General features: G+C 68.0%; 49 protein-coding genes and 1 pseudogene (2 of these 50 running past the window's edge). 24 read left to right on the top strand and 26 right to left on the bottom strand.

The genetic code is table 11. The features are described from left to right. A protein-coding gene (locus tag KDW55_RS17535) for an amidohydrolase family protein (RefSeq protein ID WP_069243441.1) crosses the window boundary here: on the bottom strand, positions 1-691 show its 5' portion. The gene continues 509 nt to the left of window position 1, outside the view; only the first 691 of its 1200 coding nucleotides appear in the window; it begins with the start codon at positions 689-691; its stop codon lies beyond the left edge, outside the window. Between the two features lie 435 nt (positions 692-1126). Here KDW55_RS17535 and KDW55_RS17540 point away from each other — a divergent pair, with 435 nt between their 5' ends. The 3 genes from KDW55_RS17540 to KDW55_RS17550 all read left to right on the top strand — a co-directional run bounded on the left by KDW55_RS17540 (position 1127) and on the right by KDW55_RS17550 (position 4377). Beyond that, entirely contained in the window at positions 1127-1741 is a 615-nt protein-coding gene (locus tag KDW55_RS17540; protein WP_212161628.1) for a glycine zipper 2TM domain-containing protein, read from the top strand. A gap of 483 nt (positions 1742-2224) precedes the next feature. Further along, on the top strand, positions 2225-2731 hold the full coding sequence (locus KDW55_RS17545; RefSeq protein WP_040138900.1) for a GNAT family protein: 507 nt from the start codon (positions 2225-2227) through the stop codon (positions 2729-2731). A gap of 287 nt (positions 2732-3018) precedes the next feature. After that, on the top strand, positions 3019-4377 hold the full coding sequence (locus KDW55_RS17550) for an aspartate aminotransferase family protein (RefSeq protein WP_212161627.1): 1359 nt from the start codon (positions 3019-3021) through the stop codon (positions 4375-4377). 116 nt (positions 4378-4493) lie between these two features. On the opposite strand, the gene KDW55_RS17555 is transcribed toward KDW55_RS17550, so the two are convergent. The 16 genes from KDW55_RS17555 to KDW55_RS17630 form a co-directional block, all read right to left on the bottom strand. Beyond that, positions 4494-5111, bottom strand: coding sequence for a 3'-5' exonuclease (locus tag KDW55_RS17555; RefSeq protein WP_209822072.1), 618 nt, complete (start codon positions 5109-5111; stop codon positions 4494-4496). A gap of 205 nt (positions 5112-5316) precedes the next feature. Further along, complete coding sequence (locus tag KDW55_RS17560; RefSeq protein WP_212161626.1) at positions 5317-7041, bottom strand: tannase/feruloyl esterase family alpha/beta hydrolase; 1725 nt, start codon at positions 7039-7041, stop codon at positions 5317-5319. A gap of 33 nt (positions 7042-7074) precedes the next feature. Beyond that, positions 7075-8223 (bottom strand): porin, encoded by a 1149-nt coding sequence (locus tag KDW55_RS17565; RefSeq protein ID WP_069243446.1) that lies wholly within the window; start codon positions 8221-8223, stop codon positions 7075-7077. 68 nt (positions 8224-8291) lie between these two features. Then, positions 8292-9497 (bottom strand): 3-(3-hydroxy-phenyl)propionate transporter MhpT, encoded by a 1206-nt coding sequence (mhpT, locus tag KDW55_RS17570; RefSeq protein WP_040138905.1) that lies wholly within the window; start codon positions 9495-9497, stop codon positions 8292-8294. Between the two features lie 246 nt (positions 9498-9743). Beyond that, complete coding sequence (locus tag KDW55_RS17575) at positions 9744-11648, bottom strand: feruloyl-CoA synthase (protein WP_249174117.1); 1905 nt, start codon at positions 11646-11648, stop codon at positions 9744-9746. Positions 11649-11659: 11 nt separating this feature from the next. After that, the gene (locus KDW55_RS17580; protein ID WP_212161623.1) at positions 11660-13108 is read right to left on the bottom strand and encodes an aldehyde dehydrogenase; all 1449 of its coding nucleotides are present in this window, start codon (positions 13106-13108) and stop codon (positions 11660-11662) included. A 71-nt stretch (positions 13109-13179) separates the two neighbouring features. Beyond that, positions 13180-14010, bottom strand: coding sequence for a p-hydroxycinnamoyl CoA hydratase/lyase (locus KDW55_RS17585; RefSeq protein ID WP_040138908.1), 831 nt, complete (start codon positions 14008-14010; stop codon positions 13180-13182). 234 nt (positions 14011-14244) lie between these two features. After that, positions 14245-14769, bottom strand: a complete 525-nt coding sequence (locus KDW55_RS17590) for a MarR family winged helix-turn-helix transcriptional regulator (protein WP_069243448.1) — start codon at positions 14767-14769, stop codon at positions 14245-14247. A 166-nt stretch (positions 14770-14935) separates the two neighbouring features. Further along, positions 14936-15838 (bottom strand): SMP-30/gluconolactonase/LRE family protein, encoded by a 903-nt coding sequence (locus KDW55_RS17595; RefSeq protein ID WP_212161622.1) that lies wholly within the window; start codon positions 15836-15838, stop codon positions 14936-14938. A 51-nt stretch (positions 15839-15889) separates the two neighbouring features. Continuing rightward, entirely contained in the window at positions 15890-16909 is a 1020-nt protein-coding gene (gene araH / locus KDW55_RS17600) for an L-arabinose ABC transporter permease AraH (protein ID WP_040138911.1), read from the bottom strand. A 30-nt stretch (positions 16910-16939) separates the two neighbouring features. Further along, positions 16940-18502, bottom strand: a complete 1563-nt coding sequence (araG, locus tag KDW55_RS17605) for an L-arabinose ABC transporter ATP-binding protein AraG (RefSeq protein ID WP_069243451.1) — start codon at positions 18500-18502, stop codon at positions 16940-16942. A gap of 20 nt (positions 18503-18522) precedes the next feature. After that, a complete protein-coding gene (locus KDW55_RS17610; protein WP_040138913.1) occupies positions 18523-19536 on the bottom strand; it encodes an arabinose ABC transporter substrate-binding protein in 1014 nt (337 codons plus the stop codon). A gap of 73 nt (positions 19537-19609) precedes the next feature. After that, complete coding sequence (locus KDW55_RS17615; protein WP_040138914.1) at positions 19610-20539, bottom strand: Gfo/Idh/MocA family oxidoreductase; 930 nt, start codon at positions 20537-20539, stop codon at positions 19610-19612. A gap of 31 nt (positions 20540-20570) precedes the next feature. Further along, positions 20571-21500 (bottom strand): dihydrodipicolinate synthase family protein, encoded by a 930-nt coding sequence (locus tag KDW55_RS17620; protein WP_040138915.1) that lies wholly within the window; start codon positions 21498-21500, stop codon positions 20571-20573. 50 nt (positions 21501-21550) lie between these two features. Further along, positions 21551-22909, bottom strand: coding sequence for an MFS transporter (locus KDW55_RS17625; protein ID WP_212147965.1), 1359 nt, complete (start codon positions 22907-22909; stop codon positions 21551-21553). A gap of 396 nt (positions 22910-23305) precedes the next feature. Beyond that, positions 23306-25057 (bottom strand): IlvD/Edd family dehydratase, encoded by a 1752-nt coding sequence (locus tag KDW55_RS17630; RefSeq protein ID WP_040138917.1) that lies wholly within the window; start codon positions 25055-25057, stop codon positions 23306-23308. A gap of 114 nt (positions 25058-25171) precedes the next feature. Between KDW55_RS17630 and KDW55_RS17635 the strand changes: the two genes are divergently transcribed. Continuing rightward, a complete protein-coding gene (locus tag KDW55_RS17635) occupies positions 25172-26122 on the top strand; it encodes a LysR family transcriptional regulator (protein ID WP_040138918.1) in 951 nt (316 codons plus the stop codon). Positions 26123-26268: 146 nt separating this feature from the next. On the opposite strand, the gene KDW55_RS17640 is transcribed toward KDW55_RS17635, so the two are convergent. After that, entirely contained in the window at positions 26269-26745 is a 477-nt protein-coding gene (locus KDW55_RS17640; protein WP_069243454.1) for an OsmC family protein, read from the bottom strand. Positions 26746-26839: 94 nt separating this feature from the next. Here KDW55_RS17640 and KDW55_RS17645 point away from each other — a divergent pair, with 94 nt between their 5' ends. Beyond that, positions 26840-27481, top strand: a complete 642-nt coding sequence (locus tag KDW55_RS17645; protein ID WP_059548482.1) for a GntR family transcriptional regulator — start codon at positions 26840-26842, stop codon at positions 27479-27481. A 130-nt stretch (positions 27482-27611) separates the two neighbouring features. On the opposite strand, the gene KDW55_RS17650 is transcribed toward KDW55_RS17645, so the two are convergent. Then, on the bottom strand, positions 27612-28646 hold the full coding sequence (locus tag KDW55_RS17650; protein WP_212198004.1) for a LacI family DNA-binding transcriptional regulator: 1035 nt from the start codon (positions 28644-28646) through the stop codon (positions 27612-27614). A 188-nt stretch (positions 28647-28834) separates the two neighbouring features. Between KDW55_RS17650 and ugpC the strand changes: the two genes are divergently transcribed. The 5 genes from ugpC to KDW55_RS17675 all read left to right on the top strand — a co-directional run bounded on the left by ugpC (position 28835) and on the right by KDW55_RS17675 (position 35178). Then, a complete protein-coding gene (ugpC, locus tag KDW55_RS17655) occupies positions 28835-29983 on the top strand; it encodes a sn-glycerol-3-phosphate ABC transporter ATP-binding protein UgpC (RefSeq protein WP_040138922.1) in 1149 nt (382 codons plus the stop codon). Between the two features lie 9 nt (positions 29984-29992). Next, positions 29993-31984: a beta-galactosidase gene (locus KDW55_RS17660; protein WP_212198005.1), complete on the top strand. Its 1992-nt coding sequence runs from the start codon at positions 29993-29995 to the stop codon at positions 31982-31984. 62 nt (positions 31985-32046) lie between these two features. After that, a complete protein-coding gene (locus tag KDW55_RS17665; RefSeq protein ID WP_059548489.1) occupies positions 32047-33306 on the top strand; it encodes an extracellular solute-binding protein in 1260 nt (419 codons plus the stop codon). A gap of 54 nt (positions 33307-33360) precedes the next feature. Continuing rightward, the gene (locus tag KDW55_RS17670; protein ID WP_059548491.1) at positions 33361-34305 is read left to right on the top strand and encodes a sugar ABC transporter permease; all 945 of its coding nucleotides are present in this window, start codon (positions 33361-33363) and stop codon (positions 34303-34305) included. A gap of 21 nt (positions 34306-34326) precedes the next feature. Beyond that, positions 34327-35178: a carbohydrate ABC transporter permease gene (locus tag KDW55_RS17675; RefSeq protein WP_069243458.1), complete on the top strand. Its 852-nt coding sequence runs from the start codon at positions 34327-34329 to the stop codon at positions 35176-35178. Positions 35179-35315: 137 nt separating this feature from the next. On the opposite strand, the gene KDW55_RS17680 is transcribed toward KDW55_RS17675, so the two are convergent. The 3 genes from KDW55_RS17680 to KDW55_RS17690 form a co-directional block, all read right to left on the bottom strand. After that, entirely contained in the window at positions 35316-35504 is a 189-nt protein-coding gene (locus KDW55_RS17680) for a hypothetical protein (protein WP_040140878.1), read from the bottom strand. Positions 35505-35588: 84 nt separating this feature from the next. Then, complete coding sequence (locus KDW55_RS17685) at positions 35589-37070, bottom strand: DEAD/DEAH box helicase (protein WP_212147968.1); 1482 nt, start codon at positions 37068-37070, stop codon at positions 35589-35591. Between the two features lie 133 nt (positions 37071-37203). After that, on the bottom strand, positions 37204-38124 hold the full coding sequence (locus tag KDW55_RS17690) for a LysR family transcriptional regulator (protein ID WP_059548534.1): 921 nt from the start codon (positions 38122-38124) through the stop codon (positions 37204-37206). 81 nt (positions 38125-38205) lie between these two features. Between KDW55_RS17690 and KDW55_RS17695 the strand changes: the two genes are divergently transcribed. The 12 genes and pseudogenes from KDW55_RS17695 (at position 38206) to KDW55_RS17740 (ending at position 49352) form a co-directional block, all read left to right on the top strand. Then, positions 38206-39156 carry a 2-dehydropantoate 2-reductase gene (locus tag KDW55_RS17695; RefSeq protein WP_212198006.1) on the top strand — a complete coding sequence of 317 codons (951 nt, stop codon included), beginning with the start codon at positions 38206-38208 and terminating at the stop codon, positions 39154-39156. Beyond that, the gene (locus tag KDW55_RS17700; protein ID WP_040138929.1) at positions 39153-39545 is read left to right on the top strand and encodes a VOC family protein; all 393 of its coding nucleotides are present in this window, start codon (positions 39153-39155) and stop codon (positions 39543-39545) included. Before KDW55_RS17695 ends, KDW55_RS17700 begins: the two co-directional genes overlap by 4 nt. Before the next feature lie 2 nt (positions 39546-39547). Beyond that, positions 39548-40006 (top strand): MaoC family dehydratase, encoded by a 459-nt coding sequence (locus KDW55_RS17705; protein WP_040138930.1) that lies wholly within the window; start codon positions 39548-39550, stop codon positions 40004-40006. Beyond that, entirely contained in the window at positions 40006-41232 is a 1227-nt protein-coding gene (locus KDW55_RS17710; protein WP_069243461.1) for a CoA transferase, read from the top strand. The genes KDW55_RS17705 and KDW55_RS17710 overlap by 1 nt, the downstream gene beginning before the upstream one ends. Next, entirely contained in the window at positions 41225-42067 is an 843-nt protein-coding gene (gene aroE, locus KDW55_RS17715; RefSeq protein ID WP_040138932.1) for a shikimate dehydrogenase, read from the top strand. Before KDW55_RS17710 ends, aroE begins: the two co-directional genes overlap by 8 nt. A 7-nt stretch (positions 42068-42074) precedes the next feature. Continuing rightward, positions 42075-42203 carry a hypothetical protein gene (locus tag KDW55_RS29650; protein WP_257785765.1) on the top strand — a complete coding sequence of 43 codons (129 nt, stop codon included), beginning with the start codon at positions 42075-42077 and terminating at the stop codon, positions 42201-42203. Positions 42204-42277: 74 nt separating this feature from the next. Beyond that, positions 42278-42414: pseudogene (gene glcF, locus KDW55_RS29445) on the top strand (glycolate oxidase subunit GlcF); the annotation flags it as partial. A 21-nt stretch (positions 42415-42435) separates the two neighbouring features. Continuing rightward, complete coding sequence (locus KDW55_RS17720; RefSeq protein ID WP_212161618.1) at positions 42436-42840, top strand: heme-binding protein; 405 nt, start codon at positions 42436-42438, stop codon at positions 42838-42840. A gap of 44 nt (positions 42841-42884) precedes the next feature. Further along, positions 42885-45059, top strand: coding sequence for a malate synthase G (locus KDW55_RS17725; protein ID WP_059548500.1), 2175 nt, complete (start codon positions 42885-42887; stop codon positions 45057-45059). Positions 45060-45613: 554 nt separating this feature from the next. Continuing rightward, a complete protein-coding gene (locus KDW55_RS17730; RefSeq protein ID WP_040138935.1) occupies positions 45614-47179 on the top strand; it encodes a sensor domain-containing diguanylate cyclase in 1566 nt (521 codons plus the stop codon). A 113-nt stretch (positions 47180-47292) separates the two neighbouring features. After that, positions 47293-48675: a cache domain-containing protein gene (locus KDW55_RS17735; RefSeq protein WP_069243589.1), complete on the top strand. Its 1383-nt coding sequence runs from the start codon at positions 47293-47295 to the stop codon at positions 48673-48675. 32 nt (positions 48676-48707) lie between these two features. Next, positions 48708-49352: a response regulator transcription factor gene (locus KDW55_RS17740; protein ID WP_059548502.1), complete on the top strand. Its 645-nt coding sequence runs from the start codon at positions 48708-48710 to the stop codon at positions 49350-49352. A gap of 162 nt (positions 49353-49514) precedes the next feature. Here KDW55_RS17740 and KDW55_RS17745 read toward each other — a convergent pair whose 3' ends face one another. Further along, positions 49515-50111, bottom strand: a complete 597-nt coding sequence (locus tag KDW55_RS17745) for an ABC transporter substrate-binding protein (RefSeq protein WP_040138937.1) — start codon at positions 50109-50111, stop codon at positions 49515-49517. A 329-nt stretch (positions 50112-50440) separates the two neighbouring features. Between KDW55_RS17745 and KDW55_RS17750 the strand changes: the two genes are divergently transcribed. Together KDW55_RS17750 and KDW55_RS17755 are read left to right on the top strand one after the other, a co-directional pair. Continuing rightward, positions 50441-53074, top strand: a complete 2634-nt coding sequence (locus KDW55_RS17750) for an MMPL family transporter (RefSeq protein WP_212198007.1) — start codon at positions 50441-50443, stop codon at positions 53072-53074. After that, positions 53067-54074 (top strand): VacJ family lipoprotein, encoded by a 1008-nt coding sequence (locus tag KDW55_RS17755; RefSeq protein WP_059548503.1) that lies wholly within the window; start codon positions 53067-53069, stop codon positions 54072-54074. Before KDW55_RS17750 ends, KDW55_RS17755 begins: the two co-directional genes overlap by 8 nt. Before the next feature lie 121 nt (positions 54075-54195). On the opposite strand, the gene KDW55_RS17760 is transcribed toward KDW55_RS17755, so the two are convergent. The 3 genes in view from KDW55_RS17760 to hpnE are tightly spaced (at most 15 nt apart) and all read right to left on the bottom strand, a layout consistent with a single transcriptional unit that may run on beyond the window. Next, entirely contained in the window at positions 54196-54903 is a 708-nt protein-coding gene (locus tag KDW55_RS17760) for a phosphorylase (RefSeq protein ID WP_082721622.1), read from the bottom strand. 3 nt (positions 54904-54906) lie between these two features. Further along, a complete protein-coding gene (gene shc / locus KDW55_RS17765) occupies positions 54907-56880 on the bottom strand; it encodes a squalene--hopene cyclase (protein WP_040138941.1) in 1974 nt (657 codons plus the stop codon). 15 nt (positions 56881-56895) lie between these two features. Next, a protein-coding gene (gene hpnE, locus KDW55_RS17770; protein WP_212198008.1) for a hydroxysqualene dehydroxylase HpnE crosses the window boundary here: on the bottom strand, positions 56896-57671 show its 3' portion. 478 nt of this gene lie beyond the right edge of the window; the window shows 776 of its 1254 coding nt (coding positions 479-1254); its start codon lies off the right edge, out of view — the gene reads right to left on this strand; the stop codon is at positions 56896-56898.

Here is a 57671-nt window from a genome sequence, read left to right on the forward strand (position 1 = left end):
CCGCGCGCGTGCGCGCCGCGATCCGCAGCAGTTGCGCGATGCCGGTCGCGCCCGGCTCGTGCAGGTGGATATCGATCTTCACGTCGCGCTTTTCGGCAATGCCGAACACGATGTCGAGCTGGCCGTCCGCATCGCCGTCGAGCGTCGTCGGATCGATCCCGCCGACCACGTCCGCGCCTTCGCGCACGGCCGCATCGAGCATCGCCGCGGTGCCAGGGCAGCTCACCACGCCGGCCTGCGGAAACGCGACGAGTTCGATGTCGACGATCCCGCGCCATTGTTCGCGCGCCGCCATCACGGCCTGCAGGTTCGACAGGCCCGTCGTCGCATCGACGTCGACGTGGCTGCGCATCGCGATCGTGCCGAACGCGGCGGCCTGCTCGATCAGCGCGTTCGCACGCTCGACGATCGGCGGCGCCGCCGCGAGCTGGCGCGTCTCGACCGCGAGCCGCTCGCGCAGCGAGCCGACCGGTTCGTGCGGCACCCAGCGATCGCCGACGAAGCTCTTGTCGAGATGGATGTGGCCGTCGACGAAGCCGGGCAGTACGACGCAGCCGCCGAGGTCGATCGTTTCCGCACCCGGCACGGCGGTGCAGTCGGCGCCGATCGCGACGAAGCGCCCTTCACGGACGACGAGGTTGATGGGCTGTCCGCCGGCATCGACGGCGTGGGTGAAGAAGCGATCGGTCATGAGCTGGAATGGGTGGGGCGGTGGCTGCGCGACACTGGCGCGGAAACGGGAACGGCACCGCAGCCGGCGGGCGGGACCGTTGGCAGCGAATGCGGCCACGATATCGGACCGGGCTGCCAGTGGCCAATTAAATGTCGCGATGCCGTGCATTCGATTCCGCAATGTGCGGCGCGGATGCCCGCGTGGGCGGATGAGGGCGCGGTCGCAGCGGAATCGGCAGAACGGCCGACGTGTGCGTGACGGGCTGCCACCTGCGCAGGCCGCCCGCGCGGCCCACCCCACGCCAATGTGCACACCGATTTGCGCGGCAACAGACTTTACACGTTGTTACCCGGCCGCACCGGACGCGCATCCGCCCTTTCCTTATACTCACGCCGAGTTCGCCACCCGTCCCGGCTTTCGTCGGCGAACACGTTGCCGATGCAGGAAATCACCATGATGCGCATGCCTTCCACGAAGACCGTTCTGTTCGCCTCGCTCGTCGCCGTGGCGGCGCTTCCGCTGACCGCCTGTGTCGCGCCGGGGTACTACGGCGCGCAACCGGGTTATCCGCAGCAGCAGTACGCGACGCCCGGCTACGCGCAACCCGCGTATTCGCAACCCGGCTACGTTCAACCGCAGCAGCCGGCCTATCCGAACCAGGCGCCGCAGTACGACCAGTACGGCAACCCGCAGCCTTACGCCGGCCAGTACGGCAACGGCTACGGCACGCAATACGGCACGGTCGCGAATATCCAGCCGGTGAGCGGCTCGGTCGGTGCGTCGGGGGTCGCGGGCACCGTCGTCGGCGCATTGGTCGGCGGCCTGGTGGGCAACCAGTTCGGCCGCGGCCACGGCCGCGACGCCGCGACCGTGATCGGCGCGCTCGGCGGCGCCGTGGCCGGCAACCAGATCGGCCAGCAAATGGGCGCGGCCCAGCCGCCAAGCAGCTACCGGATCGACGTACGCGTCAGCGACGGCTCGACGCGGTCGTTCGACGTGCAGTCGCCGGGCGACCTGCGTCCGGGCGATCGCGTGCAGATCAACGGCAATCAGCTGTCGCGGTATTAACGGCGGACGTGCCCCCGACGCGGTCGGGCGCATGACACACCGCGCCGCAGGATCCCGACGCATTGTCCGCACTTCACGCGCGCCGGCGCGACGCCCGGCGCGCATCGCTTCATCTTCGGCTCTCTCGGTCGGCGCCGCATCGCATTCGCGCACGACACCGCACCGTCACCTCCCCGCAGATCGAAATCCCGCCCGAGGACGAGCCTCGCGTGGAGCGCGTCGGCCAACATGCGGCGTTCCGGCTGGCTCGGGTGAGCACGGGTTCGCCACGGCATGCGCAATTTCCGGTCGGCTCGTCACACGCCTGTGTCGCGATTCCCGCCCGCGGCAACGGCCGCCATTCGCGTGCCCGTAACGTGCGCCACGCGCGTCGATGCGGCACGGCGATCGCACAGGCAAACGCACGCGTTTCCCCTTAGCATTGTCGATGCACCGCCGCCGCGCACGCCGCAAATCCCGCTGACAAACCCGCGAACCGCACCGATGATCACGATCCGCCTGCTCGATGCCGCCGACGCGGCGCAATTCCGCTCCGTCCGCCTGCACGCGATCGACACGTCGCCGACGTCGTTCCTGCCGACGCGCGACGAAGAAGCCGGCATCCCGGTCGAGGAATTCGCGACGCGCATTACGCCCAGCGGCGTGCAGGCCGTATTCGGCGCATTCGACGACGACACGCTCATCGGCATCACCGGCGTGCGCCGCGATACGCGCGCGAAGGTAGCGCACAAGGCATTGATATGGGGCGTGTTCGTCGCCTCCGCATATCGCGGGCGGGGCGTCGCGCAATCGCTGCTCGACGCCGCCACAGCCCACGCAGCGCAAACGTGGAGCTGCACGCAGCTGACGCTGTGCGTAAACGAGATCAACCGCAGCGCGGAGCGGCTATATGCGTCGCAGGGCTTCGTCCGGTTCGGCACGGAACCGCGTGCGCTGTTCGTCGACGGACGCTTCTACGACGAACACCACATGGTCAAGATGCTGGCGTAATGCGCTCGCGCGCACCGCGCCGATCGCACGCGAACGCGTTTCATCACCGCTTGTCGGCGATCGTCACGTTCGTCAGCGTCATCGCACCGACGTTGAACCCGTAGATCGACCACGGCGACGTGACAATCGCCCCGTCCAGCGCGACAAGACGTACGTCGTCGTATCTTTATGCGCACAAACTTTCGGCATCCCGGCGCGGCCGGCTAGCCCGGATCGACCGCGCGCACGGAATATGACAAGCTCGCGGAGGTTTCACCGGTCCCTTAACCCCGTCACAGGAGCTTCAATTGCAGACCCGCCACGGAGTCGACCTCATCCGCGCTCGCGCACTGTTCGATCGTGAGCGCCACGCGTTCACCGAAGCCATGCCGATCTCCCGCGCGTTGTCCGCGGAAGCGGCGGAGCACCTGCTCTTCGGCGTGCCGTTGCACTGGATGCAAGACTGGTCGACACCGTTTTCGCTGGTCGTGAAAGAAGCGCGCGGCGCGACGTTCACCGACGTCGACGGTCACCGCTACGCAGACTTCTGCCTTGGCGACACCGGCGCGATGTTCGGCCATGCTCCCGAGCCCGTCGCGCGCGCGCTCGCCGAACAGGCGACGCGCGGCTATACGACGATGCTGCCGAGCGAGGACGCCGCATGGGTGTCGCGCGAACTCGCGCGGCGCTTCAAGCTGCCGATCTGGCAATTCGCGCTGAGTGCGAGCGACGCGAACCGCTTCGTGCTGCGCTGGGCACGCGCGGCCACCGGCCGCAACACGATCGTCGTGTTCAACGGCTGCTATCACGGCACGGTCGACGACGTGTTCGTCGACCTCGTCGACGGTCGTCCGGTGCAGCGCGACAGCCTGCTCGGTCAATCCTATGACCTGCTCGCGAACACGCGCGTGATCGAGTTCAACGATCTCGACGCGCTCGAAGCGGCGCTGAAGGTTGGCGACGTCGCGTGCGTGCTCGCCGAGCCGGCGATGACGAACATCGGAATGGTGCTGCCCGAGCCCGGTTTCTGGGACGCCGCGCGCGAGCTGACGCGCCGATACGGCACGCTGCTCGTGATCGACGAAACGCACACGATCAGCAGCGGCCCGGGCGGTTACGCGGCCGCGCACGGCCTCGAGCCGGACGCGCTGGTCGTGGGCAAGCCGATCGCGGGCGGCGTGCCGTGCGCGGTGTACGGGTTTAGCGCCGAATTCGCGAATCGCGCGAAGCAGGCGAAGCTGAACGCGCCGCCCGGCCATTCGGGCATCGGCACGACGCTGACCGCGAACATGCTCGCGATGCATGCAATGCGGGCGACGCTTGCAGAAGTCGCGACCGATGCCGCGTATGCGCACATGTTCGAACTGGCCGCGCGGCTCGCCAGCGGGCTCGAACAGACAATCGCGAAGCGCGGGCTGCCATGGTGCGTGACGCGCATCGGCGCGCGCACCGAGTTCCAGTTCACGCCGGTGCCGCCGCGCAACGGCACGATCGCGGGCGAGCAACTCGACAGCGAGCTCGAGCACATCGTGCATCTGTATCTGCTGAACCGCGGCGTGCTGATCACGCCGTTCCACAACATGATGCTCGTGTGCCCGCAGACGACGACCGACGACGTCGACACGCTCGTCGCGCAGTTCGATGCGTGTATGGGCGAACTGCTGTGACATGATGCGGCGTGCGTTCGAGGTCGCTCACAACGGCCGGCCGAGCGCACGCCTGGCGCCACTTCGGCGGATCCGCCGGATCGACCCGCGCACCGGCCGCACTGCAGGCGCCGGGGTCAGCGCGCGCGTGCGCCCAGCGAACCGAAGAACGTCGCGACCTTCGCCTTGCTCGTCGTCTGCAGGCGCGACATGAGCCCGTGATCGACTTGCGTCAGTCCGTACGTCGCGCCGATGTCGCGCTGCATCCGGCACCACAGATGGCTCGCAATCTCCGCGTCGACCATCGCGCGGTGAGCGCGGCCCGTCTGCGGCAGGCGCAACATGTCGGCGAGGCTCGACAGCCGGTGGCTGCGCGCATCCGGGTAGACGCGCCGCGCGACGAGCATCGTGCACGCGAACGCATGGTCGGCCGCCATCCCGAGCATCCCGAGTTCGGCCTGCCAGAAGCGCTTGTCGAAACCGGCGTTGTGCGCGACGACCGGATGACTGCCGACGAACGCGGCGGCCTCTTTCATCACCTTCGACACCGGCGGCGCCGACGCGATCATTTCGTTCGTGATGCCGGTAAGCGCGACAACGTCGGACGGAATGCGGCGCCCTGCGTTCATGAGGCTCTGGTAGCGGTCGACGATCTCGCCGTCGCGCAGCAGGATCACGGCGATTTCGGTCGCTCTGTCTCCCATGTTCGGAGAAAGCCCGGTTGTTTCGAAGTCGAGTACCGCTACGGTTTGCATGGTCGAATCGGAGGAAGGAGACATGGTGCTGCACGTCGGTCAGCACATCGCACCGACGAGGACGCGCCATGGTACATCCTGATCCGGCCTTCCCCGGAAAATGACGACGTCATGCGTCGAACGCCGCCGCTTCGCGCACCTGCCCGCCGCCACGGCGAATGGACCGATGCGCGCGCACCTTGGTCCATTCGCGCGTTCCCTTACGTCACCGGCAACTGAAGCTCGCCGCCGAATTCAGGTCGCCCGAGCCGTTGTAGCGCGCGACCTGCGGATACGGACACAGCGGACGCGTGCGCCCCGCGCCCCACGACGCCGGCACGTCCGCGTTCGGCACCGCGTTCGTCGTGTCGCGCGCGGCGGCGACGATCGCCGTGGGCGCCTGGCCCTGCTCGACCCACGCGACGAGCGGCGTCAGCATGTCGAACTGGTCGGTGGCCGGCCCGCCCGAGCAGTGGTTCATCCCCGGCACCGGATAGAAGCGCGCGAAGCTCGATGCATCGCCGCCGTTCGCCTGCGCGAGCCGCGCATACCAGTCGCTCGTGTCGTTGAACGAGAACACCGGATCGCCGGTGCCGTGATAGACGAGCAGCTTCGCACCGCGCGACTTCAGCGCGGACAGGTTCGTCTCGTCGGGCGGCGTCATGAACGACCACGACGATTGCTTGTACGTGCCGTTCGTCGCGAAGATCGCAGGTGCGTCGTTGTCCATGTCGAAACCGAGCGCGAAGCCGGCGAGATTCGCGAGCGTCGCAGCGGTTTTCGGCGGCGTCATGAACGTGAACGCCATCGCGGCCGGGTCGAGCACGATCGAATTCGACTGCTTCCACGCGGCCCAGCCCGGCCCCGAGATGCCCGGATCGTACGGAAAGCTCGCATAGAGCGCCGTGCCCGCGCTGTTGCGCGCGCCCGCGAATACGTTCTCCAGCGCACCCTTCTGCGCGGTCGTCAGGCACGACCCGGTACGCGTGCCATTCGCGCAGGTGGGAATGTCCGTGTCGACGCTGAAATGCGCCTGGCATGCGGCAACGTCCTGCACCATTCCGTCGGCCACGCCGTCGAGCGCATCGCACTTGTCGAGAATCTTCGCGCCGACGAACTGGCGCTCGGTGTCGGTGAAGCCGCTTCGGATGTCGGGCAGCCCGTTCGTTCCGGTCGCCGACGCGATCTTTGCGAACTGCTGCGCACCGTATATCTCGCCGATCGCCGCCTTCGGCAGGTGAAAGCCCGGGTCGCCTGCGATGATTCCGTCATAGTCGCCCGCGTTGCGCACGGCGGTGACCATCGCATGACGGCCGCCGTTCGAGCAGCCGCCGAAATAGCTGCGATCGGGCGCTTTCCCGTATGCGAGCCGGATCACCTGTTTCGCCATCGGCGTGAGCGCATCGACGGCACCGTAGCCGTAGTCGAGTCGCGCTTGCGGATCGAGGCCGAACAGCGGATTCTGCGCGGCGCTGTGCCCGGCGTCCGAGCTGATCACGGCGAAGCCCTGGTTCAGCGCGTCCGTCAGCGGGCCGCCGCCGCCGATCTCGCCGGTCGCGGTCAAGACGTTGCCGTCGAGCCCGCCGTTCGCCTGATAGAAAAAGCGGCCGTTCCATGCCTTCGGCAAGCGCATCTCGAAGCCGATCGCGTAGGTCTTGCCGTCCACCGCGCTCACGCGCTCGTTCATCTTTCCCTGCACCACGCAATGCTCGGCGATCGGCTTGCCGGCCACCTTCAGCGCACCGGCGGCCGCGGTCGTCACCGACGTGAACGACGTGTTCGCATACGCGAGCTTCGCCGCGAGCGCGTCGCAGGTCTGCGCCATCGCGGCCGGCGTCGCGGCGCTCAGGTGCGCCGGTGCGGAGCTGACCGAATCGTCGCCGCCGCAACCTGCAAGCATCGCGGCGGCCGACAACGGCGCGATATACAGGAATGCAGATTTTCTGTTCACGATATCTCCCGTTCAGTTCGTCACGCCGATGAATCAGAACATGTGCCGCACGCCGACCATCGCGCCGAGCTGACCCATCCCCGCGCCGGGCGTCGTGCCAGGGCCGCCGCCGCTGACCGAGTAGCGTGCATGCGCGCTGTTCCACAGATACGACGACTGCGCGTAGACGGCCGTACGCTTGCTCAACAAATAGGTCGCGCGCAGCGTGGCCATCGTGCCGCGCGTGTCGTGCGCGCTGTTGACGATCCGGTAGCCTTCGCCGTCGACGATGAAGTCGGGCTTCACCGCATACGACGCGCCGACGAAGAACAGATCCGAATGCGCGCCGGGCGCCGCCGGCGAACCGGTCGACACGCGCCGCCCGATCCAGCCCGCGCCGATCCGCGCGCCGGCCGCCTGCGCATACGCGCTCACGTGCGTGCGCGTGTCCTTGCCGCCGCTGCTCGTGAAGGGGGCGGGCGCCACGCCGTCGAAGAAGTTGGCGGCCGCACCGGTGCCGCCACGCTGTTCCTCGTACGACGCCGCCGCGCCGAAATACGCGCTGTCGTACTTGAGCATCACCGACCAGTTCCGGCATTGCACCGCGTCGCCAGGCACCTGTCCCGCGCACGTCCCCTGCCCCGGCGAGTTGCCGGTACCCGCACCGTCGCGGCCGAACGAATACGCGGCGCCGAGCGTCACGCCGCGATACGTGCCGACGTAAGTCACCGCGTTGTCGGCGCGGCCGTTCGGCACGTATGCGTCGAACGAGCCGAGCCCGTAGATGTCGGGGCCGATGATGTCCGCGCCCTGCAGCGCGAGGTACGTCATCGTGTACTGGCGGCCGAACGCAAGCGTGCCGAAGCTGCTCTTCAGCCCGACGAACGCCTGCCGCCCGAACAGCCGGCCGCCCTGGCCCAAATCGCCGCCGCGCACGTTGAAGCCGCTTTCGAGCGTGAACACCGCCTGGTAGCCGCCGCCGAGATCTTCGGTGCCGCGCAGCCCCCAGCGCGACGGCAGTTCGCCCGTCACGCCCGGCATCCGCACGACGTGATCGCCGGCCGCGTTGGCGTGCGACACGAACTCGACGCCCGTATCGATGATCCCGTACAGCGTCACGCTCGACTGCGCGTGCGCACCCGGTGCGGCAAGCGCGCAGCACGCGCCGGCGGCCAGCAGGCCGTTCCTTGTCTTCGTCTTCATTTCGTTGCGTCTCCAGACCGTGATGAATTGCGCGCTCTGACGGCGCGCATTGAAAAAAGCGAAACGTTTCAGTCGTCCGCGTGCGGGCGACGGATCAGCACGAATGCAGCGAAGGCCGCGACGAGCGTGACGGGAATGCTCGCGCCGATCACGACGGGCGCGCTGCGGCCAGCGGCGAGCAGCGTCGCGGCCGCGAGCGGCCCGACGACGGAGCCGAGCCGGCCGACGGCGACCGCCGCGCCGACGCCGGTACCGCGCATCGCGGTGGGGTAGTAGATCGCCGCGAGCGCATACAGCACCGACTGTCCGCCGACGACGAACATCCCGGCCGCGAACGCGGCCACCGCGAGCGATGCGAAACCGGGCGCGGCGGCGAGCGCGGCAAGCGACAGCACGATCCCGACATACATGCCGCCGACCACGCGCGACGCGCGCATCCGGTCGAGCGCCGCGCCGATGCCGAGCGCGCCGAGCCCCGCGCCGACGTTGAACGCGATCTGCACGAGGCCGACGTGCGCGCGATCGAGCCCGCGCGCGGCCATCAGCGACGGCAGCCAGTTCAGCAGGAAGTACAGGACGATCAGCGTGCAGAAGTAGCTGACCCAAAGCGCGACCGTCGACGTCGTGCGGCCGTCGCCGAACAGCGTGCGTGCGACGCTGGTGCGCGCGGCCTGCGTGCCGGCGACGTCGAGATACGCGCGCGATTCCGGCAGGAACCACACCAGCAGCGGCACGAGCAGCAGCGGCCCCACGCCGCCGACGTAGAAAATGTGCCGCCATTCGGTGTCGCCGGCGAGCAGCACGCCGATTAGCGACGCGATCACGCCGCCGAACGGAATGCCGCAGTACATCGTCGCCACCGCGCTGCTGCGCGAGCGCGGCTCGACCGCTTCGGACGACAGCGCGATCAGGTTCGGCATCGCACCGCCGAGGCCGATGCCGGTCAGCACGCGGACGACGACGAGCATTGCGAACGTCGAGACCTGCGCGGTCGCGATCGACAGCAGCCCGAACAGCACGACCGATGCGATCAGCACGCGCTTGCGGCCGATCCGGTCGGCGAGCCGGCCGCCGAGCATCGCGCCCGGCAGCAGCCCGAACGTGCCCGCGCTGAACGCGATGCCCATCTGCGACACCGACAGTCCGAATTCGCGCGCCATCCGCGGCGCGGCGACACCGACCGACTGCAGGTCGAGCCCTTCGAGGAGTGCGATCGCGAAACACAGTGCGAGCGTGGTCGCGACCGTGGGTTTTTCGGCAACGTAAGTGTTCATGCTGTCTCCAGATCCTATGTCTTGTCTTGTAGTCGGCCGGCCTTGCAACGGCCGCCGCGCGCCGCCGCCGGCCAGTGGCGGGCCGGCGCGCGAGGGGTCGCATGAATGGCTGCATTTATCAGGCAACCTGATTCACTGGCCGCAGGAATGCCCGCCGGTGTCGTGGCCGGCCGGTCGTTGTGCCCGCTGGTTGCTGCTCGTTGCTGCTCGTTGCGGCCCGTTGCCGCGTGCCGCCCGTTACGCGTTTCAGCCCGTGCGCGCCGCTTGCGCGTAGATCGCGTCGGGATCGCGCCGCGTCGGGTCGTACAGCGCATCGATCGTCGCCGCGCGATGCTTCTGCACGGCGGCCTGGTTCAGCGAACCCTTGTCGGTCACTTCGCCGAGATCGAGCGACGGCGGCGTGTCGATCAGCCGGATCCGCGCGACGAACGTCGAACCGCCGCTCGCGTTCCGGTTCAGCGCAGCGAGCCATGCCGCAAACGCCGCGCGCACGGCCGGCGCGCGCAGCACGTCGGTCACCGATGCATCGGCGGGAAGCCCGGCCAGTGCACGGCATGCATCGACGCGCGGAAACACCAGCAAGCCGATGTCGTCGCGATTGATCCCGGTGACGACCACGTCCTGCACGTATGGCGCACCGCTCGACACCGCATTCGCGCGCAGCGGCCCGACGCTGACGAACGTGCCGCTGCTCAGCTTGAAGTCCTCGGTCAGCCGCCCGTCGAACATCAGCCCGAGTTCCGGCCGCGCCGGATCGGCAAAGACCCCCGCATCGCCGCTGCGGTAATAGCCTTCTTCGTCGAACACGTCGCGCGGATCGACGTCCGCGTGCCAGTAGCCGCGCATCACGTTCGGCCCCTTGAAGCGCAGTTCGTGCTTGCCGCCGCACGGCACGAGCTTCGCATCGCAGCCGGGCGCGGGCAGCCCGATGTAGCCGGCGCGCATCAGCGGCCCCGTCGTGAACAGGCACGACGGCGACGCCTCGGTCATCCCGAGGCCGGCCATGATGCGGATCCGCTCGCCGCAATGCGCTTCGGTCACGCGGTCGAGCCGGTCCCATGCGGCCTGCGACAGCCCCGCTCCGCCGAAGAAATACAGTTTCACGCGCGAGAAGAACGTGTCGCGCAGCGCGGCGTCGCGCTCGAGCGCGGCGGTCAGTTCCTCCCAGCCCTTCGGCACGTTGAAGTAGATCGTCGGCGCGATCTCGCGCAGGTTGCGCACGGTTTCGTCGAAGCGGCCCGGCATCGGGCGGCCGTCGTCGATATACAGCGTGCCGCCGTTGTACAGCGCGATGCCGAGGTTGTGACTGCCGCCGAACGTGTGGTTCCACGGCAGCCAGTCGACCAGCACCGGCGGTTCGCGCGTGAGCTCGGGCATCGTCTGGCGCAGCATCTGCTGGTTGCTGCACAGCATCCGGTGCGTGGTCGGCACCGCCTTCGGCTGCTTGGTGGAACCCGACGTGAACAAGATCTTCGCGAGATCATCGGGACCCACCGCGGCGTGGATCGCGTCGATCGTGCGCGGAGCGGTGCCGAGCAGCCGCGACAGCGGCACCGCGCGGCCGTCGGCATCGGCGTCGGCGTCGCGCGCGACGATCAGCGCCGCATCGGCCGGCAGCGTCGCGTCGAGTGCGCGCGCGAACGGCGCGCGCTCGGCGACGAATACGGCACCCGGCCGCAGCACGGCGAGCGTGTGACGCAGCTTGCCGAAGTCGCTCGACACCAGCGAATACGCGGGCGAGATCGGCGAGTACGGCACGCCCGCCAGCATCGCCGCGAACATCAGCTGCAAATGCTCGAGATCGTTGCCGGACAGCACCGCGAGCGGACGCTCCGCCGACAGCCCGAGATCGACGAGCCCCTGGCCGAGCGCGCGGGCGCGTTCGAGCATCTGCGCGTACGTGATCTCGATCCAGTGGCCGTCCGCACCGCGCCGCGCGGCAAGCACACGGTCCGGATGGGCTTGCGCGCCGCGCACGAGACAGTCGGTGATGCGCGTCGGGTAATCGCCGAGCGGCTCGCGCGAGCGCAGGTACCAGGTGCCGTCGGCCGTGCGGCGAATCTCGGCCGCGCCGACCGCGACGTCGGCCGCGCGGTAGCGCACGCGGCCCGTGTCGTTCACCGGGCTGCTCGCGGGCGTCGCAACATTCATCGTCGGCTCGCTCATATCGGGTAGTGCCGCGGCGTGGTCTGCACGGTGATCCAGCGCAGCTCGGTGAATTCCGCGATCGACGCGCGGCTGCCGAAGCGGCCGTAGCCGCTCGCTTTCGTGCCGCCGAACGGCATCTGCGCTTCGTCGTGCACGGTCGGCCCGTTGACGTGGCAGATCCCCGATTCGATCCGGCGCGCGACCGCCATCGCACGCGCGATGTCGCGGCTGAACACGCTCGCCGACAATCCGAACTCGCTGTCGTTCGCAAGCGCGACCGCTTCGTCGTCGCTGTCCGCGCGCAGGATCGCGACGACCGGCGCGAACGACTCCTCGCGATAGAGCCGCATGTCGCGCGTGACGCCGTCGACGATTGACGGCTGCATCGTCGCGCCCTCCACTCGGCAGCCGAGCGGCAGTCGCGCGCCGTGCGCACGCGCATCGTCGACCAGCGACGCGGCGCGCGCGGCCGCCGCCGCATCGACCATCGTGCCGAGTGCGTGACCGGCCTGCGGATCGCCGGCAACGAGCGTGCGGGCCTTTGCCGTCAGCCGTTCGACGAGCGCGTCGGCAATCGGCCGCGCGGCGATCACGCGCTCGGTCGACATGCAGATCTGCCCCTGGTTGAAGAACGCACCGAAGGCGATCGCGTCAACGGCCGCATCGAGGTCGGCATCGTCGAGCACCAGCACCGGCGCCTTGCCGCCGAGTTCGAGGAGCACGGGCTTCAGGTGCGCGGCCGCGTGGCGCGCGATGATGCGGCCGACGTGGGTCGAGCCGGTGAAGTTGATGCGCTTCACGTGCGGATGCGCGATCATCCGCTCGACGAGTTCGGGTGCATCGGCGGCCGCGTGCGTGATCACGTTCACCACGCCGCCGCCGAGCCCGGCTTCGTCCAGCACCGCGCCGATCAGCGTATGCACGCCGGGGCATGCCTCGGATGCCTTCAACACGACCGTATTGCCGCACGCGAGCGGCATCGCGAGCGCACGCGTGCCGAGAATCACCGGCGCGTTCCACGGCGCGATGCCGAGCACCACGCCGCACGGCACGCGCATCGCGAGCGCGAGATTGCCCGGTACGTCCGACGGGATCACGTCGCCGTCGATCTGCGTCGTCATCGACGCGGCCTCGCGCAGCATGTTGGCCGCGAGCGTCACGTTGAAGCCGAGCCAGCCTGGCGTCGCGCCCGTTTCGGCGACGCCGGCCGCGATGAATTCGTCGATGCGCGCGTCCATCAGGTCCGCCGCCTTCAGCAGCCGGCGGCGCCGCTCGGTCGGCGCGAGCGCCGCCCACGCGGGGAATGCGCGCTGCGCGGCGTCGATTGCCGCGTCGGCGTCGGCAATGCCGGCCGCCGGCGCGCGCGACGCAAGCGCGCCCGTCGCGGGGTTGAAGCGGTCGAAGGTGCGGCCGTCACGGGCGGTACACCACTCGCCGCCGATCAGCATCCGTCTGTCGGTCATGTCGTCTCCTGCCTTGCCTGTCTCTTCCGGTTACGCCGGCGGTTGCGCCGGCGGCTGCGTCGGCGCTTGTATCAGCGCTTGTATGCCTGCAGGCCCGGCTTGATCGTCTTGTCGTCGAGGAACTGCTTCAGCCCCTGTTCGCGGCCGCGTTCCGGATCGCGCAGCTGCGCCTGGTCGAGCTTCGCATACAGGTAGTCCTCGCACTGCTCCCACGTGAGCTCGCGCGAACGCTTGAAGCCGTGTTTCGCCGCGCGCAGCACGACCGGGTTCTTGTCCATCAGCCGCGCCGCGAGCGCGATCGTCGCGTCGCGCAGCCCGGCGAGCGGCACGCTGCTGTTCACAAGGCCCATCTCCGCCGCTTCTACGCCGGTGAACGTGTCGCCGGTCATGATGTAGTGCAGCGCGCGGCGGTGCCCGACCGTGTCCGCCATCGCCTTGCTCACGAGGTTGCCGGGCGGGATGCCCCAGTTGATCTCCGACAGCCCGAACACCGCTTCATCCGCGGCGATCGCGAGGTCGCACGCGACGAGCGGCGAGAACCCGCCGCCGAAGCACCAGCCGTTCACCATCGCGATCGTCGGCTTGTTGTACATCCGCAGCCGGCGCCACTGCCATTCCGACGCGTCGCGGCGCACCTTCTCCTGCAGCGCGTCGGAGCCGCCGTCGATTTCGCGGAAATACTCCTTCAGATCCATGCCGGCCGTCCACGCGGCGCCGGCGCCCGTCAGCACCAGCACCTTGGCCTCGTCGTCGAACTCGATCGCGTCGAGCACCTGCAGCATTTCCTGGTTCAGCGTCGGGCTCATCGCATTGCGTTTCTCCGGGCGGTTCAACGTGACCCACGCGATGCCGGCCTCCACTTTCACTTCAACGGTCTGCCAGCGGTTGTCGTACTTGCTCATGTCTGTTCCTGTCGTTCGTTCCTGTGCGATTCGGTGCGCAGCATCCCTGCTGCGGACGACTTCATTTAATATCAGGCTACCTGATATTGCAAGCGGCATGAGCGCCGGTGTTAACCCGAAGCGGAAAGCGACGAAATCAGGGAACGGTCAGGCGGCCGGCGGCAACGCGCACACGGCGAAAGCGGGCCGCGCGGGCCCGCGTCATGCGGGTTCGGAAGCGATCGGCGGCGGGGATCAGCCGCGCAGGTTGCGCGAGAACAGTTCGAGCGCGCGTTGCACGTGCGCGGCATCGTCGGCGGAGATGTCGCCGAGCATGCGCGCCTCGAGCGGGCGCAGCACGGCCTCGCATTCGCGCAGCATCGCCGCGCCTGCGTCGGTCAGCTTCAGCAGGATGATGCGGCCGTGCGACGGGTCGGCCTCGCGCGTGACGAAGCCGCGGGCGGCCATCACGCTCATTACCTCGTTCGCCGATTGCGGCGTGATCCACGAGCGCTCGGCGAGCTGTGCGTTCGACGATGCGCCGCGCGCCTCGAGCACCGACAGCGCCGTGTATTGCGCGAGCGTGATGCCGAGCGGTGCGAGCGCGTCGGTCATGTGACGGCGCAGCAGCCGGTCGAGGCCGCCGATCACGTAGGTCAGGCGCTGTTGCACGCGCGCCTTCGGCTTGTCGCCGGGCGCGCGGTCGGCCGTCGCGGCGTCCGTCGGGGTGTGCTTTACCGCGCGCTTCGGGATAGCGGGCTTGGTCGTTGCGGAACTCATGGTGCTGGCGGGATGGAATTGCGGGCCATCTTACCAGCAGGTGGGCAGATGAACGACGTGGCGGCGGCCGATCGCAGCCGCCGTCCGCACCGGATCGCGTGCATGAGCGCGCGGCCCGCCGCATCAGCGGGCTCCCATCGACGGCAACCCGTATGCGGCGGCGCGATCAGCCGCGCGGCTTGCCCGCGAATCGCGCGGTCGGCAGCCCCGCGTAGCGGGTGCGCGCGACGAATACGCCGCCGGCGTCGGCATCGTTCGCCAACGCATCGTCGTCGAGCCCGACGCGTGCGCTCGTCACGTACAACCGGCCGTCACCGTCGAGTGCGACGCAGCTCGGCTGCGCGGTCGGCACGTCAACGCGATCCGTCTCGACGCCGTCCGGCCCGTAACGCACCACCCGCCGGCCGCCCCACTGCGCGTTCCACAGCCCGCCGTCGCGATCCATCGTCGAGCCGTCCGGGTCGCCGTTCGCATCGGTCAGCCGCGCGAACGGCCGCACGTTGGCCACGTCGCCGCCGGTACGGTAATCGCACACGAGAATCTCGCGCACCATCGAATCGCAGAAATACATCTTCGTGCCATCGGGCGAGAACGCGATGCTGTTCGCGATCGCCGCCGCCGGCAACGCGAGCCGCTCGAGCGTGAGGTCGGGATTGAGCCGGTAGAACCCACCGACCGCGCGCGGCGGCTCGCCGCCTTCGTCCTTCATCCCGAACACGAACGCGCCGAACGGATCGCAGCGGCCGTCGTTCAGACGCGTCGGCAGATCGGGCTCGACGTCGACGATCTGCGTGAACGCGCCGCTGCGCAGATCGAAGAACGCGAGACGGGTCGCGAGCCCGACCAGCAGCACGTCGGGATCCGGCGTGAGCGCGAAGCACGCCAGGCGCTCGGGCATCGGCCACTGCGCGAGCGCGGAACCGTCCGCGCGGCAGCGCCACAGCCGCGCGCCTTCGATGTCGGTCCAGTACAGCGTGTGCGTCGCATCGCACCACGTCGCGCCTTCGCCGAGCATGTTGCGGCTGTCCACCAGCAGCGCCGCCGCCGTGCCCGGATGAGTCTGTTGCATGCCGTCTCCCGATATTCGTCGTAGTTGCCGGCGGTCGCGCGCGGATCGAACTCAGATCTTCATCGCGCGCCGCTGGTTGCGACGATACTGGTCGAACAGCACCGCGAGCAACAGAATTCCGCCGCGTATCAGATATTGGTAAAACGTCGGCACGTTCAACAGGCTCATCGCGTCCTGCACGGAGCCCATGATCAGCACGCCAACCAGCACGCCGGAGATCGTCGCGACGCCGCCCGTCAGCGACACGCCGCCGAGCACGCATGCCGAGATCACGCCGAGTTCGAGGCCGACCGACGTCTTCGGATCGCCGAGGCTCATCCGCGACGCGAGCATCACGCCGGCGAAGCCGGTCACGAGCCCCTGCAGCACGAACACCGTGATCTTGATGCGCATCACCGGCAGCCCTGCGAGCAGCGCGGCTTCGCCGTTGCCGCCGACGGCCAGCACGTTCTTGCCGAACACCGTCTTGCGCAGCAGGAAGCCGAACACGACGAAGCCGATGATGTTGCTCCAGATCGGATACGAGATGCCGAGGAACGAGCCGCCGCCGAGATCGAAGAAACGCTCCTCGGAGATCATCACCGCGTCGCCGTTCGACGTGATGAACGCGAGCCCGCGCACGACTTCCATCATCGCGAGCGTGACGATCAGCGAGTTGATCCGCCAGCGCGCGATCAGCACGCCGTTCACGAGCCCGACCGCGCCGCCCGCGAGCACGCCCGCCGCGATGCCGAGCACGACGCTGTGCGTCGCGGTGATCAGCGTCGATGCGACGACGCCCGAGAACGCGACGATCGACGCGACCGACAGGTCGACTTCGCCGAGTGCGAGCACGAACATCATCGTCACCGCGATCGAGCCGATCAGCGTGACCGACAGCAGGAGGCCCTGGATGTTGCGCGGCGTGAGGAAGTCCGGCACCGTCAGCGACAGCACCGCGAACAGCACGAGAAACACCATCACGATGCCGGAGCGGTTGACCAGCTGCCACACGCCGCCGCGCGGGCGCGCGGCCGCGGCCGCGGCGTCCGGGGAGGGGGAAGTACGTTGGGGTTGCATTGCCTGGCTCATATCAGTTGCTTTCCGGTTGACTGCTCGCCGCTAGCGCGGCAGCGCGAGCTTGATCAGCGCGTCGGGCGTCGCCTGCGCCTTCGCCACCTCGCCCGCGATCCGCCCTTCCTTCATCACGATGATGCGGTCCGACACGCCGATCACCTCGGCCAGATCGCTCGACACGATGATGACGGTGCGGCCCGCTTCCGCGAGCTCGTAGAACAGGTTGTAGATTTCCGCGCGCGCGCCGACGTCGATGCCGCGCGTCGGCTCGTCCATCAGAAACACGTCGATGCGCTCGGCCAGCCAGCGCGCGAGCACGACCTTCTGCTGGTTGCCGCCCGACAGCGCGCCGATCGGCGTTTCGCCGTCGCGCGTCTTGATCGCGAGGCGTTCGATGTATTTCTGCGCGAGCTCGCGTTCGCGCCGCGCGTCGAGCAGCACGCGCGCCGGGCTGAAGTGGCGACGCGCGCTGATGTTCAGGTTGTCGGCCACCGACGCGATCGCGACGATGCCCTCTTGCTTGCGGTCTTCCGGGCACAGCGCGATGCCGGCGCGGACCGCGTCGCGCGGGCTTGCGAACGCGACGCGCTTGCCGCCCAGCTCCACGTGCCCGCCGCTCGGGCGCGCCGCGCCGTACAGCAGCTTCATCAGCTCCGAACGGCCCGCACCGACGAGCCCGAAGAAACCGACGATCTCGCCGCGCCGCGCGGCGAACGATACCGGCTCCGATAACCCGGGCCCGGTCAGCCCCTTCGCCTCGATCAGCACGTCGCCGGCCGTGCGCGGCCGGTAGCCGTACACGTCCTCGATCGAGCGGCCGACCATGCAGCCGATCAGCCGGTCGCGATCGAGATCGGCGACCGATTCGAACGTTTCGATGCGGCGGCCGTCGCGAAACACCGTCACGCGATCGCACAGTGCGTCGACTTCCTCCATCCGGTGCGTGACGTAGATGATCGCGCGGCCTTCCGCACGCAGCGAACGGATGATGCGGAACAGTTGCGTCGTCTCGCGCGCGGACAGCGAACTTGTCGGTTCGTCGAACGCGATCACGCGCGCGTCGCGCATCAGCGCCTTGCCGATCTCGATCATCTGGCGCTGCCCGATCGACAGATACTTGACCGGGATGTCAGGATCAATGTGCTCGCCGAGCCGTTCGAGCGCATCGAGCGCCCGCGCCGCGAGCGCGCGCTCGTCGACCACGCCGAGCCGGCTCGGCAGTTGCCCGAGCATCAGGTTCTCCGCGACCGTCAGCTCCGGCACCAGATGAAGCTCCTGGTAGATGATCGCGATGCCCGCCTCGAGCGCCGCGCGCGTCGACGCGAAGCGCTGGACCGCGCCGTTCAGCGTCAGCGTGCCGGCCTGCGGCTGGTTCACGCCGGACAGCACCTTCAACAACGTCGACTTGCCCGCGCCGTTCTCGCCCATCAGCCCGTGCACTTCACCTGCGCGCACCGACAGCGACACGCCGTCGAGCGCACGCACGCCCGGAAACGTCACCGTGATGCCGTCGAGCGCGAGCAGCGCGCCGCCGGGCGGCGGCGCAACGGCGCCGGGCGTGGCCGCGGCGTCGTTGCCCGACACGGCCGTGATCGTCTGCATCGTCATTGCGTCGTCGCCCCGCACGCTCAGATGCCGAGTTCGGCGCGCACGGCCTGCCAGTTCGCGCGCGTCATCAGCTTGCCGCTCGTCTGCGTGTCGGCCGGCGGCACCTTGCCGTTGCGGATCCAGTCGACGAGGTTCTGCGTGCTGTCCTTGCCGTGGTTCGTCGAGCTGACCGCGATCGTCCCGTAGAAGCCGGTCGGCTCCTTCTTCTGGAATTCGGCGAACGCCTCGCCCGCACCGTTGATGCCGACGCCGATCACGTCGGCCGCCGGGATGTGCAGCTGTTCGGTCGCGCGCACCGCGCCGAGCACGGTTTCCTCGTTCAGCGCGTAGATCACCCACTTCTTCACGTTCGGATGACGGGCGAGCACGGGCGCTGCCGCGCTGAAGCCGCCTTCGTCGTCGGTCGTCTTCTGCGGCGCGTCGAAGATGTTCTCCTTGCGGAAGCCGTTCGCAAGCAGCGCCTGCGTCGCGCCGTCGGTGCGCAGCTTCGCGGTCGGCAGCTCGTAGTTGGTCACGCGCAGCGCGCCGACTTCTTCCGGCTTCCAGCCGCGGCGCTTCATCTCGTCGGCGATCGCCTGGCCGACCTGGTTGCCGATCTTCGTCGCCGACATCCCGAGGTGCGGCACGTTCGGCAGCGGCTTGCCGGTCGAATCGACGAGCTGGTCGTCGACCGTCACGAACTTCATGTTGTAGCGCTTCGCGCGCGACGCGATCGCCGGCCCGAGCCGCACGTCGGGCGCGCAGATCACGAAACCCTGCGCGCCTTGCGAGCCGAGGTTGTCGATCGCGGCCAGCACCTTCTCGCCGTCCGGCGTGCCGATCTTCACGACCGAGAAGTTCTCCTTCTGGCCGAGCGCGGCGGCAGCGTTCTGCTCGTTGATGAACCATGCCTGCTCGGGCATCTTCACCAGAAAGCCGATCTTCAGCGGCGCGTCGGCGTGGGCGGCGCCCTGCATCCCGAGCGGGGCGATGCAGAGCGCGGCGAGCAGTGCGCGCAGCGTGTGTCGGCGGATCGTTCGATTCGTGCGGTTCATGCGTGTCTCCTTGTAATGGCTTGGGTCTTCAACATCCGTCGTGCCGGTCTCGCTTTGGCGCATCGGCACATTGTCAGCGGCCGAACGCGTCGGTCCCGACGCGCCGTCCGAACAGGAACGCGTCGGCGACGAGCCGTAACGGCCGCACGTCGACGTCGCTTTCGCCGCGCGCGATCAGCGCGCGGAAATGCGCATACAGCGCCGGGTACTCGCGCTCCGGCCCGATCTCGACCGGCGCGCCGTCGATCGACAATTGCGCGCCGCCGCGGCTGATCGCGAGCACGCCGTCCGACGTGTCGACCGCGATCTCCCACTGCTCGACCGGGCCGTGGCGCCAGTCGAATTCCGCGTGCACCGGCACGCCGTTCGTATCCGCGCAATCGAGTTCGGCCGCGATCGGCATCTGCGCGTCGCTCGGCACGTAGAGCGTCGCTTCGCGCAGCACGAGCTCGCGCGGCAGGATTCGCGTGACGATCGACAGCGCGTTGATGCCGGGGTCGAACACGCCGAGGCCGCCCGGCTCCCAGATCCACTGCTGCCCCGGATGCCAGCGGCGCACGTCTTCCTTCCAGCGCACCTGAACCGCGCGGATCGTGCGCGTTGCGAGCCACGCACGCGCCGGTTCGACGGCGCTCGCGCAGCGCGAATGCCAGGTCGCGAACAGCGTGAGACCGCGTTCGCGCGCGAGCGCGTCGAGCGCGGCCACTTCGCCGAGCGTCGCGCCAGGCGGCTTCTCGAGCATCACGTGCTTGCCGGCCTCCAGTGCGGCGCGCGCCTGAGCGTAGCGCACTTGCGGCGGCGCGCACAGCGACACCGCGTCGAGCTCGGGCTCGGCGGCCAGCAGCGCGTGCAGATCCGGATAATTGCGTACGCCGTTGACTTCCGCGTGACGGCTCGCACAGGCGGTCAGCACGAAGCCGGGCTCAGCCGCGATTGCGGGAAGATGCTGGTCGCGCGCAATCTTGCCGATCCCGATCACGCCCAGCGAAATCACGTTGCTCATCTGCGTTTCTCCTTCACCATTCGCGATTGGCTCAGCGCGCCCAGCGCAGCACGAGCGGGTCGAGCCGGCGCGCGATCGCGATCAGCTCCGCACGCGTGTCCGGATGCAGTTCCGGCATCGGATGCCGCGGCCGCTCGCACGCGATCACGCCGCCTTCGCGCATCAGGGCCTTCGCGGTCAGGATCCCGGACTGGCGGTTCTCGTGATTGATCAGCGGCAGCCACGTCTGGTAATGCGCGAACGCATCGTCGCGGCGCCCTTCGCGGAATGCTTCGAGGATCGGCCGGATGCCGTCCGGAAACCCGCCGCCCGTCATCGCGCCGGTCGCGCCCGCATGCAGGTCGGCGAGCAGCGTGATCGCCTCTTCGCCGTCCCACGGCCCTTCGATCGCGTCGCCGCCGAGCCGGATCAGCTCGCGCAGCTTGTTGGCCGCGCCCGGCGTCTCGATCTTGAAGTACGCGACCTGCTCGATCTCGCGCGCCATCCGTGCCAGCAACGGTGCGGACAGCGGGGTGCCGCTCGCGGGCGCGTCCTGGATCATGATCGGGATGCCGATCGCATCCGACACGCGCGCATAGAAATCGAAGATCTGCGTTTCTGGCACGCGAAACGTCGCGCCGTGGTAAGGCGGCATCGTCATCACCATCGCCGCGCCGAGCTGTTGCGCGCGCAGGCTGCGCGCCGCGCAGACCTGCGTGCTGTAGTGCGACGTCGTGACGATCACCGGCACGCGGCCGGCGACGTGTTCGAGAATCGTGCGCGTCAGCACGTCGCGTTCGTCGTCGGTGATCGCGAACTGCTCCGAGAAGTTCGCGAGGATGCAGAGGCCGTCGGAGCCAGCGTCGATCATGAAGTCGACCGCGCGCTTCTGGCTCGCGAGGTCGAGCTCGCCGGTGTCGGTAAACGTCGTCGGGACGACGGGGAAGATGCCGCGATAGCGCGGTGTGCTGCTCGATGTCATGGTTCGGTCCTGCGTCAGTCGAAACGGCGTTCAGCCGGAAAACAATGCGCTCACGATTCGCCGGCGAATGCGCGTGCGGCCGGCTCGGGCGTGCGCAGCGCGGCGCGGACCACGAACGTCATCAGCACCGCGAACAGCAGCGTCGCCGCGAGGAAGTACAGGCCGGCAGCGAGGCTGCCGGTCGATGCCTTGATCAGCCCGATGCCGTACGGCCCGGCGTAGCCGCCGAGATTCGCGAGCGAGTTGATCGCGGCGATGCCGACCGCCGCGCTCGTGCCTGTCAGGAATTCGCCGGGCAGCGCCCACACGACGGCCTGGATCGAATAGAGCGAGAACGCGGTCAGGCAGATGAACAGGAACTGCAGCGCAGGTTGCCGCACCCATGCGCTGGCGGCCATCGTCACCGCGGCGGCCGCGGAGACGACGACGATGTGCCAGTAGCGCTCGCGCTTGCGATCCGAGTGGCGCGGCACGACGAGCAGGCCGGCTACCGCGAACAGGTAAGGCACGGCGGACAGCAGTCCGGTTGCCGCATCGCCGGTGCCGAATGCGTGGATGATCGTCGGCAGCCACAGCGACAGCCCGTAGATGCACAGCGGAAACGGCAGGAACAGCGCGGCGAGCAGCAGCACGCGGCGATCGCGCAACGCGGCGAGCGGATTGCCGTGCGAATCGGGGCGATACGTGTCGCGGTCGGCGGCGAGTTGCCGTGCGATCCAGCGGCGTTCGCCGTCGTTCAGCCAGCGCGCATGCGCCGGCGACTCCGGCAGCAGCCGCAGCGTGGGCCACGCAAGCAGCACGGCCGGCAGGCCGCTGACGACGAACAGCGTCTGCCAGTCCGACAGGCCGAGCAGCCCGTGCGTGGACAGCAGCCAGCCCGCGAGGGGGCCCGTCACGATGCCGGCGAGCGGTTGCGCGAGCACGAGCAGGCCGATCACGCGTGCGCGCTCGCGCATCGGAAACCATTGCGTGAGGAAGTAGAGGATGCCGGGATAGAGGCCGGCTTCGGCCGCACCGAGCAGGAAGCGCAGCACGTAGAAGCTGGTCGGCCCCTGCACGAGCGCCATCGCCATCGTGATCACGCCCCACGTTGCGAGAATGCGCGCGAACCACACGCGTGCGCCGAAGCGGCCGAGCGCGAGGTTGCTCGGCACTTCGCAAAGGAAGTAGCCGATGAAGAACAGGCCGGCGCCGAGGCCGTAAGCGGCATCGCCGAGGCTGATCGCTGCGTTCATGTGCAGCTTTGCGAAGCCGACGACGGTGCGGTCGACGTATGCGACCACGTAGATCAGCGCGAGGAACGGCACGAGCTTGCGTGTGAGCAGGCGGGTGAGTTGCCGGTCGTCGACGGCTGCCGGCGAATCGGACTGGTCCGCCGCGGGGTGCGCGGGCGTGTACTGCGTCGTCATCTTGTCTCCTGTCGGTCCACGTTAGCGCTTTAGCGCTTACGTGGACCCCATGCTTCGCGGTCGGTCCACGTTAGCGCTTCAGGCTTATGTGGACCCCATGCTTCGCGGTCGGTCCACGCTACCGCTTCAGCGCTTGCGTGGACCCCATGCTTCGCGGTCGGTCCACGTTAGCGCTTCAGCGCTTGCGTGGACCCCTTGCTTCGCGGTCGGTCCACGTTACCGCTTCAGGCTTATGTGGACCCCATGCTCCGCGGTCGGTGCACGTCAGCGCTTTACCGCTTGCATCGATCCCATGCTTCGCGGTCGGACTGCGATCGCGCTCGACCACATCGTGCGCGTCACCGCATTCCCCTCAATCGCCGCCCTCGTCCTTTCTCGAACGCCACTGCCTGCCGCTCAATGCGAATGGCTCGGCACGTCCGCGCCGCGCATGCCGACCAGAAAGTCGAGGTCGCACCCCTCGTCGGCCTGCAGCACGTGATCGATATACAGCCGCGCATAACCACCCTTGCCCAACTGCCCGGCCACGCCCGGCGCCGCATTCGGATCGACATCCGACAGACGGCGCTGCAATTCTTCGTCGGTGATGTCCAGATGGAGCGTGCCGGCCTCGCAGTCCAGTTCGATCCAGTCGCCGTTGCGCACCGCGGCGAGCGGCCCGCCCGCGGCCGCTTCCGGCGCGACGTGCAGCACGACCGTGCCGTACGCGGTGCCGCTCATCCGTGCGTCCGAGATCCGCACCATGTCCTTCACGCCCTGGCGCAGCAGTTTCGGCGGCAGCCCCATGTTGCCGACCTCGGCCATTCCCGGATACCCGCGCGGCCCGCAGTTCTTCAGCACCATCACGGAGCTCGCGTCGATATCGAGCGATTCGTCGTTGATCGTCGCCTTGTAGTGTTCGAGGTTCTCGAACACCACCGCGCGGCCGCGATGCTTCAGCAGCTCGGGACTCGCCGCCGACGGCTTCAGCACCGCACCGCGCGGCGCGAGATTGCCGCGCAGGATGCAGATCCCGCCGTCCGCGATCAGCGGACGGTCGAGCGGGCGAATCACTTCGTCGTCGTAGTTCGGCGCTTCGCGCACGTTCTCCCACAACGACTTGCCGTTGACCGTCAGTGCATCCGGATGCGGCAGCAGCCCGCCTTCGCCGAGCCGGCGCAGCACGGCCGGCAGGCCGCCCGCGTAATAGAACTCCTCCATCAGGAAGCGCCCCGACGGCATCAGGTCGACGATCGTCGGCGTGTCGCGGCCGATGCGCATCCAGTCCTCGAGTTCCAGCGGCACGCCGATGCGGCCCGCGATCGCCTTCAGGTGGATCACCGCATTGGTCGAGCCGCCGATCGCCGCGTTTGCGCGGATCGCGTTCTCGAACGCCGCGCGCGTCAGGATCTTCGACAGCACGAGCCCTTCGAGCGCCATCTCGACGATGCGGATGCCGGACATGTGCGCGAGCACGTAACGGCGCGAATCGACGGCCGGAATCGCCGCGTTGTGCGGCAGCGCGACGCCGAGCGCCTCGGCCATGCACGCCATCGTCGATGCGGTGCCCATCGTGTTGCAGGTGCCCGCCGAGCGCGACATGCCGGCTTCCGCCGACAGGAAGTGATGCAGGTCGATCTCGCCGGCCTTCAGTGCTTCATGCAGCTGCCAGACGGCCGTGCCCGAACCGATGTTCTTGCCTTCCAGCTTGCCGTTCAGCATCGGGCCGCCCGACACGACGATCGCCGGCACGTCGCAGCTCGCCGCGCCCATCAGCAGTGCGGGCGTGGTCTTGTCGCAGCCCGCGAGCAGCACGACCGCGTCGATCGGGTTGCCGCGGATCGCTTCCTCGACGTCCATCGATGCAAGATTGCGCGTGAGCATCGCGGACGGCCGCAGGTTCGATTCGCCGTTCGAGAACACCGGGAACTCGACGGGGAAGCCGCCCGCTTCGGAGATCCCGCGCTTCACGTGCTCGGCGAGCTTGCGGAAGTGCGCGTTGCAGGGTGTCAGTTCGGACCACGTATTGCAGATGCCGATGATCGGCCGACCGTCGAATTCGTGATCGGGAATGCCCTGGTTCTTCATCCAGCTCCGGTACATGAAGCCGTTCTTGTCGTTGGTGCCGAACCATTGGGTGGAGCGCAGCCTGGGTTTTGTTGCCGACATCGTCAGTCCTGTGGTGACGGGATACCGGCGCAGTCTAGGCAGAATTTTGATAACTGGCTAATGACGTTTTAGGCGATTACGATATCCATTCCGATATCGATATAAACCCGTACGATGACCGAAGCCAGCCCGTGGGGAAACCGCAACCGCTTGAAGACGCGCCAGCTGCTGCTGGTCGTCGCGCTCGCCGACGAAGGCAGCATTCACCGCGCAGCGGCCGCGTTGAGCATGACGCAGCCCGCCGCGTCGAAGCTGCTGCGCGAGCTCGAGGAATCGATTGGCGCGGTGCTGTTCGAGCGGTTGCCGCGCGGGATGCGGCCGACGCTATACGGCGACGCGCTGATCCGCCACGCGCGCGCGGCGCTTGGCAGCCTCGACCAGGCGCGCGAGGAGCTGGCCGCGCTGAAGGCCGGCCATCTCGGGCACGTGGCGGTGGGCGCGATCACGTCGCCGGGATTGCGGCTCGTGCCGCCGGCCGTCGCTGCCGTGAAGGGGACACATGCGAACGTGCGGGTGTCCGTCGCAATCGACACGAGCAACGTGCTGCTCGAACATCTCGCGCAGGACAAGCTCGACATTGTGCTCGGAAGGCTGTCCGCCGAGCATGACAAGCTGCATCTGCGCTACGAGCCGCTCACGGGCGAGCCGGTCGCCGCGGTCGTGCGGCCCGACCATCCGCTGCTCGCGCAGGCGCCGCTGTCGCTCGCCGACGTGCAGCGCGCCGCGTGGGTGATGCCGCCGGCCGGCAGCGTGCTGCGCCACCGCTTCGAACTCGTGTTCCAGCGCGCGAGCCTGGCGCCGCCGGCGAACGTCGTCGAGACGGCGGCGCTGCTGTTCATTACGCAATTGATCGAGCAGAGCGACATGATCGCCGTGCTCGCGGAGGACGTCGCGCGATACTACGCGCGACACGGGATCGTCACGATGCTGCCGCTGGAGATGGACTGCCGGATGGACGATTTCGGGATCATCACGCGCACCGACCGGCTGCATTCGCCAGCCGTCGAGGTGATGGCGGACGCGATTCGGGCGGCCGCGCGGGAGGTGTACGGGGTCGCGCTGTAAGGGGCGGCGGCGGGTGCGGTGATCGGTCGCCGTCCTGGATAACCCCTGGCCTGCGGGGCGATACCTCACCGCTGTTCGGTCCGGCACGATCTCGACCCAACTTCACTCGACGGCAACGTGCCTTCGCGCGCTCCCCAACGCCTGCCTCACACTGCAGCAACCTCGATCACCGGCTCGCACCGGACCGGGAAATTCACCGAATTCGCCACATAGCACTTCGCATGCGCGTCATGATGCAGCCGCTCGGCTAGCTCGTGGTCGTCGCCCGCGCGGATCGTCACGCGCGGATGCAGCACGATTTCGGTGAAGCGCCCCGGCTCGGGATTGTCGAGCATAGTCCCCTCTGCGTCGTCGACATACGCAAGCACGCGCACGCCCGCATCCGCACACAGATGCAGATACCAGAGCTTGTGGCACGCCGATACCGAAGCCAGCAGCAGGTCTTCCGGATTCCACCGCGCCGCGTCGCCGCGAAACGCTGCATCCGACGAGCCGGGAATGTCCGGCTTCGAACCCGCCCGGATCACATGATCGCGGCCGTATTCGCGATACCCCGACGTACCGGTGCCCCGGTTGCCGGTCCACTCCACTGCCACGCGGTACTTGTGTTCGCCGTGCGCCATCTCGCTCTCCTTCGATATCGGAACGTGAGGCCGCCATTGTGGCACCGGAATGTCGTTTGGTATACCATTATTCCAAACTGAGGAACGCGAACGCATGGAAGCCAGACTCGATTCCACGGCGGATGCCGTGGCCGCATCGTTGCGGGAGATGATCATCAACGGCGAGCTGCAGGCAGGCGAGCGGCTGGTCGAGCGCGATCTCGCCGAGCGCTTCGGGATCAGCCGGATTCCGATGCGCGAGGCGATCCAGCGGCTGGAGCGAGAAGGACTGCTGGACATCTTCCGCAATCGTGGCGCGGTCGTGCGGATGCTGAGCGCGTCCGACGTGCAGGAGATTTACGACATGCGCACGCTGCTCGAAGGCGATGCGATCTACCGGAGCGTGAAGCGGCTCGACGACGAGACGCTCGCGCGAGCCGAACTCGTGCACCGGCTGCTCGGCGAATCGAGCGTGCCGCGCCGGCAAGGCGAACTGAATCGCGAATTCCACGCACTGTTGTACTCGTGTTGCGGCAACGACCGGCAATTGAAGGCGATCGCGGAATTGCGCGGCCAGGTCGAGCGCTACGAGCGCCTGCAGGCCACGTTGCTGGCCGATACGCCGTCGTTCCAGGTCGAGCACGAAGCCATCCTGCAAGCGTGCCGCGAACGCAATGCACGCAGCGCCCGCGCGATGACGGTCGCGCATCTCGATTCGGCCCGGTCCATCGTGATGCGGCTCGTCGAAGGCCGGTGACGCAGACGGACGATCCGGCCCGCCTCGTCATGTCACCCATCGGCCGGCGAGCCATCCTCCGTTTTCAGCTTCCGGGCGTGACCCGCGCGCTTGCGAGACGCACGGCACGCATCGCGACCGCACGCGACGTCTACGCCGGCGTTCGGCGTGCCGGCGCCGCCCCGGTTGTCCCCCGCACCACCAGCCGCGGCACCGACGCCGTCCGCACGCGCGACGCATCGTCGATGTACCCGCCCGCCCCGCGCAACGCATTGAGCAATTCGACCGCGAGTCCCGCCGCCTCGCCGGTCGGAATCGCGACCGTCGTCAACGTCGGCCGCGTGTCGCTCGCCAGGTGAATATCGGTGATGCCGACGATCGACAGGTCGTCGGGCACGCGCCGGCCGCGGTCGGCCGCTGCGTGCAGTGCGCCGATCGCGGGCAGGTCGTTGGTGGCGACGAGCGCGGTCATCCCGGGATGTGCATCGAGCAATTGCCCTGCCGCATGCACGCCGCCTTCGATCGAATCGCGCCCGGCGGCGACGCGCGATGCGTCCAGCCCGGCTTCGCGCATCACGTCGACGAAACCGTCGTAGCGCGCGGCCTGCACGCCGTTCGCAGACCCGCCGACGATTACGCCGATCTCGCGATGCCCGAGTTCGATCAGATGCCGCGTCGCAATCCGCCCCGCCTCGCGGAAATCCACCGCGACGCACGGCAACCCTTCCGGCGGCGCATCGGGCCGCTCCCATAGACACAGCACGACCGGCACGCCGCGCCGCGCGACGTCGGCGAGATCGGGCAGGTGCAGATTCGCGTTGGTCACGAGAATGCCTTCGGAAATCGTGCCTGCGATCTGGTCGAGATACGCGCGCCCCTGCAACGGATCTTCATTCGTATTGCAGACGATCAGGAACTGCCCGTTGCGGCGCACTGCGCGCTCGACGGCCAGCGCGAATTCCGGATAGAACGGGTTCGCGATGCTCGACACCATCAGCGCGACCGTCGGCGCCCGCCCCTCCGCCAACGCCCGCGCGGCGAGATGCGGCCGATAGCCGAGCGCGTCGACCGCTTCGAGCACGCGCGAGCGCGTTGCGTCACCGACCCGGCCGCGGTTGCGCAGCACGTTCGACACGGTCGCAGCCGTCACGCCGGCGCGGCGCGCCACTTCATCCAGTGTTGCCATCGTTTGCTCACTATATGAGACGACAATCCAGTATTTGCTTCGTTTGCCGAAGCGGCGCACTATCGCCGCATCCCTTGCCGCCCGCGTGACGGGCGCGACTCGGCCGCGATCGCATCGCCTCTTTTTTGATCGCGATGATTAAGCGCTTAAGCATCGGTAAAAGCGCATTAAAACATGGAGCGGAGACAATGGCGAGCATCTCGATGCGGCGCGTGCAGAAAGCGTATGGCGATCACGCGCCGGTCATTCGCGACGTCGATCTGGAGATCGGCGCGCATGAGTTCTGCGTGTTCCTCGGTCCGTCCGGCTGCGGGAAGTCGACGTTGCTGCGCATGATCGCGGGCCTCGAGGACCTGACCGACGGCGAACTGTCGATCGACGGCCGTCGCGTCGACGACGTTCCGGCCGCCGAGCGCGGCGTCGCGATGGTGTTCCAGAGCTACGCGCTGTTTCCGCACATGACGGTCTACGAGAACATGGCGTTCGGGCTGAAGCTCGCGCGCGTGCCGAAGGCGGAGATCGACCGCAAGGTGCGCGACGCCGCGCGGATCCTGCAACTCGATACGCTGCTCGACCGCAAGCCGAAAGCGCTGTCCGGCGGCCAGCGGCAGCGCGTCGCGATCGGCCGCGCGATCGTGCGCGAGCCCGGCGTGTTCCTGTTCGACGAACCGCTGTCGAACCTCGACGCGGCGCTGCGCGGCCAGACCCGCGTCGAGATCGCGAAGCTGCACCGGCAGTTCGAGCGCGCGAGCGTCGTCTATGTGACGCACGACCAGACCGAAGCGATGACGCTCGCCGACAAGATCGTGCTGCTGCACGCCGGCGCCGACACCGCGCAATACGGCAGCATCGCGCAGGTCGGCGCGCCGCTCGATCTCTATCATCACCCGGCGAGCCGCTTCGTCGCCGGCTTCATCGGCTCGCCGCGGATGAACTTCCTGCCGGCCGTGGTCGCCGCGTGCGACGCGCAGCGCACGACCGTCACCGTCTTGCCGTCCGGCGAAACTTTCACGCTGCCGCGCGACGGTTCCGCGCTCGCGCCGGGCGCGGCCGTCACGCTCGGCATCCGCCCCGAACACCTGACGCTCGGCGCCGCGCACGACGCGACGACGCTCGCGCGCGACGTCGCGCTCGTCGAACGGCTCGGCGAGCAGACCTACGTGCACCTCGACCAGCCCGGCGGCACACCGCTAATCGCGAAAGTGCCCGGCGATGCCGCCATCCGCACCGGCGAGCGCGTGCATGCGCATGCGCCGGCTGCGGCCTGTCATCTGTTCACCGAAGACGGCCGCGCGGTGCCCGCGTGCGCCGCCCTTCCCGTCCACCATTACGCATAAGGATCGGGCATGCGCCTCGGAGTCTGTTACTACCCGGAACACTGGCCGGAATCGATGTGGGCCGACGACGCCCGCCGGATGAAGGCACTCGGCATCGCGCAGGTGCGAATCGCCGAATTCGCATGGAGCCGCATGGAGCCGTCGCCCGGCGAATACGACTGGGGCTGGCTCGACCGCGCGGTCGACGTGCTCGGCGCGGCCGGTCTCGAGATCGTGATGTGCACGCCGACCGCGACGCCGCCGAAGTGGCTCGTCGACCGTCATCCGGACATTCTCGCGATCGGCGCGGACGGCCAGCCGCGCAGGTTCGGCTCGCGCCGCCATTACGACTTCTCGTCGCCGACTTATCTGGAGGCGTCGCGCCGGATCTGCACCGCGGTGGCCGAACGCTACGGCCGCCATCCGGCCGTCCGCTACTGGCAGACCGACAACGAGCTCGGCTGCCATCAGACGGTCGTCAGCTACTCGCCGGCCGCACTCGTGCGCTTCCGCGAATGGCTGAAGGCGCGCTACGGCACGATCGACGCGCTGAACCGCGCGTGGGGCACCGTGTTCTGGAGCATGGAATACCGGCATTTCGATGAAGTGGATGCGCCGGTCGGCACCGTGACCGAAGCGCATCCGTCGCACCGCCTCGACTACCGGCGCTTCGCGTCGGACGAGCTCGCGCGCTATCACCGGATGCAGGTCGACGTGATCCGCGCGCATTCGCCGGACCGGCCCGTCGCGCACAACTTCATGCAACTGTTCACGGAGTTCGACCACTACGAAGTGGCGCGCGACCTCGACGTCGCGACGTGGGACAGCTATCCGCTCGGCGCACTCGAAGAGCTGTGGTTCGCGCCGGACGTGAAGGCGCGCTGGCTGCGCACCGGCCACCCCGATTTTGCGTCGTTCAATCACGATCTGTATCGCGGCATGTCGAAACTGCCGTTCTGGGTGATGGAACAGCAGCCCGGCCCGGTGAACTGGGCGCACTGGAACCCCGCGCCGCTGCCTGGCATGGTGCGGCTGTGGAGCTGGGAAGCGTTCGCGCACGGCGCCGGCTGCGTGTCGTACTTCCGCTGGCGGCAGGCGCCGTTCGCGCAGGAGCAGATGCATGCGGGCCTGCACACGCCCGACGACAGGCTCGACGAAGGCGGCCGCGAAGCGCAGCGCGTCGCGCAGGAAATCGAGGCCGTGCTCGATGCCGGCGCGGAGGCCGACCCGAGCGGCCCGGTGCGCGCGCCCGTTGCGCTGGTGTTCGACTACGAGGCGAAGTGGCTTTTCGAAGTGCAGCCGCAAGGCGCCGATTTTCACTATCCGCGTTTCGCGTTCGAGTACTACTCGGCGCTGCGTTCGCTCGGCCTCGACGTCGACATCGTTTCCGCGCATGCGCCGCTCGACGGCTACCGGCTCGTCGTCGTGCCGCCGCTGCCGATCGTGCCGGACGACTTCGCGACGCGCGTCGCCGCATCGGGCGCGCACGTGGTCTTCGGCCCGCGCACCGGTTCGAAGACCGCCGACCTGCAGATTCCGCCGACGCTGCCGCCCGGCCCGCTCGTATCGCTGCTGCCGGTGCGCGTGTGGCGCGTCGAATCGCTGCGGCCGAACGTGACCGCGCGAATCGACGGCACGTTGCGCGACGGCTCGCCGCTCGCCGGCGACGCACGTCACTGGCGCGACCTCGTCGAACTGCACGACGGCGCACGCAGTGTCGTGCGTGCGCGCTTCGCCGACGGTCACCCGGCCTGCGTGTCGCACGGCGCGCTGCACTACTGGGCCGCGCTGTTCGACGACGCGACCACCGCGCGCCTGTTCGCCGACGTCGCGGCCGAAGCCGGCCTCGCGCCGACGCCGCTCGGCGACGGCGTGCGCGTGAGCCGGCGCGGCGGACTGACGTACGTATTCAACTACGGCAGCACACCGCACACGATCGACGCGGTGCCGCCGTCCGCGTTCGTGGTGGGCGCCGCGCAGGTCGAGCCGCAAGGCGTCGCCGTGTATCGAAGCCGTTCGTAGCAACCGCCCCCGGCGCCCGCAGCGCCGGTCACGCACAACGACACACAGGAATGGAGACACACATGACACATCGCCCCCTTCGCGTCGCCGCCCGGCTGGCGAGCGCCGCCGCCATCGCGTTCGCATCGTTCTGCGCCGCGGCGCCGGCCGACGCCGGCACGCTGACGATCAACATCGCGTTCAAGGGCGCCAGCCAGCGCGCCGTGTGGCAATCGACGATCGAGGCGTTCCACAAGGCTCATCCCGACATCGACGTGAAGCCCACCTTCGTCGACGAGGAAGCGTACAAGGTGCAGTTGCCCGCATGGCTCACGACCGTCGCGCCCGACGTCGTGAACTGGCATGCGGGCGAGCGGATGGCGTACTACGCGAAGCGCGGGCTGTTCGAGGATCTGAGCGGCGACTGGAAGAAGAACGGCTGGGATGCGATGTACGCGTCGACGCGCAGCGCATCGTCGTACAACGGCAAGCAGTATGCGGCGCCGACCGTCTACTACTCGTGGGGGCTCTTCTATCGCAAGGATCTGTTCAGCAAGGTCGGCATCGCCGAAGAGCCGAAGACGTGGGATCAGTTTCTCGATGCATGCAAGAAGCTGAAGGCAGCCGGCATCACGCCGATTGCGGTCGGCGGCCGCGATGCATGGACGCTCGCCGGCTGGTTCGACTACCTCGATCTGCGCCTGAACGGCAACGCGTTCCACCAGCAGCTGATGGCCGGCGACGTGCCGTACACCGATCCGCGCGTGAAGAAGGTCTACACGACGTGGAAATCGCTGATCGATTCGGGCTACTTCATCGACAACGCGCTGTCCTACGATCTCGACGGCGCGCAGCCGTTCCTGTTCCAGGGCAAGGCCGCGATGATGTTGATGGGCACGTTCATCGCGGCCGGCTTTCCGCCGAACGTGAAGCAGGAGATGGGCTATTACCGCTTCCCGATCATCGACGCGAAGGTGCCGACCGCCGAGGACGGCCCCGTCGAATCGCTGCACATCCCGACCAAGGCGAAGAACAAGGCCGACGCGCACACGTTCCTCGCGTTCGTCGAAACGCCCGAGATCGGCGCGAAGCTCGCCGAAGGGCTCGGCTCGCTGTCGGCCAACAGCAAATCGCCGGAGCCGGCCGATCCGATCTCGCGGATCGGCTTCCGGATTCTTGCGGACACCAAAGGCGGTGTCGCGCAGTTCTACGACCGCGACATGACGAAGGAAATGGCCGACGAAGGGATGAAGGGAATGCAGCAGTTCGTCGCGAATCCCGCGCAGCTCGATAGCGTCCTCGCGCAGCTCGAGCAGACCCGCAAGCGGATCTACAAGAAATAACCGTATGACCCCGGCGGCGGCCGCGTGCCGCCGCGTCCGCCCAGGAGGCTTGCCGTGTCCAGTCCGATCACGTCCAGACCCGTCGAAACGGCTGCCGCATTGCCGGGTCGCGGCTCATCCGCAGCACGATCCGCCCGCCGCCCGTCGCCGGCCGTGCGGCGACAACGCCGCGCCGCGTGGCTCTTTCTCGCGCCGGCGTGCGCGATGGTTGCCGTCTATGTGATCTGGCCGATCCTGTCGACGCTGTGGCTGAGCCTCTGCAACTGGGACGGAATGACCGAGCGCACGTTCGTCGGTCTCGCGAACTATGCCGAGCTGCTGCAGGCGCCGACGTTCTACACCGCGCTGCGCAACAACGTGATCTGGCTCGCGCTGTTCATGCTCGCGCCGCCGCTCGGCCTCGCGCTCGCGCTGTACCTGAACCAGGCGGTCGCCGGCATCCGGCTCGTGAAGTCGCTGTTCTTCGCGCCGTTCGTGCTGTCCGGCGTGGTCGTCGGGCTGATCTTCTCGTGGTTCTACGACCCGACGTTCGGCCTGCTCGCACTGATCGCCGGGCATGGGATTCCGGTGCTCGGCGATGCGCGCTACGCGACGTTCGGCATCGTGTTCGCCGCGCTGTGGCCGCAAACCGCGTATTGCATGATCCTGTACCTGACCGGCCTCACGTCGGTGAATCCGGAACAGATCGAAGCGGCGCGGATGGAAGGCGCGCGCGGCTTCGCGCTGCTGTGGCACGTCGTGCTGCCGCAACTGCGGCCGACCACGTTCATGGCGATCGTCGTCACCGTGATCGGCGCGCTGCGCAGCTTCGACCTGATCTCCGTGATGACGGGCGGCGGCCCGTTCGAGAGCTCGACCGTGCTCGCGTATTACATGTACGACCAGGCGATCAAGTACTACCGGCTCGGCTATTCCGCGTCGATCGCGGTCGTGCTGTTCGCGATCATGCTCGTCTACATCGCGTTCCAGTTGCGCCGCATGCTGCGCAACGAGCAGTGACCTCCCCGGAGTTCATTCATCATGTTTCCGACACCCATTGCCCACTGGAAGCCGGTATCTCGCCGGCTGTACAAGCTGTCGCTGCCCGTCGCGCTCGTGATCTGGCTGCTGCCGTTGATCGCAGTGTTCGTCACGTCGGTGCGCTCCACCGAGGAGCTGGTCGAAGGCCACTATTGGGGCTGGCCGCGGCACTTCTCGATGATCGAGAACTATCGCGATGCGCTGACCACGTCGCCGATGCTCCATTACTTCTGGAACAGCGTGCAGATCACGGTGCCGTCGGTCATCGGTTCGATCGCACTCGCGGCAATGGCCGGGTTCGCGCTCGCGACTTACCGGTTTCGCGGAAACGCGGCGTTGTTCGGGACGTTCGTCGCCGGCAATTTCGTGCCGGTCCAGGTGCTGATGATTCCGGTCCGCGATCTGTCGCTGAGGCTCGGCGTGTTCAATACGGTCGAGGCGCTAATCCTGTTTCATGTCGCGTTTCAGACCGGGTTCTGCACGCTGTTCCTGCGCAACTTCATCAAGCAGTTGCCGTTCGAACTGATCGAGGCGGCGCGGATCGAAGGCGCGGGCGAGTGGACGGTGTTCTGGCGGATCGTGCTGCCGTTGATTCGGCCGGCGCTGGCCGCGCTCGCGATTCTCGTGTTCACGTTCGTGTGGAACGATTACTTCTGGGCGCTGTGCCTCACGCAAGGCGACGAGGCCGCGCCGATCACGGCGGGCGTGGCGGCGTTGAAGGGGCAATGGACGACGTCGTGGAACCTCGTTTCGGCCGGATCGATTCTCGCCGCACTTCCGTCGGTCGCGATGTTCTTCGCGATGCAGAAGCATTTCGTCGCGGGGCTCACGTTCGGGGCCACCAAGGGTTGAGCGCGCGGCACCGGTCGCGCGGCCGGATCTCTCTCCTCTTCATCGAGAGGTTGCCCGCTTCGGCGGGCTTTTTTTTTCTCGATGCGGTGCAGGCTCGTCATGCGCGCCCGGCACCATCACGCGGCTTACGCGCCGCGTCAACGGCAAGTCAGCTCGACGGTCAGGATTTCGAACCCGGGGTCGGCGTGCTGGTTCGCCACCTTGACCGCTTCGTCATAGGACAGAAACGACGCGGCGTCCTCGATCACGGGTGCGATGCCGATATCGCCGTCCTCGGCGGTACAGAGGAACTGCTCCCCGGTCTTCACAACATAAATGGTTGCCATGTGTCCCTCCATGATTTGCAGGGGGAACTTCCAGTCTAGCCGCCACGATGTCGTACGCAACCCCGACAGTCACATTGGCGAAAATCAGGGCCGGCCTTTGCCGCGGCCGCCGGCGGGCTTGCCAGGCTTCCCGCCCGGCTTGCCAGACCCCGCACCCGGCTTGCCCGCAGCTTTGCCGCCCGATTTCGCGCGCGGCTTTTGCACGCTGAACGGGCTGCCGCTGATCACGTTCGCGCTTGCGCCGCCCGCGCCATTGCCCGGAGCCGTCGTCCGCTGCGCCGCCGGCTTGCGCTTCCCATCACCATTTTGCGCATGCGGCTTTTTGCCCGGCATCGGCCTGGGCGCCGGCTGCGCCTGCGGCACTTTCGGTTTCTTCGGCTTTTTCGGCTTCTTGATGATCTGCCCGGTCGCACTGGTTTCCGGCACCCGATGTTCGGCTTCGAAACCCGGCTCCTCTTCGCGACGCAGCGTCTGCCGGATCAGCGCTTCGATCGCGGCCAGTTGCGGGGCTTCGTCCGCGCACACGAGCGACACGGCCACACCGCTCGCGCCCGCACGACCGGTGCGGCCGATGCGATGCACGTAGTCCTGCGCGACGATCGGCAGATCGACGTTGATCACCAGCGGCAGGTCGTCGATATCGAGCCCGCGCGCCGCCACGTCCGTGGCGACCAGCATTTGCACGTCGCCGGCCTTGAAGCGCTCCAGCGCGCGCAATCGCGCGGGCTGCGGCTTGTCGCCGTGGATCGTGTCGACCGCATAGCCCGCGTCGTGCAACATCGCCGCGAGGTAGTCCACGCCCGCACGCGTCTTCACGAACACCAGCGCGTGCTCCCAGTTGTTCTCGCGCACCAGGTGCATGAAGAGGTCCGGCTTGTTCCGCTTGTCCACCGGCACGACCCATTGCTTGATCTTGCTGGCCGTCGCATTGGGCGGACTGACGCTGATATCGACCGGCTTGCGCAGAATGCTTGCCGCCATCGCGCGGATGTCGTCGGTGAACGTGGCGGAGAACAGCAGCGTCTGCCGCTGCGCCGGCAACGCGGCAAAGACGGCATTAAGCTCGCGCGCGAAGCCGAGATCGAGCATGCGGTCGGCTTCGTCGAGCACCAGCGCCTGCACCTGATCGAACTGCACGGCGTTCTGGCGATTGAGATCCAGCAGCCGGCCCGGCGTGGCGACGAGCACGTCGACACCCTTGCGTAGCTTCATCATCTGCGGATTGATGCTCACGCCGCCGTAGGCGGCCAGGAAGCGCAAATCGAGGCCCTTGCCGTATGCGACGAAGCTTTGCAGCACCTGCTCCGCCAGTTCGCGCGTGGGCACCAGCACCAGAACACGCGCGCGGTTGCTGGACACGGCCGGCCCGTGTTGCACCAGCCGTTGCAGCAGCGGCAGCGCGAAACCGGCGGTCTTGCCGGTGCCGGTCTGTGCAGCCGCCATCACGTCCTTGCCGCCGAGCACGGCAGGAATCGCCTTGGCCTGCACCGGCGTAGGTGTCTGGTAATTGAGATCTCGCAAATTGCGCTGCAACGGCTCGATCAGGCCAAGCGAGGCAAAGGACATGGGCGTATTCCGGGCTAAAACCGCAATTCTAGCGGGTGCCGCGCCGAGCGCAGCGCACTCGGCGACCCGCGAGCGAGCCCGTTCCGCGATCTCGCACTGCCCCCCGGCCGCGCGCGATGCCGATCGCCGCCGCTCAGTGCGACGCTCCGAACAGCTGGATCACGAGACCGCGCAGCCAGCGGTTGCCGGCCTCATGGTGATATCGCGCATGCCAATGCTGCCGTACCGCGAACCCGTCGACCGGGATCGGGCATCCATGAACCGCCAGATCGCTAGCCTGAGCGAGCGTCTCTCCGATATGACGCGGCAGCGTCGTGATCAGGTCGGTGCTCTGAACGATCGCGCCCAGCCCCAGAAAGCCAGGCAGCTCAAGCACCACGTCGCGCTCGATACGCGCGTGCCGCAGCGCCTGTTCGAGGAGCTGCGCGCCGGTTCCGGCGGTAATCGCGACGTGTCCTTCCGAACGATACTGCTTCGCACCGAGGCGACCGCGAATCCTCGGGTGATGCCGGTTCGCCAGACATACCCAGTCCTGGTCGTACAGTTTCTGCTGATAGATGCCGCCGCCCAGCCACGGCACATAGCCGATCGCGAGATCCGCCTCGCCGGATTCGAGCGCGCGTTCGGTGTTGCCGTCGATGCGCGCGGCTTCCAGCCGAACGCCCGGCGCCTGCGCGCGCACGTGGGCCAGCAGGCGCGGCAGCAGCGTGATATGGCTTGCATCGGTCATGCAGATCCGGAACCGCCGCTGGGCCGTCGCCGGATCGAACGCGATCTCCCACGCGGTGAAGCGGCGCAGCGATTCCAGAATCTCCCGGCACGGCCCGATCAGCGCGTCGGCCTGCGGCGTCGGCGCCATGCCGCCCGGCGTCCGGATGAACAACGGGTCGTGAAGATGTTCCCGCAAGCGCCCGAGCCAGATGCTGATCGTCGGCTGGCTCTGGCCAAGTTGCTCGGCAACGCGCGTGACGCTGCGCAGTTCGTACAGCAGATCGAAAAGCTGGAGCAGCTTCAGGTCGGGCAGGTCGGCGGTCATCGCATCATTATTGTCAATCGCAATGACGCCATTGTATCCATTGCATTGGCAGTATGAGCGGCGGCTCCTATCGTACGTCCATACGTCAAGGAGAAGCCGTTGAAAATTGCGATTCTGGGTGCCGGCGCACTGGGCTGTGCGATCGGCGCCACCCTCACCGAAGGCGGTCACGAGACCTGGCTGATCGACCGTTCGCCCGTGCACGTCGATGCGATGCGTCGCGACGGTCTGCGCGTCGACGACGCCAGCGGCACCCGGCACGTGCGCGTCCATGCGACCACGCAAGCCGCCGATATTGCCGTGGCCGATCTCGTCATCGTGCTCGTCAAATCGTTCCACACCGACGCGGCGATCCGCGGCGCACAGTCGCTCGTGGGGCCGGATACCGTCGTGCTGTCGCTGCAGAACGGCCTCGGGCACGAAGACATCCTGGCAGACGTAGTCGGCCGCGAGCGCGTGCTCGCCGGCAAGACTTACGTCGGCGGCGTGCTGCGCGGCCCGGGCTACGTCGAATCGGGCGTGGCCGGCAAATACACGTACATCGGCGAACTCGACGGCCGCATCACGCCGCGTGTGCAGGCGATCGCCGATGCGTTCGATACGGCGGGCCTCGCCACGACAATCAGCGACAACATCGTCGGCACGATGTGGGACAAGCTGCTGGTGAACGTCGCGACGGGCGCGCTGACCGGCATCACCGGCCTCACCTACGGACAGCTGTACGACGAGCCGCTATTGAAGGCAACGTCGCTGGCGGCGGTCGCCGAGGCGATCGCGGCGGCACAGGCGGCCGGCGTGAAGCTCTCGATGACCGATCCCGAACAGGCATGGACGCTCGCCGCCGAGGGGCTGCCCGCGGCGTTCAAGACGTCGATGCTGCAAAGCCTCGAGAAAGGCTCGATCACCGAAATCGACTTCATCAACGGCTCGGTCGTGCGCTACGGACAACGATATGGCGTGCCGACCCCGGTCAATGCAACGCTCGTTGCCGCGATCAAGGGGCTCGAACGCGCGATGGCCGATCGCCGGCGCGAGGAGGGCAACGCATGAACACGCCAAAAGCCTATCTTGAACACGTCGCGATCTGGGTAAAGGACATCCGCTGGCATATCGGTTTCTTCGAGGAAGTCCTCGGCATGACGATGCGCGAAGTGGACGGTTCGCTCGACGCACCGCGTCAGTACTGGACGCTCGGCGGCCTGCAGTTCATCCACGCGCCGGAACATGACGGCCCGGAAGGCCGGCTCGCGCATCTCGGCGTGATGTGCGAAGACCTGGAGGCCGCGCTTGCCGCCGCACGGCGGTTCGGCGTGACCGAAATGCCGCAGGGGCGCAACTGGCTGCGGCTGCCGGACGGCCTGGCCGTCGAACTGATTCAGGCGCGGCCGGCGTCCTGCGTTGCACAGGCGCTGGCGATCAACCCGCGCGCGGAGGCATGACCATGACGATCGTCGAGAAATACTGGGACGACGCGCGCGAGGGCGACACGTGCACGAGTCCCGAGTACGTCGTGACCAAGGAACGCATTCTCGCGTACGCTGAACTCACCGGCGACCATACGCCCGTCCATGTCGACGAGGAATACGCGAACGCCAGCCATTTCGGCTGCCTCGTCGCGCACGGGCTGTTCGGCCTGTCGATTGCCGACGGCCTGAAAACGCAGAGCGACTACCGGTTCCTGCCGGGCATGTCGCTCGGCTGGACGTGGGACTTCCTGCTGCCGATCAAGGTCGGCGACGTGCTTCACGTGACGTTCCGTGTCGGCTCGATGCGCGCGAGCAAGAGCCGCCCGGAATGGGGCATCGTCGTGCTGCCGTCGGAGCTGATCAATCAGCACGGGCAGGTCGTTCAACGCGGCGAACATCGGCTGATGGTGCCGCGCCGCCCGGGAGCGCTGTGATGCAGGCCCGTCCCCTCGAAGGCATCCGCGTCGTCGACTACAGCCACTTCCTCGCCGGTCCGTATGTCGGGCGCTGTCTCGCGGCACTCGGCGCCGACGTGATCAAGGTCGAGCGCCCCGGCGCCGGCGACGCCGGGCGTCAGCACGCCACCGTGCTCGACGATCAGCAAAGCGGCTATTTCCTGCAGCTCAACATGGGCAAGCGCGGCGTGAGCGTCAACATGAAGGACGCACGCGGCAAGGCGTTCATGCAGCGGCTGTGCGATTCCGCCGACGTGTTCATCGAAAACTATCGGCCCGGCGCGCTGGACAAGCTCGGTCTCGGCTATGCGGAGCTGTCGGCGCGTAATCCGGGGCTCGTGTACTGCTCGATTTCGGCGTACGGGCATACCGGCCCGGACGCGCATCGAGCCGGTTTCGGGCTGATCGCGGAAGCAAAGAGCGGCATCATGCAGATGGTCGGCACGCCGGGCGAGCGGCCGCCGCTGCTGCGCATCTCGCTCGGCGACATGTATACCGGCATCCATGCGGTCGCGGCCATCAACGCCGCGCTGCTGGGCCGCGTGACGAGCGGCCGCGGGCAACACATCGACATGGCGCTGTACGACACGCTGGTGTCGATGCACGAATACGCGGTGCAGTGCTACACGCTGCAGGGCGTGCTGCCCGAGCAGACCGGGCACGACATGCCGACGTCGACGCTGTACGGCGTGTTTCGTGCAGCGGACGGCGATCTCGTGATCGCCGCGCAGGTCGACGACGCTTGGAAGCGCTTCGCCGCGCTGATCGCCGCGCACGGCGGCCCGGCGGATTTCGGCTCCGACACGCGCTTTCACGACAGCGTCGGGCGTAACGCGCACCGCGCGGCGATCCTGTCGGTGGTCGAGCCGTGGGTCGCCGCCCGCTCCGTCGCGTCGGTGCTCGAATTGCTCGACGGCATCGACGTTCCGTGCGCAAAGGTGCAGCGCATCGACGAGGTGCTGGACGATCCGCAGATTCAGGCACGGGGCATGGTCGTCGAGCAACAGCATCCGCGCTACGGGACGCTTCGTCTGCCGAATCTGCCGTTCCGGTTTTCCGATTGCGATACGACGATTCGCGACGTCGCACCCGATCTCGGGCAGCACAACGCGGAAGTCGCGCATTCACTGGGATTCGATTCGGCCGAGATCGACGCGATGCTGGCCGATGGCGTCCTCTTTCACAAGCGAGCCAACGATGACTGACCAGTACGCGGTGATCGGCAATCCGATCGGGCACACGAAATCCCCGCTGATTCACGGTCTCTTCGCGCAGGAGACGCAGCAGGACATCAACTACACGGCGATCGAAGGCCCGCTCGAACCGGCGGGCGCGTTCGCCGCAGCGGTACGCGGATTTTTCGAAAGGGGCGGCAAGGGCGTCAACGTCACCGCGCCGTTCAAGCTCGACGCGTTCGCGATGGCCGACGAACGCAGCGAGCGCGCGAAGCTGGCGGGCGCGGCCAACGCGCTGAAGTTCGACGACGGCCGCATCCTGGCCGACAACTTCGACGGTATCGGTCTGGTGCGCGATATCGAAGTGAACCTGCGGCTGCCGATGGCCGGCAAGCGCGTGCTGGTGCTCGGTGCCGGCGGCGCGGTGCGCGGAGCATTGCTGCCGTTCCTCGACGCGCGGCCGGCGGAACTCGTCATCGCGAATCGCGACGTCGACAAGGCGCGCACACTGGTCGCGCAGGTGTCGCAGTCCGGCCCGCGTAATGCGCTCGTGGCCGGCGGCTATGCGGAGCTCGAGCGGATGGGGCGTTTCGACCTGGTGGTCAATGCGACGTCGGCGAGCCTGACAGGCAACCTGCCGCCGGTTCCGCCGAGCGTGTTCAGCCCGCACGGCACGGCCTACGAACTCGCTTACGGCAAACGCCTCACGCCGTTTCTTCGGCTCGCGAGAAATGCTGGCGTACACGGAATCGCCGACGGCGTCGGCATGCTGGTCGAGCAGGCGGCGGAAGCGTTCGCGTGGTGGCGCGGTGTGCGTCCGGAAACCAGTTCGGTGATCGACCGGCTTGCGGTGCCGTTCGACTGAACGCGCAATGAGTGCCAGCACCGCGATGGTCCCGAGTCGCGAGGCTGCGATTGCCGGCGCACCGCTCACCCCGTTCCGCGCGCGGCGCGAATCGGCGCTGTTCGGTCGCGCGAAGCCGCCGTCCGGCGCGCACTGACACTCGCTGCCGGCGCCCTTCTGCGTCAACCGCGCATCCCCGGCGCAACGCAAACTCCCGACGAAACTGCACGGCAGCCCGACGCGCTCGCGGCCGCGCGCGCGACCGGATTGTCACGGCCGACATCGGCTGCCAGACTCGCCTGAGCGGCGCCGGCCGCACGCCCGTGCGCCACTGGATCGGGCTCGTCGACAACCGACTCGTCAACTGACGCTGATTCCGGAGAACCGTCATGAAGACCAAGCCCGAACTCGAATTCGCCGACGTCGAGCGCATGCTCGCCGCCGCCCGCGCGGAAGCGGAGCGTCACGGCTGGTCCGTATCGATCGCGATCGTCGACGACGGCGGCCACCTGCTCGCGTTCGCGCGGCTCGACGGCGCGTCGGCGGCCAGCGCCCATATCGCGCAGGACAAGGCGCGCGCGGCCGCGCTCGGCCGTCGCGAGACGAAGGCGTATGAGGATATGATCAACGGTGGCCGCACCGCGTTTCTGAGCGTGCCGCTGACGGGCTTGCTCGAAGGCGGCGTGCCGGTCACGGTGGACGGCCGCATCGCGGGCGCGATCGGCGTGTCTGGCGTAAAGTCCGAACAGGATGCGCAGATCGCCCGCGCCGGTACACAAAGCGTCGTGGCATAGCCAGCCAACGCGCGCGCGTTTTTCATTCCCCGGGAGGAATCACGATGATCGACCAAGCAGGACTGCAAGTCGCGCCAGCGCTGAGCCAGTTCATTGAAGACGAAGCGTTGCCGGGCACCGGTATCGACAAGGCCGCGTTCTGGAGCGGTTTCTCGGCGCTGGTGCACGACCTCGCGCCGCGCAACCGCGAACTGCTCGCGGAACGCGACCGCCTGCAGCAGGAACTCGACGCATGGCACCGCGCGCACCCCGGCCCGGTGCGCGATCACGCCGCGTATCGCGCGTTCCTCGAAAAGATCGGCTATCTCGTGCCGGCGCCGGCGAACGTCGCGGCCGCCACCGCGAACGTCGACACCGAGATCGCGACGCAGGCCGGCCCGCAGCTCGTCGTGCCGCTGTCGAACGCGCGCTATGCGCTGAACGCCGCGAACGCGCGCTGGGGCAGCCTGTACGACGCACTGTACGGCACCGATGCGCTGCCGGAGGACGGCGGCGCCGAACGCACCACCGCGTACAACCCGACGCGCGGCCAGCGCGTGATCGACTACGCGCGCGGCGTGCTCGACAACGCGGCGCCGCTCGCGAGCGGCTCGCACCGCGATGCGTTGCGCTACCGCGTGCAGGACGGCCAGCTCGCCGTCGAAACCGGCAAGGGCGTCGTGCACCTCGCACAGCCCGCGCAATTCGTCGGCTACCAGGGCGCGGCCGGCGCACCGTCCGCGATCCTGCTGAAGCACAACGGGCTGCATCTGGAGATCCAGATCGACGCATCGACGCCGATCGGTCGCGCCGATCTCGCGAACGTGAAGGACATCGTGCTCGAAGCCGCGGTCAGCACGATCATCGACTGCGAGGATTCGGTCGCTGCGGTCGACGCCGACGACAAGGTCCAGCTCTACCGCAACTGGCTCGGCCTGATGCAAGGCACGCTGGTCGAAGAAGTCGCGAAGGGCGGCAAGACGTTTACGCGCCGCCTGAACGCCGATCGCGAATACACGACGCCGTCCGGCGGCACGCTGACGCTGCACGGCCGCTCGCTGCTGTTCGTGCGCAACGTCGGCCACCTGATGACCAACGGCGCGGTGCTCGATCGAGACGGCAACGAGATTCCGGAAGGGATCCTCGACGGCGTCGTCACCACGCTGTGCGCGTTGCACGACCTGAAGGCCAAGCGCAATTCGCGCACGGGCTCCATCTACATCGTGAAACCGAAGATGCACGGCCCGGCCGAAGTCGCGTTCGCCGACACGCTGTTCGCGCGGATCGAGGATTTGTACGGCCTGCCGCGCAATACGCTGAAGATGGGCATCATGGACGAGGAGCGGCGCACCAGCGTGAACCTCGCCGCGTGTATCGCCGCAGCGGCGGCCCGCGTCGCGTTCATCAACACCGGCTTCCTCGACCGCACCGGCGACGAGATGCACACCGCGATGGAAGCGGGCCCGATGATCCGCAAGGGCGACATGAAGTCGTCGGCGTGGATCCAGTCGTACGAGCGCAACAACGTGCTCGCGGGGCTGTCGGCCGGCCTGCGCGGTCGCGCGCAGATCGGCAAGGGCATGTGGGCGATGCCGGACCTGATGCATGCGATGCTCGAGCAGAAGATCGCGCATCCGCGCGCCGGCGCGAACACCGCGTGGGTGCCGTCGCCGACCGCCGCGACGCTGCACGCGCTGCACTACCACCTCGTCGACGTGCAGGCCGTCCAGCAGGAACTCGAGAAGACGCCGTACGCGAGCGAGCGCGACGCGCTGCTCGAAGGGCTGCTGACCGTGCCGGTCGTCGAGCGCGCCGAGTGGAGCGAGGCCGAGATCCTCAGCGAAGTCGAGAACAATGCGCAGGGCATCCTCGGCTACGTCGTGCGGTGGGTCGAACAGGGCGTCGGATGCTCGAAAGTGCCAGACATCCACGACGTCGGCCTGATGGAGGACCGCGCGACGCTGCGCATTTCGAGCCAGCACATCGCGAACTGGCTGCGCCATGGCGTGATCACCGAAGCCTTCGTGCTCGACGTGTTCAAGCGGATGGCGCGCGTCGTCGACCAGCAGAATGCGGGCGATCCGAACTATCGTCCAATGGCGCCCGCCTACGACGAGTCGACCGCGTTCAAGGCCGCGTGCGCGCTGGCGCTGCAGGGCGCGTCGCAGCCGAGCGGCTATACCGAGCCGCTGTTGCATCGCTTCCGGCTCGCGTTCAAGGCGCAGCAGCACGGCGCGTAAACGCCCGGCATGCGCACACGCATGCGGGCTTTCCCGCATGCGGATTCACGAAACGGACGGCCGTCGCGGCCGTCCGTTTTCATATGCGGACTGAGGCGGACGCTGAAAAGAATAATCATTGCGCATTGCACAACGTCGGGCAGACATTCTGCAATCCGTTAAAGACGGAAATCGAGCCGTGACCTAATGCGCGGCACGCGCAACGCCGCCACAGGCCCTTGCGCAGCAACGTTCACCGCGCGAGTGGCAAGTATCGGCGGCCGTCGTAATTTGATCCCGATCAACGGCCGGCAACATTTTTCGCGTCCGCCAACGTGCGCGTTATACTCGGACCAATCCACGCGGCCCGATTCGCCTGATCGTTGAATCGCGGCAGAATCCGCCGATGAATGAATAATCGAGCGGTTCAGCCTGCCGCGTTGTTCCGATAATCGGCGCACGGTCGTCGGACCAGCAGAACACAACGGGGCAGCGTATCGGATCGCCACGCGCCAATCATACGAACAATTGCATCGACCCGCGTGCTGACGGCGATGCCCATCGCTTCACGAACCATGGCAGAGACCGACTACGCAATGCCCAGCGAATCCGGCCCGACCGGCCGTATCGCCGCACAATTGCGCCGGCTCCTGCTGCCGCATCTGATCTTTTATTCCGGGCTGCTGATCGGTCTGCTCCTGCTGCTTCTGTGCGGCATCGTGCTGTACGAAGCCCGGGTCGACGCCCGCGACCGCGCGCGGATCACGCAGCAGAACATCGCGCTGATGGCGTCGTGGGACATCGAGCGCAACATCGAGTTCTATTCGCTGTCGCTGCAGGCAGTCGTCGACGGCGCGAACGATCCGGCGGTCACCGCGCTGCCGATGCCGCTGCGCCGCCAGGTGCTGTTCGATCGCGCAACCACGGCCAGGTACCTCGGCGGGATCTACGTGCTCGACGCGAACGGCGACATCGCGGTCGACGGCAAGAGCGACGTGCCGCGCAAGGTCAATTTCGGCAACGAACCGTACTTCACCGTCCACCGCGATCACCCCGACGTCGGCCTGTACGTCAGCGATCCATACCGTTCGCGGCTGCGCGCCGGCTCGCCGAGCATCGCGCTCAGCCGGCGGATCACGCGGCCCGACGGATCGTTCGGCGGCGTCGCGGTGATGTCGATCCGGCTCGAATATTTCCAGGATTTGTTCTCGCGTCTCGCGCTCGGCGATCGCGGGTCGATGGCGCTGATCAACACGAAGGGCCTGATGCTCGCGCGCCAGCCATACGATCCAGCGATCGTCGGCCGCAACATCAGCAAGGCGAGCACGTTCCGGCAGTTCATGGCGGCCAGCGAAGGCAGTTTCGCCGATACCGCATCGATCGACGGCGTGCGGCGCCTGTACGTGTTCCGGCATCTGCAGAACCTGCCGCTGATCATCATGGTCGCGCGCTCCGAAGCCGACACGTACGCCGCGTGGTACGACCGCGCGATCCCGATCGGCTCGGCGATGGCGATCCTCGCGCTCGGCTTCGTCGGCCTGTCGCTGCTGCTCGACGTGCAGCTGCGCAAACGCCACCGCGCGGAAACGGAACTGGAGGCGCTCGCGCGCACCGACGGCCTCACCGGCCTCGACAACCGCCGGATGCTCGACGTCACACTCGCGCGCGAATGGCGTCGCGCCGCGCGCTCGCAACACGCGCTGTCGCTGCTGTTCGTCGACGTCGATCACTTCAAGCGCTACAACGACACGCAAGGCCACCAGGCCGGCGACGACGCACTCGCCGCGGTCGCACGCTGCATCGCCGGCTGCCTGCGGCGGCCGGCCGACTACGCGGCGCGCTACGGCGGCGAGGAATTCGTCGTCGTGCTGCCCAATGTCGATACGGACGGCGCCGTGACGATCGCCGAAGCGATCCGCACCGGCATCCTCGAGCTCGGCATCCACCACGACACGGGCACGACGGGGCGGCTCACCGCGAGCATCGGCGTGACGACCTGCTATCCGGCCCGCGACTGCAGCATCCAGCGCGCGCTGAAAGTCGCCGACGACGCGCTGTATCGCGCGAAGGAGCTGGGACGCAACCGGGTCGTCGTGCAGATCGCATCGGCCGCCGCCGAGCGCGAGCCGCGGCGCGCCTGAGCGCCGCCCGGCCATTCCACGCGCGCCGCCGGCGGGCAAAATCGCCGACAATGTCGGCTCGCCGCGCTATGCGCGGCGCGCGTCCGCCGTCGGCGCGCCGGCTTCCCGTCACCATGAAACTCAAGGCAAAGATATTTCTTCTGGCCATCGTGCCGTTCCTGCTCGCGATCGCCGGCATCGGTTTCGGCGTGCGTCAGCAGGCGACGTCGCTCGCGCGCACGCAGCACGCGACGATCCAGGCCGCGTACCTGTCGAGCAAGGAAGTCGAGCTCAAGCATTACGTCGAGCTTGCGACGAGCGCGATCATGCCGCTGTACGACGCTAGCGGCGGCAACGCGCGCGACGACGGGTTGCTGCGCACGCAGGCGCTCGCGATGCTGCAAAAGATGGATTTCGGCCCCGACGGTTATTTCTTCGTCTACGACCTGCACGGCAATGCGCTGATGCATCCGCGCGAACCCGAGCGCGTCGGCCACAACTTCTGGACGATGCGCGATCCGCAGGGCGCGCTGACGATCCAGCAGCTGATCGGCGCGGCCTCGCACGGCGGCGGCTACGTGCGCTACACGTGGCAACGGCCGTCGACCGGCAAGCCCGCACCGAAGCTCGGCTACGTCGTCGCGCTCGAGCGCTGGGGCTGGATGGTCGGCACCGGCATCTATCTCGATGACGTCGACACCGCGTTGCAGCGCATCGACGCGCGCGCGTCCGCGAACATCGAGCGAACGATGAGCTGGCTCACCGCGATCGCGCTGACCGGCGCCGCCGCGATCGCCGTGTGCGCGCTGGTGCTGAATGTCAGCGAATCGCGCAGTGCCGACGCAAAGCTCAAGCAGCTCGCGCAGCGCGTCGTCGAATCGCAGGAGCAGGAGCGCGAACGGCTGTCGCGCGAGTTGCATGACGGGATCAGCCAGATGATGGTGTCTGCGAAGCTGATGCTCGAATCCGCGCTCGCGCGCTTCGAGCGCGGCGCGACACGCATGCCCGAAGCCGAGCAGGCGCTCGCGTCGGGCGTCGGGCGGCTCGGCGACACGTTGCGCGAAGTGCGGCGCATCTCGCATGCGCTGCGCCCGGCGATGCTCGACGATCTCGGCCTCGCGGCCGCGCTCGAACAACTGGTGCGCGAACTCGGCACGGAAAGCGGCATCGACATCGGCTATACGCAGGTCGCGCACAGCGGCGCGCGGCCGCTACCTGCGGCGGTCAACACGGCGCTGTTCCGGATCGCGCAGGAAGCGCTCAGCAACATCGTGCATCATGCGCAGGCGTCGCGCGCGGCCGTCACGCTCGATGTCGGCGCGCATGCGGTCACGCTGACCATCGCCGACAACGGCTGCGGCTTCGATGCCGAACGGACGCAGACCGATGCGCGCCGCGGCATCGGGCTGCGCAACATGCGCGAGCGCCTCGATGCGCTCGGCGGCACGCTGACGATCGCGTCGCAGGTTGGCCACACCGTCGTTGCCGCGCGCGTGCCGCTGCGCGCCGCCGCCTGACGGTGCGCGCCCCTAACCGGAGACTCTTGCCCATGAGCGCCCCCGACACCGCCCGGCCCGCTGCCCGCCTGCTACTCGTCGACGATCACCCGCTGGTACGCGACGGGTTGCGGATGCGGCTCGAGGCAGCCGACTTGTCCGTGGTCGGCGAAGCCGGCAACGCCGACGAGGCGCTCGCGCTCGCCGCGTCGCTCGAACCCGATCTCGCGCTGATGGACGTCGGCATGAACGGGATGAACGGGATCACGCTCGCCGGCGTGTTCCACGAGCGCTTCCCGGGCATTCGCGTGCTGATGCTGTCGATGCACGACAACGTCGAATACGTGACGCAGGCCGTGCGAGCCGGCGCGAGCGGTTATCTGCTGAAGGATTCGCCAGCGAGCGAGATCGTGCGCGCGATCGGCGCGGTGCTGGCCGGCCAGACGTTCTTCAGCGAAGGGCTCGCCGCGCGGATGATCCAGGCGAGCGCGACCGCGTCGCCGCTCGACCGGTTGACGCCGCGCGAACGCGACATCCTCGATGCGCTGGCCGAGGGGCTGTCGAGCAAGCAGATCGCGCAGCAGACGGGGCTGTCGGTGCGCACGGTGGAAACGCACCGGCTCAATCTCAAACGCAAGCTCGAAATCGAAGGGCAGGCGGAACTGATCAAGTTCGCGGTCGAGCATCGGCGGCGGTAGGCGGTCTTCCGACTGCTCGCACCGCGCGCGATTCGCCCCTCCAAAGCACTTGCAGACTCGCTGGGTCAGCATCCCGCAGTGGCAATCGCCGCTCGACCGACCCGCGAATAGAAAAGGCGCCCGGAGGCGCCTTTCATGCATCCAGACTTCGCGCGTCGACGCTCAATTCGTCCGCGAATTGTGCTTCTGCAGATACGCGATCAGCGCGTCGACGCCGCCCGATGCGAGCTGGCTCTTGAACTGGCCCTGATATACCTGGATCAACCACGCGCCCGACATGTCGATGTCGTAGATCTTCCAGTCGTTGCCGACCTTGCCGAGCCGGTAGCCGACCGACTGGCTGTCGCCCGGCGTCGTGACCGTCGACTGCACCAGCGCATCGGCGCCCGACGCGCCGCCGGCCTTGAACGAGAACTTCGCATCCTGGTTGCCGAGCTGCGCGAGCGACGCCGCATAGGTGCGCGTCATCAGCAGCTTGAACTGCTTGTACAGCTCCTGCTGCTGTTGCGGTGTCGCCTGCTTCCACGCGTCGCCGACGGCGATGCGGGTCGTGCGTTCGAAATTCGTCGCCGGCAGGAAGCGCTGCTCGACGACTTGCGTGACTTTCGCCATGTCGCCGCCGCGCGCGGCCGGGTCGGCCTTCATCGCGTTGACGGTGCCCTCGACCGCACTGCGGACGACGTCGACCGGCGCGCTCTGCGCGAAAGCGGAAACCGACACGGCTGCGGCCGCGATGAAAGCAAACAGATGACGTTTCATACTGATATTCGCACTCGATGAGAAAAAACGGCCGGCAAAATCGCATGCGTTGCATCGGCCGGTGGGTCGAAGTATAGCGGCCCCGACGCGCGCCTGCCGCGCGGTGACCGACTGTTACCTTTGATCCCCCTTTGTCACAGAGCCTTCGCCGCGGCGCTCCGCGCCGATTATGTAAGCGTCCCCTTACCAATCATCCGATCGTTGGCGCCGATTCTCGCGAAGCGGAGCAAATATCCTTCCCGCCCTTTTACGTAGCGACGTCGCGACCGACGCCACGTTGCGCCGGTATACTCGTTGCTTTGCCCTTGCCAGCCCCTCCGCACCGCCACATGGTGACATCTCTCATCGTCCGACTCGTCGCATGGTCGGTCCGCCGCCCCGTCTGGGTCGTCGTGCTGTCGCTCGTCATTGCCGCGTTCAGCGGCGTCTATGTCGCGCAGCACTTCAAGATCAACACGGACATCAGCAAGCTCGTCGATGCCGAGCCGCAATGGGCCGCGCTCAGCAAGGCCGTCGACGCAGCGTTCCCGCAACGCAACGGCACGATCCTCGCGGTGGTCGAAGCGCCCGCGCCCGAATTCGCGACCGCCGCCGCGCACGCGCTCACCGACGCGCTGCAGAAGCAAACCGACGCCGGCCATATCGGTCAGGTCGGCGAACCCGGCGGCGGCCCGTTCTTCGAGCACAACGGGCTGCTGTTCCTGTCGCCGCAGGAGGTGTCGGATACGACGTCCCAGCTCGCGAGCGCGCGGCCGCTCGTCAATGAACTCGCGAAGAACCCGAGCCTCACCGGGCTCGCGACCACGCTGTCCACCACGCTCGGCCAGCCGCTGTTGGCCGGGCAGGTCAAGCTGCCGGCGATGGCGAAGCTGCTCGCGCGCAGTGCCGCGACCGTCGACGACGTGCTGGCCGGCAAGCCGGCCGCATTCTCCTGGCGCGGGCTGGTCGACAGCGACGCCGCACGCCAGCCGGCGCGCGCATTCGTCACCGTGCAGCCGGTCGTGAACTACGGCGCGCTGAAGGCCGGCGCGGCCACGAGCGAGGTGATCCGCGACACCGCGCGCACGCTCGATCTGGAAAAACGCTACGGCGCGGTCGTGCGCCTGACCGGCGAACAGCCGCTCGCCGACGACGAATTCGCGTCGGTCGAAGACGGCGCTGCGCTCAACGGCGTGCTCACGCTGCTCGCCGTGCTCGTGATCCTGTGGCTCGCACTGCGCTCGAAGCGAATGATCGGATCGGTGCTCGTCACGCTGTTCGTCGGCCTCGTCGTGACCGCCGCGCTCGGCCTTGCGATGGTCGGTTCACTGAACATGATCTCGGTCGCGTTCATGGTGCTGTTCGTGGGCCTCGGCGTCGACTTCTCGATCCAGTACGGCGTGAAGTACCGCGAGGAACGCTTCCGCGATCCGCGCATCGATCACGCGCTGATCGGGGCCGCGCACTCGATGGGCATGCCGCTCGCGCTCGCGACCACGGCCGTCGCGGCGAGCTTTTTCTCGTTCATCCCGACCGCGTATCGCGGCGTGTCCGAGCTCGGGCTGATCGCGGGCGTCGGGATGTTCGTCGCGCTGTTGACCACGCTCACACTGCTGCCCGCGCTGCTCCGCCTGTTCGCGCCGCCCGGCGAATCGAAGACGCCCGGGTTTCCGTGGCTCGCGCCGGTCGACGATTTCCTCGATCGCCATCGCAAGCCGATCCTCATCGGCACGCTCGCGGTCGTGATCGGCGCGCTGCCGCTGCTCGCGTTCCTGCACTTCGACTTCAATCCGCTGCACCTGAAGGATCCGCACAGCGAATCGATGGCGACGCTGCTCGCGCTGAAGGATTCGCCGGAAGCCGCGGTCAACGACGTCACGCTGCTCGCGCCGTCGCTCGCCGAAGCCGACGCGGCCGCGAAGCGCCTCGACGCGCTGCCGGAGGTCGGTCGCACGACGACGCTCACGACTTTCGTGCCGGCCGACCAGCCGGCCAAGCGCGCGGCGATCGCCACGGCTGCGAGCGAACTGCTGCCCGCGCTGACGCAGCCGGCCGCGCCGCCCGCGACCGACGCGCAGCGCGTCGCCGCGCTCAAGCGCGTGTCGGACCTGCTGAGCTATGCGGCGGAAGATCACCCGGGGCCGGGCGCGCCGGCCGCGCAGCATCTGTCGGCATCGCTCGCGAAGCTGGCCGCGGCCGACAGCGCGACGCGCGATCGCGCGGAACGCGCGTTCTCGGACACGCTGCGCATCGCACTCAACCAGCTCGCGACGCTGCTGCAGCCGCAGGAGATCACGCGCGAATCGCTGCCGCCGCAGCTGGTGCGCGACTGGGTCGCGCCGGACGGCCACGCGCTCGTGCAGATCTCGCCGAAGGTGCCCAAGGGCGTCGACCCGAACGACGACACGATGCTGCGCCGCTTCGCGAAGGCCGTGAAGGCGGCGGAGCCGGGCGCGACCGGCGGTCCGATCTCGATCCTGCATTCGGCCGAGACGATCATCAACGCGTTCCTGCATGCGGCGCTGTGGTCGATCATCTCGATCACCATCCTGCTGTGGATCACGTTGCGCCGCTTCGGCGACGTGCTGCGCACGCTGGTGCCGCTGCTCGTGTCCGGGCTCGTCACGCTCGAGATGTGCGTGGTGCTCGGCATGTCGCTGAACTTCGCGAACATCATCGCGCTGCCGCTGATGCTCGGCGTCGGCGTCGCGTTCAAGGTGTACTTCGTGATGGCATGGCGCGCGGGGCAGACTGGCCTGCTGCACTCGAGCCTCACGCACGCGGTGCTGTTCAGCGCCGCGACGACGGCAACCGCTTTCGGCAGCCTGTGGCTGTCGCATCATCCGGGCACGTCGAGCATGGGCAAACTGCTTGCGCTGGCGTTGACCTGCACGCTGATCGGCGCCGTGGTGTTTCAGCCTGTCCTGATGGGCAAACCGCGCGTCAAACGCGCCAAGAACCAATCGCAAGGAAACAATGAATAAGGTGCGAATCATTGCGGCGACCGTCGCAGCCAGCGCGGTGCTCAGCGGCTGCGCGACGGGCCCGAACCGCAACCCCAACGACCCGCTCGAGCCGATGAACCGCGCGATGTACAAGTTCAACGACACGGTCGACACGAACATCGCGGTGCCGATCGCGAAGGGATACCAGAAGATCACGCCGACGCCGGTGCGCACCGCGATCAGCAACTTCTTCTCGAACCTCGGCGATCTCGGCAACATGGCGAACAACCTGTTGCAGCTGCGCATCACGGATGCGACGCAGGACCTGATGCGCGTGGCGATGAACTCGGTGTTCGGCGTCGGCGGCCTGATCGACATCGCGACGCCGGCCGGCCTGCCGAAGCATCACCAGGACTTCGGGCTGACGATGGCGCGCTGGGGCATGCCGTCGGGCCCGTACCTCGTGTTGCCGGTGTTCGGCCCAAGCACGATTCGCGACGGCGTCGGCCGCGCGGTGGACGTCCGCTTCAACCTGCTCAACTACATCGAGCCGGCCGTGCGCAATCCGATGTACATCGCGCAGTTCATCAGCGCGCGCTCGGACCTGCTCGGCGCAACCGATTTGCTGAAGCAGGCGGCGCTCGATCCGTATTCGTTCGTCCGCGATGCGTATCTGCAGCAACGCAAGTCGCTCACGTATCGCGGGCAGTCGGCGTCGACCGCGGTGCCGAACTACGCGGAGCCGGGTGAAGCCGGCGCGGTGCCGGCGGCGACGCCCGCCATGCCGGGCGGCTTGCCGAACTATGAGGATCCGGGTGAGTCGGGAGGCGCATCGGGCGCAACGCCGAACAATGCGCCGGCCGCACCGGGCCTGCCGCAGTACGACGATCCGGGTGCGGACGCGGCAGCGCCCGCGAGTGCGCCTGCTGCGGCATCGGCGGCTGCGCCGACCGGTGCAACGACCGCACCTGCCGCGAACGGCGCGCCCATCGCGCCGGCCGTGCCGACGCCGCCCGCAAGCGCTCCGGCCGCGCAGTAGCGCGGCCACGCCGTCTGCCGGAACGACAAGGAGCGCTGCATCATGCAGCGCTCTTTTTTTGCGCGTCCGCGAAACGAAAAAGAGGAGGGGAGAAGCGCAGCGGGAAAGCGGCGAGCGCCGCTCAGACGATCCGCATCGCGCCCGCACGCTCGAACGCGTGCCGCGCCTGTATCAGCGTCGTGCGCGCTGCGCGCGCATCGCCCGCGACCTGCAGCAGCGGACCAAGCTGCGACGGCTGCTTCAGCAGCTCGCGCAAAATCGGCAGGATCGCGGTGCTGCCGTCGTCGCGCAGGCCGGCCGTCGCCGCGCGCGGCAGCGTGCGCCACGCGGGATCGACGATCGCGCGACACACCGCGAACGGCACGCCGCGCGACGCGGCGAAGGCCGCCGCGATATGCGATTCCATGTCGACGGCGAGCGCGCCCTTCGCACGATGCAGCGACGTCTTTTCCTGCTCGCTGACCACCGGCGCGCCAACTGCCGCCATCGTGCCGCGCGTGACGCGCGCCCACACCGGCGTGTCGTGCAGCGCGGCGACGAGGCGGGCGCTCCAGCCCGGATCGGTCGGCACGCGGCCGAACGGGCCGTCGATCGCGTCCGCGATCACGAGCGCGCCGGGCGCGAGCTCGGGCGCGAGCCCGCCCGCGGTGCCGAAGCTGACGATGCCCGCGCAACCGCGTGCGGTCGCTTCGGCCAGCGCGCGCTCGAGCCGGTCGGCCCGCGCGGCGAACACCGCCTCGACGCCGTGACCGCGCGCAATGCGCGCCTCGAACGCCATCCCCGTGACGGCGATGACGGGCAGCGTGCCGTTGTGCTGCGTCGCCGGCACGCGTTACATCCCGACCGTCACGCGCGTCGCATTCGCGCGCTTCAGGTTGCGATAACGCGCAAGCGCCCACAGCGGGAAGAACTTGCGATAGCCGTGATAGCGCAGGTAGAACACGCGCGGGAAGCCGGTCGCCGTGAAGCGCGTCTCGTCCCACAGGCCTTCGTCGTTTTGCTGCGCGATCAGGTAGTCGACGCCGCGTGCGACAGCCGGGTTGTTCACCTCGCCGGCCGCCATCAGTCCGAGCAGCGCCCAGGCCGTCTGCGACGCCGTGCTCGGCGCCTGCTCGTAGCCGCGGTAGTTCAGCTTGTAGCTGTCGCCGTCCTCGCCCCAGCCGCCGTCCTTGTTCTGGATCGACAGCAGCCACTGCGCGCCGCGCTTCATGCGCGGATCGTCCGGCGTCAGGCCGGCCGCGTTCAGCGCGCAAAGGGCCGTCCATGTGCCGTATACGTAGTTCATCCCCCAGCGGCCGTACCAGCTGCCGTCCGGCTCCTGTTCCTTCAGCATGTAGTCGAGCGCGCGACGGGCCGGCTCGCTGTTCAGCGGCGTCTCGCCGAGTTGCGACAGCATCGACAGGCAGCGGCCCGACACGTCGGCGGTCGGCGGATCGAGCAGTGCGCCGTGATCCGAGAACGGAATGTTGTTCAGGTAGTACTGCGTGTTCTCCGGTTCGAACGCGCCCCAGCCGCCGTCGCTGCTCTGCATGCCGACCACCCATTCGCGCGCACGCGCCATCGATTCGCGATACGTGTCCGTCTGCTTGAGCTTCTGAGCGCGGTCCATCGCCATCACGACCACAGCGGTGTCGTCGACGTCCGGATAGTGCGCATTCGCGTACTGAAACGCCCAGCCGCCCGGCCGGACGTTCGGCCGGCGCGAGATCCAGTCGCCGCGCACGTCGAGAATCTGCAGCGGGCGCAGCCAATCGAGGCCGCGCAGTACGGCCTCTTCCGCACGCGCGTCGCCGGTTTCGAGCAGCGCATGCGCGGCGAGCGACGTGTCCCACACCGGCGACAGGCACGGCTGGCAATACGCTTCGTCCTCGTGCACGACGAGCAGTTTCTCGACCGACTTGCGCGCGATCGCGCGATTCGGATGATCTTCAGCGTAGCCGAGCACGTCGTACATCATCACCGCGTTGGCCATCGCCGGATAGATCGCGCCCAGGCCGTCCTCGCCGTTCAGGCGCTCGTCGACGAACGCCACCGCCTGACGGATCGCGCGTTCGCGCGTGTAGCTGGGGAACAGCCCGTCGACCGCGCGCAACGCATGATCGACCACGCGGAAGAACGCGAACCAGCCCGGGCTCTGGTGACCCTGGCGCGGCAGCAGCCCCGCGTTGACGGGCGGGTCGATGAACAGCTCGTCGATACGCACGCCGCGCGGGTTCTTTGCGAGCGGGCGCTTTGCATTCAGCACCAGCAGCGGCACGATCACCGTGCGCGCCCAGTACGACACCTTCGACAGATGGAACGGGAACCACTGCGGCAGCAGCATGATTTCGACCGGCATCATCGGCACCGCGCGCCACGGGATCGCACCGTACAGCGCGAGCTGGATCCGCGTGAACACGTTCGACATCTCCGCGCCGCCCATCGCATGGATCGCCCGGCGCGCACGCTGCATGTGCTCGGCGTTCTCGTCGTCGCCGATCACCTTCAGCGCGAAATACGCCTTCACGCTCGCGCTGATGTTCGGTGCGCCGTCGGTGAACAGCGGCCAGCCGCCGTCGGCCTGCTGGATGCGGCGCAGATAGCGGCCGATCTTCTGTTCGAGCTCGAGGTTCGGCGTCTCGCCGAGATAGTGGACGAGCAGTACGTATTCGGCCGGAATCGTCGAATCGGCCTCCAGTTCGTAGACCCAGTGTCCGTCCGCGTTCTGCGCGGCCAACAGCGCGTCGGTCGCGCGCGCGACGGCCGTGTCGAGCGAGGCCGGCACGGTGCCGGCGGACAGGGTAGCCATTTCGGTGAGATCGTTCATCGGTCCCTCTGTTGCTTATTGTGTCTGGAGCACGTCCGCGGCCAGTTGGCCGGAACGGATCGCGCCCTCGATCGTGGCGGGCAGGCCGGTGGCAATCCAGTCGCCCGCCAGCACGAGATTGGTCCAGCGCGTACGCACGGCCGGACGTTTCATTTCCTGCGACGGCACCGCCGCAAAACCCGCGCGCGGCTCGACGACGAGCTGCCACGCGGGGATGGCTTCGGCATTCGCGCCCGTCACGCGCGCGACGTCGTCCCAAATACGCTGCGCAAGCGCGTCGCGCGGCATGTCGAGCCAGCGGCCCGCATCGCGGATCGTTGCCGCGAGCGTGCCGTCGCCGGTGCGCATCGCATCGACGATGCCGTTGACGACGGTCGTCTGCTGCGGAGGACCGTCGTGCGTGTCGGCGGCGAAATACGCGGTCACGACCGCGCCGAACGTATCGGGCGCCGTGAGGTCCGGCACCAGCGGTTGCGCAACCTCCGGCGGCACGGCCAGCACGACCGCGTCGCCCGGCGCGAGATCGACGCGTTCGCCGCCGATCGTGATCGCGTCGACCGCATTGCCATGCGCGCCGAACTCGAATGCATCGAGGTGCGAGTTCAGCCGTATTTGCGCGCCGCCATGCTGCAGCATCCGCAGCGCCGGTTCGACGAACGCGCTGCCGAGCCCCTGGCGCGCGACGAGCGGCCGGCAGCCCGGCCCGCCCGCCGAGAACGCGCCGCACAGCGCCGCTCGTGCGAGCTCGGCGCTCGCATGGCGCGGCTCGACGTTCAGCACGCCGACGAGAA

This window comes from Burkholderia sp. AU19243, assembly GCF_018148075.1.
Lineage (GTDB): Bacteria > Pseudomonadota > Gammaproteobacteria > Burkholderiales > Burkholderiaceae > Burkholderia > Burkholderia latens_A.

What these genes read in the sequence shown, in the direction of transcription:
- KDW55_RS17540 (WP_212161628.1), top strand. Translation starts at nt 1,127, where the DNA reads ATGATGCGCATGCCTTCCACGAAGACCGTTCTGTTCGCCTCGCTCGTC.
- KDW55_RS17545 (WP_040138900.1), top strand. Translation starts at nt 2,225, where the DNA reads ATGATCACGATCCGCCTGCTCGATGCCGCCGACGCGGCGCAATTCCGC.
- KDW55_RS17555 (WP_209822072.1), bottom strand. Translation starts at nt 5,111, where the DNA reads ATGCAAACCGTAGCGGTACTCGACTTCGAAACAACCGGGCTTTCTCCG.
- KDW55_RS17565 (WP_069243446.1), bottom strand. Translation starts at nt 8,223, where the DNA reads ATGAAGACGAAGACAAGGAACGGCCTGCTGGCCGCCGGCGCGTGCTGC.
- mhpT (WP_040138905.1), bottom strand. Translation starts at nt 9,497, where the DNA reads ATGAACACTTACGTTGCCGAAAAACCCACGGTCGCGACCACGCTCGCA.
- KDW55_RS17575 (WP_249174117.1), bottom strand. Translation starts at nt 11,648, where the DNA reads ATGAATGTTGCGACGCCCGCGAGCAGCCCGGTGAACGACACGGGCCGC.
- KDW55_RS17580 (WP_212161623.1), bottom strand. Translation starts at nt 13,108, where the DNA reads ATGACCGACAGACGGATGCTGATCGGCGGCGAGTGGTGTACCGCCCGT.
- KDW55_RS17585 (WP_040138908.1), bottom strand. Translation starts at nt 14,010, where the DNA reads ATGAGCAAGTACGACAACCGCTGGCAGACCGTTGAAGTGAAAGTGGAG.
- KDW55_RS17590 (WP_069243448.1), bottom strand. Translation starts at nt 14,769, where the DNA reads ATGAGTTCCGCAACGACCAAGCCCGCTATCCCGAAGCGCGCGGTAAAG.
- KDW55_RS17595 (WP_212161622.1), bottom strand. Translation starts at nt 15,838, where the DNA reads ATGCAACAGACTCATCCGGGCACGGCGGCGGCGCTGCTGGTGGACAGC.
- araH (WP_040138911.1), bottom strand. Translation starts at nt 16,909, where the DNA reads ATGAGCCAGGCAATGCAACCCCAACGTACTTCCCCCTCCCCGGACGCC.
- araG (WP_069243451.1), bottom strand. Translation starts at nt 18,502, where the DNA reads ATGACGATGCAGACGATCACGGCCGTGTCGGGCAACGACGCCGCGGCC.
- KDW55_RS17610 (WP_040138913.1), bottom strand. Translation starts at nt 19,536, where the DNA reads ATGAACCGCACGAATCGAACGATCCGCCGACACACGCTGCGCGCACTG.
- KDW55_RS17615 (WP_040138914.1), bottom strand. Translation starts at nt 20,539, where the DNA reads ATGAGCAACGTGATTTCGCTGGGCGTGATCGGGATCGGCAAGATTGCG.
- KDW55_RS17620 (WP_040138915.1), bottom strand. Translation starts at nt 21,500, where the DNA reads ATGACATCGAGCAGCACACCGCGCTATCGCGGCATCTTCCCCGTCGTC.
- KDW55_RS17625 (WP_212147965.1), bottom strand. Translation starts at nt 22,909, where the DNA reads ATGACGACGCAGTACACGCCCGCGCACCCCGCGGCGGACCAGTCCGAT.
- KDW55_RS17630 (WP_040138917.1), bottom strand. Translation starts at nt 25,057, where the DNA reads ATGTCGGCAACAAAACCCAGGCTGCGCTCCACCCAATGGTTCGGCACC.
- KDW55_RS17635 (WP_040138918.1), top strand. Translation starts at nt 25,172, where the DNA reads ATGACCGAAGCCAGCCCGTGGGGAAACCGCAACCGCTTGAAGACGCGC.
- KDW55_RS17640 (WP_069243454.1), bottom strand. Translation starts at nt 26,745, where the DNA reads ATGGCGCACGGCGAACACAAGTACCGCGTGGCAGTGGAGTGGACCGGC.
- KDW55_RS17645 (WP_059548482.1), top strand. Translation starts at nt 26,840, where the DNA reads ATGGAAGCCAGACTCGATTCCACGGCGGATGCCGTGGCCGCATCGTTG.
- KDW55_RS17650 (WP_212198004.1), bottom strand. Translation starts at nt 28,646, where the DNA reads ATGGCAACACTGGATGAAGTGGCGCGCCGCGCCGGCGTGACGGCTGCG.
- ugpC (WP_040138922.1), top strand. Translation starts at nt 28,835, where the DNA reads ATGGCGAGCATCTCGATGCGGCGCGTGCAGAAAGCGTATGGCGATCAC.
- KDW55_RS17660 (WP_212198005.1), top strand. Translation starts at nt 29,993, where the DNA reads ATGCGCCTCGGAGTCTGTTACTACCCGGAACACTGGCCGGAATCGATG.
- KDW55_RS17665 (WP_059548489.1), top strand. Translation starts at nt 32,047, where the DNA reads ATGACACATCGCCCCCTTCGCGTCGCCGCCCGGCTGGCGAGCGCCGCC.
- KDW55_RS17675 (WP_069243458.1), top strand. Translation starts at nt 34,327, where the DNA reads ATGTTTCCGACACCCATTGCCCACTGGAAGCCGGTATCTCGCCGGCTG.
- KDW55_RS17680 (WP_040140878.1), bottom strand. Translation starts at nt 35,504, where the DNA reads ATGGCAACCATTTATGTTGTGAAGACCGGGGAGCAGTTCCTCTGTACC.
- KDW55_RS17685 (WP_212147968.1), bottom strand. Translation starts at nt 37,070, where the DNA reads ATGTCCTTTGCCTCGCTTGGCCTGATCGAGCCGTTGCAGCGCAATTTG.
- KDW55_RS17700 (WP_040138929.1), top strand. Translation starts at nt 39,153, where the DNA reads ATGAACACGCCAAAAGCCTATCTTGAACACGTCGCGATCTGGGTAAAG.
- KDW55_RS17705 (WP_040138930.1), top strand. Translation starts at nt 39,548, where the DNA reads ATGACGATCGTCGAGAAATACTGGGACGACGCGCGCGAGGGCGACACG.
- KDW55_RS17710 (WP_069243461.1), top strand. Translation starts at nt 40,006, where the DNA reads ATGCAGGCCCGTCCCCTCGAAGGCATCCGCGTCGTCGACTACAGCCAC.
- aroE (WP_040138932.1), top strand. Translation starts at nt 41,225, where the DNA reads ATGACTGACCAGTACGCGGTGATCGGCAATCCGATCGGGCACACGAAA.
- KDW55_RS29650 (WP_257785765.1), top strand. Translation starts at nt 42,075, where the DNA reads ATGAGTGCCAGCACCGCGATGGTCCCGAGTCGCGAGGCTGCGATTGCC.
- KDW55_RS17720 (WP_212161618.1), top strand. Translation starts at nt 42,436, where the DNA reads ATGAAGACCAAGCCCGAACTCGAATTCGCCGACGTCGAGCGCATGCTC.
- KDW55_RS17725 (WP_059548500.1), top strand. Translation starts at nt 42,885, where the DNA reads ATGATCGACCAAGCAGGACTGCAAGTCGCGCCAGCGCTGAGCCAGTTC.
- KDW55_RS17730 (WP_040138935.1), top strand. Translation starts at nt 45,614, where the DNA reads ATGGCAGAGACCGACTACGCAATGCCCAGCGAATCCGGCCCGACCGGC.
- KDW55_RS17735 (WP_069243589.1), top strand. Translation starts at nt 47,293, where the DNA reads ATGAAACTCAAGGCAAAGATATTTCTTCTGGCCATCGTGCCGTTCCTG.
- KDW55_RS17740 (WP_059548502.1), top strand. Translation starts at nt 48,708, where the DNA reads ATGAGCGCCCCCGACACCGCCCGGCCCGCTGCCCGCCTGCTACTCGTC.
- KDW55_RS17745 (WP_040138937.1), bottom strand. Translation starts at nt 50,111, where the DNA reads ATGAAACGTCATCTGTTTGCTTTCATCGCGGCCGCAGCCGTGTCGGTT.
- KDW55_RS17750 (WP_212198007.1), top strand. Translation starts at nt 50,441, where the DNA reads ATGGTGACATCTCTCATCGTCCGACTCGTCGCATGGTCGGTCCGCCGC.
- KDW55_RS17755 (WP_059548503.1), top strand. Translation starts at nt 53,067, where the DNA reads ATGAATAAGGTGCGAATCATTGCGGCGACCGTCGCAGCCAGCGCGGTG.
- shc (WP_040138941.1), bottom strand. Translation starts at nt 56,880, where the DNA reads ATGAACGATCTCACCGAAATGGCTACCCTGTCCGCCGGCACCGTGCCG.